Origin of the sequence: Sulfoacidibacillus ferrooxidans (genome assembly GCF_022606465.1) — a bacterium.
GTDB classification, from domain to species: domain Bacteria; phylum Bacillota; class Bacilli; order Alicyclobacillales; family SLC66; genus Sulfoacidibacillus; species Sulfoacidibacillus ferrooxidans.
In genome coordinates this window covers 1-57,671 of the sequence record NZ_JALBUF010000006.1, presented here as the reverse complement: position 1 = coordinate 57,671, position 57,671 = coordinate 1, and the positions used below count along the sequence as shown (strand labels likewise).

Below are 57,671 nucleotides of genomic sequence, written 5' to 3'. Positions count from 1 at the left end.
AGCAGGAGACCTCATACGAGTAAAGACTGCACAAGGGATTTTTGTATATAGTGTGTTCAAACATCAGATTCTACATGTGGGTGGCACATTGCCAAACGCGCATCTTCCAGAGCTTGCACTGGAAACCTGTTACCCATTTAATGATTGGAATTTAACCCCATTTAGATATATGGTAGAAGCGGTACTTGTTAAAAGTGCCTTAGCCTAAATCGAAAAAGGCTTGATGTGATGTTACGCACGTGAGAACAACAGGAACAGGAGAGGCCCCTGTGGTATCTGATGAGGAGCTCTTTGCATTAATGAAAGAAGGTCACAGTGAGGCGCTTGCACAACTATATGATCGCTATGTCTATCGTGTTTATGCCATCGCGCGCAAAGTTGTGTTAGATCCGCAAATGGCCGATGAGGTTGTTCAGGATGTGTTTACGCGCATTTGGACTACGGTTGCTTTTGATCCAAAGCGTGGGCAGTTTGAGCATTGGATTATGGTAGTCACAAAGAATGTTGCTTTAGATAACGTTAGAAAAAAAGGACGACAAAAAGATATTCCTGACTCTTTACGCATATATGGGGAAAGAGAAGGGAATCCACATGCAACGGATGCTGTAAATGAGTGGGCTTTGCGCGAGGATTTACAGCGGTCACTAGAGGGACTCCGGGTGGAAGAGCGAGCGGTTCTTCAACTTGCTTATATGGAGGGTTGCACGTTAAGTGAGGTAGCGACCAAGCTTTCTATTCCGCTTGGTACAGTGAAGACTCGGCTGCATCACGGGCTTCATCATATGAGATCCATGATGGATGCCTGGGCATGGGGGGGACAGGGATGAAGGATGACGATCAATCCAATCCATCTTGTGATCTTCTGCTGCCCTTTATGATGGGGGAGATAGAAGGTGAAGAACTGTATGCCTTCTTTCACCATGTAGATACTTGTATAGACTGTAAGCAGGAATTAGATGCTATTTGGCCGATACATTCCCAGATGCTTACTATGGGGGAGGATCATTTGCCAAATGATTTACTTGGTGATCTTAAGCATAAAACCTTAGAAAAAGCATTTTCATTGCGTGCCCCACATGATGTGGAAAAAAGGGTGACTTACCAAAAACCCCGTTATAAAAAGCGTAGAGTTTTACCTTATGCGCTTAGTGCGGCAATGTTATTGTTAGGCATCTGGATCGGCACGTCGCTCCAAACTTCAAGTATAGGGTCCAATCAGCCACAAAGTGCGGGTTCTCCAAGCAGACTGGTTCTAAATACAGCACTTGTTGCTACTTCATTTGCTCCATCGGCGTATGGTGAGATGACGATTATAACAAGTGGAAAGACAGAAGTCTTGATGATAAAAGTGTCGCATTTACAACCCATTGTAGGGCATGGATGCTATACGGTATGGTTACTTAAGGATGGTAGTAAAACATTGGGCGGAAGATTTATGGTCAATCAAGCCGGTGTAGGGGCGGTCACGATTCGCGTTCCGCTTGGAAAAGCCTACACGGGGATTGGCATTACAAAGGAACCACACGTTAGCGATCTATCGCCAAAAGGTCCGAAAGTTCTTGGAGCTTCTGTGCAAAGTGTGTAGAGAATGACTGAGAGGTAGATAGCAGGTTTATACCTGTTATCTACCTCTCAGTTGATTTACTTGAAGATACTGTATATGCAAATTGCAAATCATCATGGACATCATCATAGTGGACAGCAAGGTCATACCCTTCTAGGTACCACACATCACCTTGTTCTATAAAAAGTAGAATGCCTTCCTGTACCCATGAAATGGCTGGATGAAGCGGTTTAGCTACTCCTACTGTTAAATTGAAACCAGGGTGAATATGAGAATCTCCATAGCGTACAAAAAAACGAACACCATCCCCATCTGGCATGTGCAACTCTCGAGCCATCCACTCGATTGCGTGTTGTGATACTGAGATATTCATATTCGATGCTCCCTTTACCCATTGATCCTATACCATATAGTGTACATCTTCTATTGAAACTGTGCATGATGATTTTTTATAGATTGTCCTTTTATGGGCTATTTGCCGTATACTAATAATCAAATACGCTATACGCGGGGGTATTTACTTGACAGAAGTTACACAGAAAGCATTTGGAACATGGGAGTCACCCATCACGTCTGATCTTATTGTTTCAGGCACAGTCGGACTACAGGAAATCAAGGTGGACGGCAGTGATACATACTGGCTTGAGGGACGTCCAAGTGAAGGCGGAAGAAGTGTTCTTGTAAAATATTCTTTACAAACTGGAGATACGATGGATGTGACGCCGCAACCATTCAATGTACGTACGCGAGTACATGAATACGGTGGCGGAGCGTATACAGTGTCCAATGGAGTTGCGTATTTTTCGGATTTTTCGGATGGGCGAGTATATAGACTCAATGAGCAGGGCCCTGAACCGATTACACCAGAGGGTGCTTATCGTTATGCAGACTTTGTAGTAGATGAAGCGCAACAGCGACTGATTTGTGTGAGAGAGGATCATACTGGTGAGGGGGAAGCTGTAAATACTCTTGTCGCTATCGCTCTCAATGGCTCGCATACCGTAGATGTGCTCGTTGACGGTAGTGATTTTTACTCATCTCCTCGTGTCAGTCCAGACGGCACACAACTGGCCTATCTAGCTTGGAACCACCCCAACATGCCATGGGATGGTACGGAGCTTTCTGTTGCGAACATTGAAACGGATGGAAGCTTAAGCGGAACTGTTGTAGTGGCTGGTGGAATAGAAGAGTCGATATTTCAACCTGAATGGTCACCAGAAGGTACATTGTATTTTGTATCCGATCGGTCGAACTGGTGGAATCTTTATAGCTACCAACAAGGCAAAGTGGTAAGTGTTTTTGACATGGATGCGGAATTTGGCCTTCCACAGTGGGTTTTTGGTATGTCCACCTATGGATTTCTTGATGAGAATACTATTTTTTGTGCGCTTAATCAGCTGGGTCTATGGTCTTTGGCTCAAATCGACTTGTCTAAAAAAGAGTTAACGACTATTGTTTCACACTTCCAGGCGATACATAGTGTTCAAGCGCATCGTGGCCTTGGGTATTTTGTCGGAGGATCTCCAACAAAGCCTACTGCTGTTGTTCAGTACGTATCTGCAAATAGAGAGTTTGAGACACTAAAAGAATCAGTAGACTTAGTAGAATTGAATGTAGATCCAGAATTTTTCTCTGTACCAGAAGTTTTGGAGTTTCCAACTACAAATGATCAAACGGCTTATGCATTTTTCTATGCACCGGCAAACGAAACATGTGATGGAGCGCCAACGGAACGGCCTCCGCTTGTTGTGATGAGTCATGGAGGTCCAACATCGGCTACGACGACGGCCTTTAATTTGCAGATTCAATATTGGACAAGTCGCGGCTTTGCAGTCCTTGATGTAAACTACGGTGGCAGTACAGGCTATGGTCGTGCGTATCGCAAGCGTCTAAATGGCAATTGGGGAATTGTGGATGTAGATGATTGCACACATGGTGCTTTGTATTTAGTGAAGCGTGGAGATGTACGCGCGGATCAGCTGGCTATTCGCGGTGGGAGTGCAGGCGGATATACAACGCTCTCAGCACTTACCTTTCGCGATGTCTTTGCTGCAGGTGCAAGTTATTTTGGCGTCAGCGATATTGAGTTATTAGCAAAAGAAACGCACAAGTTTGAATCGCGGTATATGGATAGCATGGTTGGGCCTTATCCTGAAAAGAAGGAGGTCTACATGGAGCGCTCACCTATTCATTATATCGAGAAGTTACAGTCGCCTGTAATTTTCTTTCAAGGATTAGATGATAAAATTGTGTTGCCAAATCAAGCGGAAATGATGGTCGAGGGCCTACGTTCAAAAGGCGTTCCGGTAGCTTATGTGCCGTTTGAAGGTGAAGGTCATGGATTTCGACAAGCTCAAAACATTAAAAAAACACTCGATGCTGAGTTGTATTTTTACTCTAAAGTATTTGGCTTTGATGTAACAGACGATGATGCTCCTGTGGTCATTGAAAATCTAGCACAGCTTTAGCATGGAGAGAAGAGGGTATTCTAACAATGAAACGCAAAACAGGTGCTGCTTTAGTTATTGTGGTCGCTGCGCTTGCTTTAGTAGGTTTTATGAATGCTACGCGACAACCGCCAGCTCTGCCACAAAAGGGGTATAGGGCACCAGACTTTACGCTTACAGATTTACAGGGAAAGACTGTGTCACTAAGCAGCCTAAAGGGCCAACTAGTTTACATTAATTTTTTTGCTTCGTGGTGCCCTCCTTGTAAGATGGAAACGCCAGATCTAGAAAACATGTATAAAAAATATGGCAATAAGATTGATTTTTTAGCGGTGAATATGACGCCAAGTGACAGTCTACCTGCTGTAAAAGCGTATGTGAGTACATACGGTGTGACCTATCCAGTGCTGTTAGATACACAGGGAAATGTAGAGTCGACGTATGCTGTAATGGACATTCCCACTAGTTTCTTTATCAATCGGCAGGGCATCATCATCAATCGCGTAACGGGGATGATGAGTCCCGCGGTGATGCAATCAGATTTTGCGCAGTTACTAGCAACACATTGAGTGAGGCACGGAACTGCGAATGAGGTGATGAGACAATATGGTTGCGACACCAACGATGTGGATTGCATTTTTAGCGGGTTTGGCTTCCTTTGTATCACCGTGTACATTGCCGCTTTATCCGTCTTACATCTCGTATATTTCTGGAATTTCTTATGATCGGAACAATGCGGGGCTAGTGACGTCTGCTGTGAGGACCAAGGCATTGACTCATGCCTTGTTCTTTGTTCTCGGTTTTTCTGTTATTTTTGTGGCACTTGGCGCTTCAGCTAATTTACTTGGAATATTGTTTGCACAGTATCGCTCACTATTTAGCGAGATCGGTGGAGTTATTGTCATCGTCATGGGGCTCATCTTGCTTGGGTGGATCAAGCTTGATGTGTTTATGCGCGAGGCAAAGTGGCATGCGAAGTCAAAACCTGCAGGGTATCTAGGCGCTTTTGTGATTGGCATTAGTTTTTCTGCTGGCTGGACACCTTGTATTGGTCCTATTTTGGCATCGGTGATTGCCATAGCTGCGACGAGCCAAGTGAATGGTATGGTTTTGATGTTTGCCTATGCGCTTGGATTTGCAATTCCTTTTTTAGTCCTAGCCTATACGCTTGGGTCTGTTCGCTGGTTACAACGATATAGTGAACCGATCAGTCGGGTTGGCGGGGCAGTACTTGTGCTTATGGGGATGTTGCTGATCACTCATCGCTTAGAGACACTTACGTCTTGGATGACACGTATATTCGGGGCGGGCACGAGCATTTGAGGAGTTATGCTCATAATGGTCATGTGATGTTCATGTCATGGTGTCTTGTAAGTGATCAAGTGAATTGCATGATCGAAACATCATAACCATGGCGCTGTCCACGAATGAAGAGGACAGCGCCATGGTTATTGATCATGATGGTGGTGATGGACGGCCTCTTCGTCAGAACATAGAACGGAGTCTGTATGAGGGTGACCTGCATCCTCAATCTGAATGGTGCTGTGGCCAATCCCTAAATGCATGAGTTGGTGTTCAATATTGCGCAATATAGGCTGACTTTCGCGAATGGAGAGTGAACCCTCAAGAACTACGTGGCAAGACAAGGCATTTTTCCCGCTCGTGATACTCCATACGTGGAGATCGTGAACATCGTATACTCCTGCTACATGCTTAATTACAGCTGCAACAGATAAAAGCGAAACACCTTTTGGTGTGGCCTCCATAAGTATATTGACCGTCTGCTTCACAATTCGCCACGCCCCATAGGCAATGAGCAGGGAGATCCCAACACTTAAAAGAGGGTCGATCATAAACCATTTTGTCCATAAGATGATGACAGCCCCGACAATGACTCCAGCTGAAGCGAGCGCATCGCCTAACATGTGTAGAACTGCACTGCGCACATTTAAATTATCATCATCACGCATGCCAAGCCCTAGGTATAAATTGATCAACAAACCGACACTAGCGCTGCCAATCATCCATAGAGCATTGACTGGTTGCGGATGTATGATCCGCTGATAGGCTTCAACGGTTATGATCAAAGCGATGGCAATGAGCGCTACACCGTTCACTAATGCAGCAAGTATGCCTGTGCGATGGTATCCATACGTTAAATTTTCCGTAGGAGGCTTTAGCGATTGATTCATGGCGTACCAAGAAAGGCCAATAGCCGCAAGATCCGTAAGTACATGCCCAGCGTCTGATAGTAAGGCTAAGCTATGTGAGATTAGCCCCCCAGTTATTTCAACAACTAATATGACAAGTGTCAATAAAAACGCTTGTTTCATTTTTCCAATCGGAGCATGCGAATGAAATACGGCGTCGTGCGAGTGTTGGTGTCCCTCTTCGTTATGTGTGTGTGAATGAAGTACGGTCTGCATAAAGCCCCTCCACGTTCGATTCCAGATCTCAATTGATATCTATCGATCATGGCATGAATATCAAGAGGTTGCAAGAAGCAGTTTATCACTTTTTACGATGATATTAACCGTTGACAATGGTTCCCCCATTGATATGGAGCATTTGACCGGATAGATAAGATGAACTGGCTGAAGCTAAGTAAACATATGTCGATGCAAGTTCAACCGGTTGTCCGGCACGTTTCATAGGTGTCGTGCTCCCAAATTGTGCAACTTCAGATGCACTGAATGATGCGGGAATCAGTGGCGTCCATATGGGCCCTGGTGCGACTCCATTTACACGAATGCCACGATCGGCTAGGGATAGAGCCAGTGATCGAGTAAACGTTACAATGGCTCCTTTTGTAGAAGAATAATCAATGAGCGTTTTGTGTCCCTCATACGCTGTGATCGATGCTGTATTGATGATGGAGCTTCCTATCGGCATATAGGGTAAGACTGCTTTTGTTAAGTAGAACATGGAAAATATATTGGTTTTAAAGGTGCGCAACAATTGATCTGATGTAATCATTTCAATTTGTTGCTGTGGATGTTGTTCTCCTGCATTGTTGACAAGAATATCGATACGCGAAAAATGATCAACTACACGCTGTACAATCTCCTGACAAAAAGACTCTTCTCCAATATCTCCAGCTAAGAGGAGCGACCTTTTACCTAACTGTTCAATACGCTGTTTTGTCAGTTGTGCATCTTCGTGTTCATTGAGATAAGCGATTGCAACATCTGCGCCTTCCTTTGCAAAGGCAATCGCTACAGCACGCCCGATTCCACTGTCCCCACCAGTAATTAACGCTACTTTTCCTTGTAACTTATGTGAACCTTGTTCCGTTTGATCTTCATAGATTGGCAATGGATTCATCAACATTTCAAATCCAGGTTGTTGATCTTGGTGTTGTGGTGGAAAAGTGGAACCTTTTGCGCTGAGTGATTGTTGGTCTGGCATTCATACACATCCTTTGACATGGTTGAAGTCGCTTAGATGACACGTTTTTATAGCATGTCGCAAGAGGTACGTATCTATGCTCTAAGCCAGTCCATGTGCAAGGTGTGGGTGCACTACCGACTAAATGCGTCCCACAAGTCACCTCGCCTCACAGGTTCGCCATGTGCTGGACAGATCCAATCAAATGGCTGTTTGCCTACCGCTCGCAATGATCGCTGCAATGCAGCGCGATCCCATGTGAGAAAACCTGGTGAAGGTTTTAACTTACCTTGTCTTGTGGTAACAAGATCTCCTGCAATCAAAACATCGCCTAAGCGAATGCTTACATGTCCCTTCGTATGACCAGGCGTTGGTATGATTTCTAAGTCAGCAATACGTTTACCCGCATCGTACGTTTCATCAATGACTGGTTGTTCTACTTTCATGATGGCGCGAATGATACGGCGAATGCCGTGATCCTTTTCTTGTTTATAAATATATGGAAGTTCTTCTTGCGGTGCCCACAACGTGGCTCCCGATAGCTCTTTAAGTCTTTTTGCATTGCCAATATGGTCAACATCACTATGGGTCAGCACGATGTGGGCAAGATCAGAAGGTCGCATACCGATGCGCGCTAGTCCTGCAACTACGCGATCACTTTTTCCAGGGAAAAAAGTGTCGACGAGAACGGGTTCTTCACCTACTATCACATAGGCGTAACTACCTTTGGTTTCTTCTAAAAGATGTACGCGTGGAGAAATCTCCATGGCTAATCACTCCTGACTTTGAGAAAGATGGGACCACTCTTCATAGCATTTGATGAGTGCGCTCATGTCTTCATGTGCATACCCTTTAGCTACAGCCATCTGAAATAGATCTTTGGATAGACTTAAACCAGGCAATGGAATGGCAAGGGCTGCAGCTTGTAAGCTAGCTAGTTGAAGATCTTTCGATAAGAGTGCCGTCGTAAATTGAGCACTAAAATCATGTGCTATCATCTTTGGCGCTTTGTATTCTGCCATCCCACTACGAGCTCCACCGCCGCGTACGACTTCCATAAATGGTTGAGGATCGATTCCTGATTTCATGGCAAGTATGAGCCCTTCAGAAAGCGCCACTAAGTTTTGCGCGAGAATCGTGTTTACAGCTAACTTTGCTGCGACGCCATGTCCGTTTTCGCCCATGTAAACAGCTTGTTTACCCATGGTGAGTAAAAGATCCTGGCAGTTATCATAGACCTGTTTTGGTCCGCCAACCATGAATACAAGACTGCCCTCGTGTGCATGTGGTTCACTGCCACTAACAGGTGCATCTAGCATAGTTGCACCGAGTGATTGTATGTGTGCAGCGACTTTTTGACTGGCAGCTTGGGATACGGTGCTACAGTCAATCAGCGTAGCATGAGCACTCATGCCATGAATGATGCCATCTTGACCTAATGCGACGTCTAGTAGTGCATTGTCATGTGCAACCATGGTAAAGATGATCTTGCCATGTTGTGCCACTTCTTTTGGCGAAGAATGGGCGATGGCACCGAGTTTCACTAATGCAGCTGTTTTTTCAGGTGTTCGGTTGTAAATATGGAGAGTATATCCCGCTTGCAAAAGGTGTGTTGCCATAGGTAACCCCATGGTTCCAAGACCAATAAATCCAACATTTCGATGATCTGACAAGATTTTTTCCAAAAGTGTTCACTCCTTAGCATTGTTTCTTTACTATTAAATACAAAGTAATTGAGTTAATGCAAGTAAATGTGGTACGATGCACTCTACACTTCTATGCTACCACATCATGCATCTCTTCGATGCTACCTACGTCTTTCTCATCAAGTTCGCATGAGGATGTTTCGTTTGAGGCAACCTTGTAATAACTAAGCAGGAAAAGTAGTGATGGGGGTGATAGGGACAAGCCTTGCGCCTGCCTCTTAAGTATGGAACGTAGTAGGTAACAGAATGGCAATCAAGAACGAAAATCATAAGGAGGAAGCCGACAGTGAGCAGTTTTCCTATTTCGCAATTTTGGCCTTTAGCGATAGGTTTTTTGTCGCTATCCATTAATTATTTTGTGCAGGGAGGTACAACGTTAACGAAGTATCCTAACTGGTCAAAAGACAAAGCCAGTTTTGATCGAACGATCGGTCTATGGGGTATATTCATGGGTGGATTTGGCCAGTTAATCACTGGTACATATCTTATGGTAGGCTTATCGTGGTTCCCTGTCTATCGCAATGCCGCACCCTTATATATGGCAGCACTCGCCTTTAGTGTCTATGGACTTCACTGGATTGTGCTAGGATACAGGCGCTATATAGGTGCAGAGTATGGTCCAGAGGGTTGGATGGCCATTCCTGTACTTGGATTAGGTATTCTGGGCGCGTTTTCTTTTGGTGGTAATGGTGACATTCCTGCAATGATCTTATTTATTGGACTGAGTCTCATTTATGTTAGTGAAATATTTTGGCGGTTGGGAAATAGTAAGTTCTTTGAAAAAGCGACAGGATTTTTTCAACTTCTCACAGGAATTTGGTTATTTTATCTGACGGTTGGAGTTACCATGAATTTTGCAAACGGAATGCATTTTTGGGTATAAATTCCATGCTGGGTTGTGTCATAATGAGAGCGTGAGAGGACGTGATCATCAGACATTATGGATGCTAATCAATATACACAAAAATCGCGAGAAGCACTTGTGGCAGCTGAGCAATTGGCTGCCATGAGCCATCATCAAGAAGTGACAGGAAAACATTTGCTTTCTTCTTTGATTGATCAAGAGGGTGGATTGATTCCGCGGCTTCTAGAGCACATGGGAATCTACGAGGTTGCGAAAACGAAGGTTGAACAATTACTGCGCCAGATTCCTGTTGTCACTGGATATGATAGTACTTTGCACATGGGTACTGGTCTTGCTCGAACGCTTGCAACGGCTGCACAAGAAGCAAAAGAGATGAAAGATGAATTTGTAAGTGTGGAACATCTCTTATTGGCACTGATTGGGCAGAGTGAACGGGATACGGTGACTGCATGTGCACAGATTGGATTGACTCGAGATGCAGTTTTACAATCTTTACGTGCGATTCGGGGGAATCAAAAGGTGACAGGAGATAATCCGGAGGGGACATATGAGGCCTTATTGCGCTATGGTAGAGATCTTACGCAAGAAGCCAGTGATGGGAAACTCGATCCTGTGATTGGTCGCGATGATGAGATTCGTCGCACTATTGAAATTTTATCGCGCCGAACGAAAAATAATCCTGTCTTGATTGGTGAACCAGGTGTTGGAAAAACCGCGATTGTTGAGGGACTAGCTCGGCGAATCGTTGCAGGTGATGTGCCGGAAGGCTTAAAGCACAAACGGTTAATTAGTCTTGATATGGGTTCATTGGTAGCTGGTGCAAAGTATCGAGGAGAATTTGAAGAGCGTTTAAAAGCTGTGTTAAAAGAAGTGAAAGATTCTGCAGGTGAGATTATTTTATTTATTGATGAGTTACATACGGTGGTGGGAGCGGGAGCCGCAGAAGGTGCAATGGATGCAGGCAATCTGTTGAAACCTATGCTCGCGCGCGGTGAACTGCGCACAATTGGTGCGACCACACTGGATGAATATCGTCAACATGTCGAAAAGGATGCGGCATTAGAGCGGCGTTTTCAGCCAGTGATTGTCAACCAACCCTCAGTCGAAGACACGATTTCTATTTTGCGCGGTTTGAAAGAACGATATGAGGTCTTTCATGGCGTGCGCATTAAGGATAGTGCCATCATTGCAGCAGCAACACTTTCTGATCGGTATATTAGTGACCGGTTTTTACCTGACAAAGCCATTGATCTGATGGATGAAGCGGCAGCGCGTCTACGTACAGAAATCGATAGTATGCCAACGGAGTTAGATGAGATGACTCGACGGATCATGCAGCTAGAGATCGAAGAAGCCGCGCTTAGTAAAGAGCAAGATGAGGCAGTCAGCGAACGGTTGCTTAAGATTCGCACAGAACTTGCTGATGTACGGCAGGATGCGGATACATTAAAGGTGCAGTGGGAGATTGAAAAACAATATATTGCGCGCGTTCGCGATCTCAAAAAAGAGATTGAACAGACACGCAATGATATGGAGCGAGCAGAACGAGAGTACGATTTAAATAAATTAGCAGAGTTGCGCTACGGTCGTTTAGGTGAATTAGAACGCAAACTTCATCTTGAAGAAGAAGAACTAGCGTCAAAACAAAGTCGTGGCATGCTATTAAAAGAAGAAGTGGATCAAGAAGATATTGCAGAGGTGATCAGCCGTTGGACTGGCATTCCACTAAAGCGCCTTATGCAAGGGGAACGAGACAAATTACTGCATCTAGATGAAGAGTTACATCACCGGGTGATCGGTCAAGATGAAGCGGTACAAGCGGTTGCTGATGCTGTGTTACGTGCACGGGCAGGCGTGAAAGACCCTAATCGCCCGATAGGTAGTTTTATTTTTCTGGGACCTACGGGGGTAGGTAAAACAGAGTTATCGCGTGCATTATCTGAACTTTTATTTGACGATGAGCGGATGATGGTGCGCATCGATATGTCTGAATTCATGGAAAAACATGCAATTGCTCGCTTAATAGGAGCACCACCAGGATATGTGGGATATGAAGAAGGCGGACAACTGACAGAAGCGATTCGGCGTAAGCCTTATGCAGTCGTCCTGTTAGACGAAATAGAAAAAGCTCATCCTGATGTGTTTAACTTGTTATTACAAGTGTTAGATGATGGAAGACTGACAGATGGTCAAGGTCGGACGGTTAACTTTCAAAATACAGTGATCATCATGACATCGAATCTTGGCAGTGATGAGATTTTGCGGAGAACAGAGCAGCATGAGGAATTTAGTGCCATAGAGACACAAGTGCGCTCCATCTTGCAACGACACTTTCGACCAGAATTCCTGAACCGCGTCGATGAAATTGTTGTTTTTCATGCATTAAACCTAGCCAATATGAGTGCCATTGCAAAACAAATGTTAGATCGTCTAGCAGTGCGATTGCGTAAAAACGTAGGCTTAAAGCTAAGATGGTCAGATGCCGCCCTCGCTTATTTAGGGGAGAAGGGGTATGACCCTGTATTCGGTGCTAGACCCTTAAAGCGGTTGATCGGGCAGGAGATTGAAACGCCACTAAGTCGCCTGTTACTTGCTGAATCGACAGCGCGTGGGACAATTGCAATTGATGTGAAAGAGGGTTTATTGACTGTTTCCATTGAATAGGTAGCTTTGTCACTGTACATCGCCTCTTTTCGGGATAGAGGCGATGTTTGTTGTTTAGTGATGTAAGGATAACTGCATACGTGTAGGAGCATGAACGGTCTTGATATCTGTTGCAAATAACTCTTGAATAGTGACAAACTGATATCCCTTTTGTCGCAAGGTGTCGATGATGGAAGGGAGAGCTGCAACCGTGCCACTTAAGTTTTCCTGTGGGCCCCCTGATGCACAGTGTTGCAATATGATAGAACCAGGGCGTACATGTGGAATGATGTTAGCTAGTACTTGTGCCTTGGTGAGACTGCGCCAATCATTGGAATCTACAGACCAGTTGACCACATGATATCCCATTTTTCCTAAGCTCATGAGAACGGTGGGATCAAGATTTCCGTATGGTGGACGTACAAATCGAGTTCTCTTCCCAGTAAGCTGTGTGATTTCTCTTTCTGTTGCTTTTACCTCCCACAATAATTGATCGTGATTCACACGCGTTAAACTCGGATGATTGTAACTATGATTGCCTAAAATATGACCTTCTTTAGTTATTTGCCGTGTGATATTCGGATATCTTTTCACATTTTTACCGAGCACAAAAAAAGTAGCGTGAACTCCTTTTTTGCGGAGAATCGATAAAATTTGTGGGGTATAACGTTGATCAGGTCCATCGTCAAAGGTTAACGCGATGCGTTTATTCGGTGGCCCTTGATAGGAAAACACGTGCGGATACAGTTGGACATAGTCTGTATAGTGATACTTGGCTGCCGCATGATGATCGGCAGCGGGTGACCATAAAGCAAAAAAAATGGTGCATAGTAGCCATGATATATGAAGTGAAATACGAGAATAACGCATGTGTCAATTGCCTCCTTGGATGACAAAAAACAAGAGGAAGCAAGATTGGCAATGCGATCTTTTGCATGCCAATTCGATTGCTTCCTCTATACATTGCCCATATCGGCGTTGTTCATCCGTGCAAGTATCACCTGTAGTGACCGATCAAAATGTAGATCATCATCCTGTGTTCGCGCCGCAGGGCCACGAATTTTTGCTCGTTTCCCAGATCTCCGCGCTTTTGCATGTACAGCTCTCATCGCTAATAGTTGATCGATGTTATCATCGGTATACTCTTTGCCGTGTGGAGATAAAGCGTATCCTTTCCGTGCCAAAACAAGCGCGGCTAAGCCGTAGTCTTGAGTGATCACAAGATCTCCTTTTTGCATGCGCATGACAATCGCCATATCTGCCGCTTGTGAACCGGCGTCGACTGTCAGGTGGTTGGCCCCTTGATGCTCGTGATTGTAGTTGCTCACAGTGATCACGAGCAAATGATGTTGTGCTGCTCGTTCCTTTGTCAAGGTTAATACATTTCTCGGACATGCATCTGCATCTACCCAAATCGTCATGGGCATGGGCTTAATCTCCTAAATGATAAGGCACAGTCGTGACTACAATATCTTTTCTATACAATAAAATCGTACGCAACATAATACTTGTTTGATTGTGAAGGATATTGTGCCACCACCTGCGCGTGACAAATTGGGGGATGGCTACAATAATGTGATCAGGTGCACCTTCATAATTTTCTACAGTCGTTAAAAAACGCATGAGTGGACGAACTACAGATCGATACTGACTTCGTGCAGTGACTAAGCGTATACCCGTATCCCATTGCTTCCACTTTTGTTCCATTTTTTCAATTGATTCATCATCGAAGCCCACGTAAAAGGCAATGACTTGATCAGATACAGATAATGCGTATGATAATGTCCCTGCGACTACGCGGTTGACGCCGCCTATGGGGACGATCACAATGGTTTTATGTGCTAAGGGTTTCAGTTGGGCCATATTGATCCGTAAATGATCAGCGATTCTGTCATAGTGACGGTGTACTTGAATGCCAAAGTAGATAATTAACGGAAGAACGACAAGAACAATCCATGCACCTTGCGTAAACTTTGCTACGGCAAAGACGACAGTGACAATCGCCGAAAGTAAACCACCAAAACTATTGATTGCCGTTCGCCAGATCCATCCAGAAGTCTTTGTCTTAAACCAGCGTTTTACGAGTCCAGTTTGAGCAAGTGTAAATGATAAGAAAACGCCTATGGCATATAAAGGGATAAGCTCATCCGTCTGTCCGTTAAAGGCGATGATTAGTATACTGGCCAGAACGCTAAGGACGATAATGCCATTAGAATATCCCAGTCTATCGCCGCGCAATTCAAACATGCGTGGCATAAATCGATCTCGGGCCATAAGCGCCGCAAGTAGAGGAAAACCGCTATACGATGTATTGGCAGCTAAGATCAGTACAGCAAACGTAGTAAACTGAATGAAATAAAAGAAGAATCCTGTGTGAAAATAGGATTGCGCAAGCATGCCAAGTAACGTGAAATTTGAATTCACTTGCAACCCTTTCATGAATGTCAGGTAACTCGTTCCTGCAAACATGATAGCAAGAAGTAAGCCAAGCCAAAGAAGAGTTTTTTGAGCATTTCTGATCGTTGGCTCGCGAAACTGAGGTGTGGCATTTGAAATCGCTTCGATGCCAGTCAATGCGGAACACCCAGAAGCAAAAGCGCGCAAGATCAAAAGCACAGTGATTTCTTTTGGTAAAACACCAAACTGTGGGGTTTGCTTATAATGCCAACCAGCATGGCTTAGGTGAATGAATCCAACGACTTCCATTGCGACAATGGATATGATAAAGAGATATGTAGGCCACATGAGAATACTTGCGGATTCATTCATGCCTCGCAAGTTCATGACCATGATGCCAAGAATACCAAGAAGGCATAGTGGAACTGTCCAAGGTAGCAGACTTGGATATGCTGTGGTAATGGCAGCAATACCTGACGATACCGAAACAGCTACGGTTAAGGTATAATCAATTAAGAGAGCAGCACCTGCTACAAGGCCTGCAACTGGACCAAATTGATCTGACGCGACAGCATATGCGCCACCACCATTTGGATAGGCATGGATCACCTGTAGATATGATAGAATCAGTGCAATTAGAAGTAATACAATTACACCTGCTATAGGAAGTCCAATCCATAGTCCTGCGACCCCTATAAATGCGATCTCCGAAAGCGCAGCCTGGTATCCATATGCTACGGAAGACAGCGCATCTGACGATAAGATGGGTAAAGCCTTTAACTTCGATATTCGTTCCTCCCGCAACTGACGCGATTTTTTTGGAGGACCAATCAATAATCTCTTAAAAGTGGACAACAGTGTTCAACCAACCTTTCGCTTATCGTGCCACTTCACTGTGCTTCCAGCCATTATGTCATGTTCATATAGGCAAGGCAAGAATTCTAAGTGATTATTATGGAAGGGGTTTATACGCTACTTCACTTTGCTGGTTTACTGTGAAAAGCTTAGAATGATAAACAGCATATCCATAAGCTTTCCCAAATGCATCTATCCTATCACGTTGTTTTGTTTGGCATATTAAGAATCTATTCGAGGTGTCAGTATGGAGTTTGTTATTCCGCAAAAATTGCTGCAAATAGACGTGGATATCTTGCGTTCACAACTGCGTTACCATAAAAAACGCGTTTTAGTTACAAAAGAGTTCAGTTTTGATGCAGCTCATCATCTTTATGCATATAATGGTAAATGTGTGGGGTTGCACGGCCACACGTATCGCTTGTTAGTTACGGTAAGTGCAGTGCCTGATGACATAGGACTAGCTATTGATTTTTCTGACTTGAAACGCATAGTGAAGCAATGCGTAGTCGATCGTCTTGACCACCAATATTTAAATGCAGTTTTACCTCCTATGAACACTACGGCTGAAAACATGGTTGTATGGATCTATGAGCAAATTGCAAGTGCACTTGAAACAGAAGGCTTTCAGATACGCATGGAAAGAGTGCTCCTATGGGAAACTCCGACATCTTGCGCGGAGATTACGCGTGAGGAGATGGAAGAGTCATGAGTACGGATCAACGAGCAACTCAATTAGAAAATGATCAACTAGTGCATGAACTCCTGCTTCCACTTGTGGAGATTTTTGAAACGGTGGAGGGTGAAGGAACTGCGGCTGGTTATCCGACTACCTTTGTTCGATTATTTGGTTGTCCATTGCGCTGTGTATGGTGTGATACAAAATACAGTTATCCACCCTATCATGCAGAAATGTCTCTATCGATTAGGGATATCGTACAGCGCGTGAGTGCCAATCAAGCGCGAAGAGTGTGTCTAACGGGCGGTGAACCGCTTTTATATGAACGGCAGGCAACCCTATTGCTACAAGAGCTGGCAAAATTGCCGCAGATGGTTGACATTCACGTGGAGACAAGTGGCGCTATTGATTTAACACCGTTTTTACAGGAAGTGCAGTCACCAAAAGTCAGATATATTCTGGATTACAAATTATTTGGTTCGGGAGAAACTGAGAAAATGCATCTCCCTAATGTAGAAAAGTTACGCGTGACTGACGAACTTAAATTTGTGATTGCGAGTCGTGCCGACTTTGAACAAGCTTGCCAAGTACTTGAAGACTATGAAGTGAAGTGTATTGTCCTTTTTAGTCCTGTGTGGGATTCACTATCCCCGAGTGAACTCGTACAGTGGATGCTGGCACGTGGTTTAGCAGAAGTTAAACTGAGTTTACAGACTCATAAATTTGTGTGGGATCCCAATCAACGAGGCGTATAGCCTGTCATCTTTGATTACGGTAATCAGGAGGGTATGTGAACGAATGACGAAACAAAAGGCGGTTGTAATTTTAAGTGGTGGGCTAGATTCCACTACGTGTCTAGGCATTGCGATGGATGCAGGGTACGATGTATATGCACTCACGTTTGACTACGGTCAGCGCCATCGGGTAGAAATTGAATCGGCGAAAAAGGTGGCGGCATTCTATGATGTGAAACAACATCAGATTGCTCAATTACCTTTTTTGCGCACAATCGGCGGAAGTGCTTTAACGGATGATCGCATTGACGTTCCACATACAGGCGTTGTCGATCATGAGATACCGGTTACTTATGTTCCAGCTCGCAACCTCATTTTTTTATCGATCGCTACCGCCTATGCAGAAGTCGTTGGGGCAGAAGCCATTTATCTTGGTGTCAATGCGTTAGACTATAGTGGCTATCCTGATTGCCGTGAAGAGTTCATCGATTCATTTGCACACGCTGCAACGCTTGCTACCAAAGTTGGTACGATGGGAGGAACGCTACATGTCATGACTCCGCTTCTACATCTAACTAAAGCGGAGATTATCACACTTGGGACAACGCTTGCAGTGCCATATGAACTCACTTCCTCTTGTTATGAAGGAGAAGCGGTTGCCTGTGGTGTTTGCGACAGTTGTCGTTTGCGCTTAAAAGGGTTTGCTGAGGCTATGTTACAGGACCCTATCACATATGCACATGCTAGGTAAATAGTCTACTTTAGTGAGAGTACAGGTATAGTATGTTATAATGAAGAACGTTTTGTTGACTGTAAGTGTAAGAAAGTTTCGATATAGATATTATCAACAGCTTGTGAGGGTTGCTTATGGAACAGAAGCCTACGGGAAACCGTCCGCAAAACCGAAAAATGATAGATAAAGAACGGCGTAAAAAGAGAAGAAGAATTACTGCTATTGTGGGGGCTGGGATAGTTGCGGTCGTTCTTGGGACTGCCTTTGCCGCTGTGTACACGTCTTCTAAAAGTCCAAGTGGTGGCAATCCGCTAGATAATATCATTACTGCAATGGTTGGAGCGCCAGAGGAAAATATTTTATTAATTGGCAATAACGCACGTAATCCCGCTGGACCTCTTGACTTAGGTACTGGTGGAGGGCAAGCAGATATTTTAATGATCGCACACGTCGATCCAAAACAGCATAAAGTCGTTTTGATCTCAATTCCACGTAATGTATTATTTGCGCAACCGCAATTTAATAACCCAATACCGAAGATTAAGAGTATGTTTTTTATTGGAGCACAATTAAATCCCAATCAAGCTGCACAATTGTCTGTTGCGGCAGTACAACAATTGACAGGGATGAAGATTAACCACTGGATTGTCACGGATTTTAATGGCTTTCAGGATGCGGTAAACGCTGTAGGTGGCGTGCGTGTCGATGTTCCGGGGCGGCTATATGATCCGCTACATAGTGGTGCCAATCTGTATCCAGGTTGGCAGACACTAAACGGGCAGCAGGCACTCGCATTTATTCGCATCCGTCAAAATGAGGCGAGTAGCACGGTTCGCGTCAATGATTTTCAGCGTATGGATGCAGAAGCGCAAGTGTTGGAAGCATTAAAACATAAACTCTTGAGTCCAGGTACAGATATTACAAGTCTTGGTGGTCTTATGGCTACATGGAAAAAAGATATTGCTACTGATATGAATACACAGGATCTTACAGCCCTTGCTGCGGATCTACTCGGTGCTAAGGTCGATCATGTAACACTTGGCAATGTAGGCGATTCGATGCAGATTGCTAGTGCACCGTTGCCTGGTATCAATCAGGAAAACTATATTACTGGTGCGTATTACGATGTATTAAGTCCTGAACATATCTATGCTATGTTGAAACCGTATGGATCGACAGGATCGTCGATGGGACTTCCACCATTGCCTTCACCGAGTAATGTACCTGTGCAAGTCTATGGTTCACAAATTGTTGTGAACGAACTAAAGGCAGCTGGATATCCTGTTACGTGGATGGGTGCTGGCAATGGAACCTATCCAGTACAGATTATGTACCCGAGTGGCGATATTGAATGGGGCTTTGCGGTAGGGCGTACGCTCGCGACTGGCAATGGCATTGTTGAACCTGGCAGCCCAGATCCCAATGCAGTCGTTGTCTATTCGCAGTGAGATTATATGTCATGGATGGTTTATATTCAGTTTGAGAAAGAGTGACACCTACGAGGTGTCTCTTTCTTTTTTTAATTGATGGCGTTCGTAGATGTTGTCTGTACTACTTGTACAGAGTATTGAATATATCTCTACAAATCGGAGGGAAATTCGTGTTACTTGTGACAAGTGCAGAAATGCAAAAGCTTGATACAGTCATGATAGAGGAGATTGGTGTGGCGTCAGCTGCACTCATGGAATCTGTAGGGCTGAGAGTAGCTGAGGTTACGATGGACATGGTAGATGGCACTGGTGCGCACCAGTCGATGGGTGAGCGGGTCAGTTCTCGATCAAGGGAAATGGACTCTCGAAAGATGATCGCTGTTGTTGTTGGAAAAGGACATAATGGTGCAGACGGATTGGTTGCTGCACGTTACCTACATGTGCTCGGGTATAGCGTGCGCGTATGGCTTACTTCTGATGAAAGAGATCTTTCACATCTTACTCACATTCAGCTTTGCGCTTATCGCAATGTACACGGTAGATTGGCAGAAGAAACGGATGATCTTACACAGGCAGATGTCATTATTGATGCAATCCTTGGCAACGGCAGTCAATTACCTGTTAGAGAACCGCTTCGACCTTTTTTACAGGCTATTCATAAGGCGCACAGACCGGTGCTTTCTATCGACTTTCCTACTGGGCTTGACCCTGATTCTGGTCAGGTTGATGTTGATTGTGTTAAAGCTGTACGGACAGTTGCGTGTGGATTGAGTAAACCCGGGTTATACGTAGAGCCTGGAAGAGCATATGCAGGTCAGATTACCATTGCTTCTTTGGCTATCTCATACCACATGGCTGTTCGTCACGGAGCACATCATTTTTTGGTTACCGAACAGGATATCGCAAAGCGGTATCGACGACGTCCGCAAGATTCTCATAAAGGGTCATTTGGTCGTGTGGGAGTACTTGCTGGTAGTCCTGGTATGTACGGCGCAGCGCGGCTTGCGGTAGAGGGAGCATACCGAGCAGGAGCTGGGCTTGTTTACTATTTTGCACCAGAGGATCTTTCGGATACATGGGTCTCTGGATTCCCGGTGGAGGCTGTTGTCAAACGGTATGCTGGACGAGCAGGAGTGTGGAATGTGGACGCGATCGCTTCCCTTCTTGCTTTGTTTGCACAAGTTGACGTAGGAGTGATTGGCCCGGGTATGGGGCGGAGTATGCAAGATTCCCCGGAAGCGCTACTTGCTTTGGCCCAGCTACCGATTCCACTCGTGTTAGATGCAGATTTTTTACAAGTAGTTGCGGCTTCTGAAGATGGTGGTGTCACTTTTTTTGAACATCGTAAACATCTTACAATCATCACACCACATCCTAAAGAATTTGCTCAATTAATAAAACGACCTACTTCTGTCGTGCAGGAAAATAGGCTTCTCTACGCTAAGGAGTATGCAGTTAAGACACAAACCATTGTGGTACTTAAGGGTGCAGGAACGGTCATCGCAACGCCAGAACCAGCTGTATGGATTAACTCTACGGGCAATAGCGGGCTTGCTACTGGTGGGACAGGCGATGTTTTAGCGGGATTGCTAGGTGGGCTTTTAGCTAGTGGATATGGCGCTGAGTCGGCAGCACTAGTAGGAGTTTACGTACACGGGAAGGCAGCAGAGTTGGCTTGTACAACCCAATATAGTCAAGAGTCGCTTGTAGCATCTGATTTATTTGCATGGTTTGGAACAGCTTTTCGACAAATTTCCTGGGAAATGGACATTTCTCACGATGGATAGACAGGGGTGATCATGTGCGGCGGAAAAATTGGGCTGCCTTGTTGCTTACCGTAAGCCTTGCGATGATCTTAGCTGGATGCGGACAAATGAGCGCCACACAAATGGCCAAACAGCTTCAGGATGTGCAAAACGGTTTGAATACCTATAAAACTGAAGCATTCATGACTGTGCATGTGCAAGATGCGGTTGCGCGGTATTATGTCGAAACGTGGTATCAATCGCCAAATTTATACCGCATTGCACTTGGCAATGAGAACAAAGACATCTCTCAAATTATCGTGCATAATGCTCAGGGCATCTATATTATTAGCCCTTCTACGCGTAAAGTCATTCGCTTTTCGGGCGATTGGGCTGAAAAGCAAGGTCATATGTACCTGTATAATTCACTGTTAAGTCAGATCATTTCAGCAGTAAAGCCGGATTACTCGGTGAAAGATAAAGTGGTCACTTTTGTGCTCCCTACTGATCCGCAAAATTCGTTAATTAGCAGCCAGAAAATAGAATTAGATCAAACGACTCTCGGACCCAAGCAAGTCATTTTGTACAACAAAGATCAGCGGGCAGTCATTACGATGAATTATATTTCATTTCAAAAGGGTGTGCAGTTTCCGGCAAATGCCTTTTCTCCAGAACAGGCGACTACACTAAAATCAATTGAAATGCCAGTGAGTGCAGAAGAACAAGGTTTTGGAGTGATTGAACCTACCTACGTGCCGCAAAATGATCAAATGGAAGACGAAGCAGAACAAAACGGAATTGTTTTTGTCCGTTATGATGGTATGTCACCGTTTACTCTAGTAGAAACTAGGCCTTCTGCAGGGGATATTGAACTTGGGGAAGGAAAATTGCTTACTCTATATGGGGTGCCAGCTGTGTTGACTGGTAGTGCTGAAGTTCATCAGCTTTACTGGCTACAGCATGGAGTGGAATTTCAACTGACATCACATATGTCTGTCGCTAGTATGATGAAAGTAGCGGCATCCATGGTGGATGATAGCGGCAAATAATGCGATTTGCGGATCAGATCGTCTTGATTTGTGGTATTCTCTACATGGGTGAAGACTATGTGGAGACAAACTTGGGCGGAAATCAATTTGCAGCATTTTGCCCATAATGTAAGTATATTAAAAAAGCAACTTCTTCCTCATGTGCGTTTTATGGCGACTGTAAAGGCAGATGCATATGGCCATGGAGCTGTGGAGATCAGTAAAACAGCTTTGCGTGCAGGTGCGCAGCAGCTAGGCGTGGCCTCTTTTGAAGAAGGCGCTGTGCTTCGTGAAGCTTCTATTACTGCAGATATTCTCGTTTTTGGTGCACTATCAGAAGAAGGCGCAAGTGCTGCATTGGCGCATCGTTTGACGGCTTCTGTGGGTAGTATGCAGGATCTTTTGTGGTTACAAGAGGCAGCAGAGGCGTGTCATAAACAAGCGCGGATTCACGTGAAAATTGACACTGGAATGACGCGGCTTGGTTTACGCCACATCGAGGATGTCGTGCAATTAGTACAGGTGGCAAACGAGTCTTCGAGGATTATATTAGAAGGTATTTATACGCATTTTGCTACATCAGATGAAGAATTATTTGAATTACTAGAGCCCTCTGATCAAGAAAACGGGAGTACTATTGTTCCTTTTGTGGAGCAGCAGCGGATGCGTTTTGAAGAAGTCTTGCAGGCCGTGCGTGAACTAGGGATCATCATTCCTATTGTCCATGCGGCCAACAGCGCAGCAGCATTACGTAATCCACGCTATCAGTACGATATGGTTCGCTTTGGTATTGCTATGTATGGGTATCAACCTTTACCTATAGTTGATGCTGATCTTACCTTGCATTCTGTGATGGCTGTGCGTTCTCGTATTACGCGCATCGTGGACATCATGCCGGGCGAGGCAGTCAGCTATGGTCGCACGTATATTGCTACTCGTCCGGAAGTGATTGCAACTGTAGCCATTGGATATGGGGATGGGATTCCACGGGATCTGTCCAATCTTGGTCGAGTTCTTGTTAATGGGCAATGTGCTCAGATTGTTGGTCGCGTATGCATGGATCAGTTGATGATTAAAGTGACGGATCTTGTTGTGCAAGTAGGTGATATTGTCACATTGTACGGGGCAGATGAAGGGTGTGGCTCGATCCTTCAAGCGACAGAACAACTCGATACGATTCCCTATGAACTTTTATGTCGAATAACGGCACGAGTGCCAAGAGTGATCATTCCCGCGGAAAATTTAGCAGAAGATCGCCAATGAACTGGATGTTTGACCAGTAAGTGCGATATAATATGTACGGACTTGTAGGCAGTAAGGGGGATCTCGTATTGTCTAGATCACGGCGGATTGCCATCAGTATGCCACCATATCTATTAGATGAAGTTGATGTGCTTGTTGCGCAGGAGCGCAATACGCGCAGTGATTTGATTCGTCAAGCAACTGCTATGTACCTGCGGGAACGCAAGAAGCAACGGATTCGTGAACTATTGCAGCAAGGATATCAAGAAATGGCTGTGATTAACTTGCATTTAGCTGATGAGGCATTTGCAGCAGAAGCTGAGGCGGAGCGAATTGCACAACGATTGGTTAGTGGGGTGTAGGCGTATGAACGTCAAGCGCGGTGACGTGTACTATGCTGATCTATCACCGGTCGTTGGCTCTGAGCAAGGTGGGTTTCGCCCTGTATTGATCATCCAAAACAACATTGGCAATCGTTTTAGTCCGACTGTAATTATTGCAGCGATTACCGCGCAGATTCAGAAAGCTAAGTTACCGACTCACGTCGAGATTGCTGCTTCTGCATATGGACTAGAACGCGATTCAGTGGTTTTACTCGAACAGATACGCACGATTGATAAGCAACGTCTCACTGAGAAGATTACTCATCTCGATGATGAGTTAATGCACAAGGTGAATGAAGGATTGCAGATTAGTCTTGGTTTGGTCGATTTTTAATAATATACGCCCGGATCGTTGATCTGTGACTAGGAGTAGGCTGATAATGATCAGCCTTATTTGCATTTCATGGCATGTCCCACCTCGCCTTTGAATAATGTGTACAAACACTCACTTTGCTGAGTTGTATGTTTACACAAGAGAGGCGGGGGCGTTTTGGTTCATGGAGGACTCGTTGGAGCCAAAGTTAGGACGCTTGCTTTGATCGCGTTAATCGCAGGTTGTTTTATTGCGATTGCTGTTTATAGCCATGGTGCTGTTCATCCACTGATGAATGCGCATATGGTGAAGAGTTTATTTCAAAGCATTGTGTGGGAAGCGTTCCCATTTATTTTGCTGGGTGCCATGCTTTCTTCGATTATTGAAACGTGGGTGGGGTCTAACCACTTATCAGCATTATTATCAGATTCTCTGTCAGGGCGGATGACAGCTAGCATCATGGGTCTTGTAGTGCCAGTTTGTGATTGCGGAACCATCCCCGTGGCGCGGAGTCTGCGCCGTAAGGGGGTCGGCGAATCAGTCGCGTTTACCTTTGCGCTAGGGACACCAACGATTAATTTAGTGGCTCTGATCTCTACGTTTATTGCATTCCATCAGCAGTGGTCGTGGGTCTTGTTAAGAGCGGGGGCTGCCTTAATCATTGCAATAGTTACTGGGATAGCGGTTCACTTTCGGGAAGAGGGTCTACTGGAGAAGTGGAATGCTGTTCATCCAAACCATGATCATCAAGACGTTAAGGGCTTGTCAAAATGGAGACATGCAACAGATCATTCGATAGAAGAACTCTTTGCAGTGGGTCCATTTTTCGTGATTAGTGCCTTATTTGCTGCAATTGCGCAAGGTTTATGGCCTATGCATGCGGTTACCACCTTCACTCAACACTCCGTTTGGTCAATTGTATTACTGATGATCCTTGGCAGTGCATTTTCACTTTGTTCTGAAGCAGATGCTTTTGTAGCAGCAAGTTTAACGACTATTTTTTCCCCTGGAGCTGTGATGGCGTTTTTATTGGCAGGCCAAATGATTGATGTTCGCAATTTAATGCTTATGCCTCAGGTTTTTTCTAAGAAGACGATGGCAGTTGGCTTACCGCTTACAGCAGTTATGATTTTTAGCGTTGCATTACTGGTGAATCGCTTCTTTACGGGGGGGTGGCTATAAGATGCTATCAGAAAAAAAACTGCAATTTGGCATTCTTTTGCTATATGGAGTGAGTTTAAGTCATCTAGTATGGACAGGCACAATGTATCAGTACATTGGAAGTGTGATGGCGCCTTTTGAAGTGGTAGCATGTATTGTTTTATGGGTGTTGATCGTGATGTCCGTCTTTTCACTTCGGAAGAAGGAACCGGATCATGTGCATGACCCATGGCTGCAGGGGATTCTCTTTGCGGCATTTGCTTTACCGCCTGCTACATACTTAATCACAACGTTGATCGGTTGGTAAGGTACTTTGCGAGATGACGAAAACGTAGTAATCTTGTAGAGAGTTGAAATTTACGGAAGGTGGTATCTCATTCTTGAGTCACACAGTGGGTACGGAGATCGATGTAGTAGCAGCTTCGCGAATTCACAATTATGAATTATATCCTGACGGGTTGCAAAAAATTGCTTGGGTAAAGGAGCGCATGCCACTTTTGCGTTCACTCGAAGAGCAATTTAGCAAAGAACAGCCTTTTGCCGGTCAAAATGTAGTGATTTGTTTGCATTTAGAAGCTAAAACGGCGTATTTGGCGAAAGTTGTTAAGGCGGGCGGTGCGAAGGTTGCTGTTGTCGCTTCGAATCCCTTATCGACGCAAGATGATGTGGTAGCAGGACTTGTGCACGATGGAATTTACGCTTACGCATGGTACGGCGCGACGACGGAGGAATACAATCATCATATCCAAGCAGCGCTTGATTTTCATCCCACACTTGTCATTGATGATGGTGGCGATTTAGTGTCAACATTGCATCGCGAACGGTTGGCGCAGACTGCAGAAATTAAAGGTGGATGCGAAGAAACAACGACTGGTATCTTGCGCTTGCGGGCGATGGAAGAGCAAGGTGTATTGAAGTTTCCTATGATTGCTGTCAACGATGCATACTCTAAGTATTTATTTGATAATCGCTATGGAACTGGACAATCCGTATGGGACGGTATTATGCGTACGACCAATCTTGTAGTCGCTGGTAAAACAGCGGTGGTCATTGGCTATGGATGGTGTGGTAAAGGCGTATCGCTACGCGCTGCGGCACTTGGTGCAAAAGTGATTGTGTGTGAAGTAGATCCAATCAAGGCACTTGAAGCTGTCATGGATGGCTATGCGGTGATGCCGATGGTTGAGGCTGCCAAGCATGGCGACTTTTTTATTACGGTTACAGGCGATAAAGATTGTATCGTAGGCGAACATTTTGATGTGATGAAAGATGGAGCAATTTTGGCTAACGCGGGACATTTTGATGTGGAGATCAGTATCCCTGCATTGCGTGAACGTGCAGTTTCAGTGCAAGTCGCACGTAAAAATGTAGAAGAATTCAAGATGCAAGATGGACGTAAAATTTATTTGCTGGCAGAAGGCCGATTGGTCAACCTAGCAGCGGGTGATGGACATCCGGCAGAAGTTATGGACATGACGTTCGCATTACAAGCGCTTGCTTTACGTTATGTACACGAAGGGTCACTAACACCAGGCGTGCACCGTTTACCGCAAATGCTCGATGAGCAGGTGGCGCGGATGCGTTTGGCTGCGACTGGCGTAAAGATTGATGAACTTAGTACAGAGCAACGTGCATATCTTGCCAGTTGGGGGCATGAAGATGTTGCTCCATAGATGAGGATGGGGAGATAGATCAACGATGCGGCCACTCATAGGACTTACGGTAAACGAGTATGTGAAAAATGGTATTCCCGGGGAGTTTGTCGGTCAGGACTATACGGATGGTGTATATGCAGCGGGGGGATTGCCTTTAGTCCTTCCGCTGACCGCCGACAAAGAAGCAATAGTAGAATTGGCAAATCGCCTTGATGGATTGATATTAACTGGTGGCTCAGATATTGCTCCACAGTTATTTCATGAAGAACCGCGACTTGGACTTGGGGAGATTAGCCCACTGCGGGATGCCATGGAAGCGATGTTAATTGTGCAAATGGTTGCATTAGATAAGCCAATTTTAGCTATTTGCAGAGGAATTCAGATTGTAAATGCAGTGATGGGTGGAACGCTGTATCAGGATCTTTTGAGAGAATGGTCAGGGAGATTGCAGCACGCACAAAAAGCGCCTCGCGATCATGTAGCACACAGCGTATCCCTAGTCGAAGGGTCGCGCTTGCACGCTTTGATGGGGGCGCCTGAAGTGATGGTTAACACGTTCCATCATCAAGCTGTCTCTGCTCTGGCTCCGGGCTTTGTGATTAGTGGTCGAAGTCATGATGGGTTAGTAGAAGCGATTGAGCATCCAGGATATCGTTTTATTGTTGGTGTGCAGTGGCATCCGGAAAATCTTTGGCGCAAATACCCAGAACATGCGCGCTTATTCACAGGTGTTGTGGAGGCTTCACGCGCGCGTGCGCAATCTTTGCAATAACGCGCGATCTGCTTTAGAGAACAAAAACAAGGAACGGGCACTGCGCTTTGTTTGTCGCAAAAAGTAGGCGACGGACATAAAAAACCCTACAAAATATGCAGAGGTAGATGCGATCGCACCGCCTAAAAAACCGATGCGCGGGATGAGTATCAAGCATAATACAGTATTGGTTGCAATACTTGTTAGCTGCATATACAGTGGGAAATGCACTTTTCCAAGCTGATCTGTGCAAAACTGTGTAAATAAATTGGTTACGCCATATACGATCGTGCCAACGATGAGAATTTGAAAGGCTGGTATGGAACGATCATAACGACCACTCAGTGCAAAGTGAATGAGCGGTGGAACAGTGAATAGCATGACAGTAGCGGCACTGATTAATAAGATCATCGTCATGCGAAAGGTGCGTTCGACTAGTTCAATGGATCCGTTACGTTCTTCCGAAGCGATGCGCGCATAGATGAGTAAAGAAATGCTTGAAGAAATATGCCAGAGAACTTCAGATGCAGTGACCGCCATCGCATATAAGCTAGTGGCGGTCGTTCCTGCAAGAATGCCTACTAGAATCACATCTCCGCGTAAATTAAACTGTGTAAGTAATTGTTGTAATGATGTCTTACGGCCATATGTGATAATTGATTTTTTAATGTCTGGATGCTTACTTGGTCGCAGGCGAATGCCTAGCACACGCCTTGCCGTTGTTACTGCTGTAGTAGCAGAAATGATATAGGATAAGAGCCAAGCACTAAATGTTAGTAGTAGTAGATAAGGTGAGATGCTTGGATCCACATGGCGCCATATGGTGAGACCTATGGCAAAAATGACGAAGGTCAATATTTGCACGGTATTGAGTCGGTTTAACCAGTCAATCTCATTTAAGGCTTGAATGAGTTTGGTGGAATAAGCGAATAACACTGCTAAAGGAATGCCAACGAGGGCAAATAATACATAGATAAGCACAGAATTCCGCGTGGCAAAAAGTGCAACGACGATCGCTAAAGCACCTACTGCTATGGCTATTTGTAAAAAAATGCGCATAATGACGCCGATGACTGCAGCGCGATCTAGTTTTAAGCGATTAATTCCATAGTTAAAATAATTACCATAACCGGCCAAATAAGTTGCGGCTAGTTGAAAATATACAAGTACCAGTTTATAAATCCCATTATCGTGTACAGATAGATAGCGTGGCACTAAAAAAAGGCCTGAAATCATGGCCAGTCCAGCAACGCCAAATTTATATAGGATTGTTCGTAACGTTCGCTTGATGTGTCCCATGGACTACCTCCTAGCCATTAGTATACCACGTTGTTGTCCCCTCGCCATTTTGATATCGGCACTTTTGATGATAGAGAGTGAACACGCTGATCGGCCGACAGTGGTGGGGACTCCAGATAGGGGGAGATTGTTGATGGTTGTTACTACGATGAATAGACATTTGTTGATACAACTACAGACAGGACAAACGGCTGCGGGAAAACCTAAGTTGCATAATCGAGTATACCCGCATGTAGATGTTGAAGTTGCAGATGATGCAATTAACCAAGTACTCGAGGCTCTGACACCGCTTTTTGCAGATCCTGTTTATGTCATGGGACGTGTAGATACGGTCCAGATTGCACCTGATACGTCATCTAGTGCGTCTAGTAGCACAACTAGTTCTGGTAGTACGACATCGTCTTCCAGTTCGTCCACTACTACTGGAACAGAAGGTAGCGCGAGTAACGCTACATCGTCTTCTGGTACTCAAAGCAGTGCGAGCACTTCTAGTACAACAACGACGTCTGCAGCAGGTACTACGAGTGCTTGAGACGAACATCTAGCTGCTGAGAAGATGGACACACACGATAAGGGGGATATGAACATGAAAGACACATTGGAACTCGCTTTTTTGACCGATTTAAATAAAACGGTTCATTTGCAAATTCCTAATCCGAAGACGCCGATTAGCGCCACAGACATAACGACTGCTATGGATGCGATTGTTGCGGCCAATATCTTCGTTTTTCCTACCGGGAGAATCGTGAAAAAAGTATTGGCAAAGGTTAATAGTAGTGGTTCGTCACAAGTTACGCTTGGTCAATAGCGTAATCGCGGTAGCAAGGAACGCCACACTTTGGCGTTCCTTGTTATGTTCCTGTGAGCTTGCGGTAGCAGATCACTCCGATGGATGTTGCAATTTGTTAAGAACTAATGTGTATAAATGTTCAATCGTATCTGCTTCAATCAAGTCATATTCATCTATTAAGCAAAATGGAACGCGAAAACAGCGATGGCAGTTTCCTAAACAGCCCCACTCTTTCACTGTGATCTCTGGGTCTAGTGTCTGTAATTGTTTGATCATATCATCTGTATGATAATCAAGGTTTCCAGTACAATACTCAACTTTTCTTTTCAATGAGGTGAACTCCTTATTGAAGTGATCTCTACCTGCAATGTAACATAATGAGGATCTATTCGACTACGTCTGTATGATATGTGTAACTGAGCATTGCATTGGTGGCGTATATCCGTGTAACCTATAACGATGAATACGCGTCTTTATTATAGATCGCAATGAGGTGGAAGTATTGACGCCGGGATACAGCGATGAAGAGCGCATGTTACTTTTGCGCGAGTTAATGCAAACGTACGGGCTTGACGTGTTGCATGTGGTTTATGGGTATGTACACGATCATCACCAGGCGGAGGATATTAGTCAGGAAGTCTTTATAAAGGTATTTGATCACCTTGATACGTTTCGACAAGATAGCAGTTATCGGACGTGGATTTTGCGTATTGCGATCAATACGGCAAAGGATTTCTTGCGCAAGAAAGCTCGGCGACCAGAGGAATTCAATGATTTTCCACAAGTAGCTACCCAACATACAGTTGAGGGAGACGTGTTGCAAGATGTGCAACGTCAAGAATTATGGGAAGCAGTCTCGCATCTCCCGATGATTTATCAGGAGGTTGTCTGGCTACATTATGGGAAGGATTTATCAATGGATGAAATTTCAAAAGTACTTGACATAAGTTTGTCTGCGGTGAAGACGCGGCTCTATCGGGGACGAGGGATCTTGCGGCAGACGTGGGAAGGGGCGGTTGACCGTGAGTCGTCTGGACGATGAGGATTTGGATAAAGTGCTACGCGAAACGTTGCACAGTCAGGTAGATTCGCTAGTACTCACGGAAAACTTTGAACAGCATGTTCTCGATCAACTCAAGAAACGATCGGAAGATTACGCACAGAAAGAGCCAGAAGCGAAAAATAAAGGGGTGCACCTGCACTCAGGTGTGTGGAAAACGTGGATGAAGCGGCAAAAACGCATGCTGTGGCTTGGAGCGGGTGTTGCGGCGATGCTGTTCGGGTTAGTGACACTTGGTGTGTTAAATAAAGGAACGGGAGTAGGCATGCAGTCGGCTGGACAGAGCTCGAGTACAGGCACGCAATCTGCAGTGCAACCGGGTATTGCTCTTCCGTCGTTTCAAGCAACGCTTGCGCCAATTTCGTCGCAAAATGTAACAGCAACAAATGATGCGTCATTAGGCAACCATACCAGTGCTAATAATGGTAACACTAACAGTACCATGCAAAAATTGAATGGGACAGCTTCAACACATTCATTTGTTGCTCTCTCTAAGCAATTGCTCACGGTGCATGCGCAACTGTACAATTCAAGTAATGTTGCAATTTCAGGTAAAAATTTGCAGGGTATGTTGTTTTTTTTACGCCAACCAGGTGCGTTGTCTCCCGTACAAGAAAGTGATTGGGAGTATTTTGTCAATGGCCCAGATGTCACAATTGCACCACATCAATCTGTGGAGTGGAGTTTTACGCCTAATCCAACTCCTGCATTTTCTGATTTGAAGCATCGGTATATCCATTTAGTGTGGTTTTTACGTAAGTCAAATTCAGCTTTTCCAGCTTTAACGATGGGAACCTTACCCGTAACTGTGTCTGATATTCACGAAACGATAACAGGTACTGCTGGAGCAGCAGTACAGTTTTTACGTATTACTGCTCGCGTTACCAATCACTCAACAACTGCTTGGGATCCAAAGAGTGCGCTTGCCATGTTATTTTTCGATCGCCATGCAGGAGCTTCCTTGTTAGGACATGGGACGTATAAGTATTTTGATGATGTGATGGTAAGTAATGGTGAGACATCGCTGGTTGAGCCAGGAGAGTCGGTCAATGTCATGTTTAACATTGTCGGGATACCAGGTACACTTATGCAAAAGTTGCCTTTGCGTATTTTATTGATTGCACGCAATCAAGTTGGTGCATAATCATTGCCGCGATCCATTCTCTGTGGTTATAATACAGTACAAGAGTGATGGAGAGCGGGGATGGGCTTGTTTATTCGCGAACTTGGCGAATTTGGATTGATTGAGCGCTTGAGCGCTATTGTGGCTAGAACAGATCCACGTGTTTTGGTCAATATTGGAGACGATGCGGCGGTCGTACGCTACGATCGCCCTGTTGTTATGACAACAGATGCACTTGTGGATGGAGTGCATTTTCGCGATGATCTCATAGATCCTACATCTGTAGGCTATAAAAGTTTAGTGGCATCACTAAGTGATATTGCTGCTATGGGGGGAAAACCGTTACATGCCATGGTTGCACTTGCTGTTCCCTTTACAGAGCAAGTAGAACGGATAGAAGCCATCTATCGAGGGCTAGACGAAGCGTGTGCAGAGTTTGGCGTAACGATTGTCGGTGGCGATGTGGTGAGTACGTCTGGGCCGCTCGTCATCACTGTATCGGTGACTGGCGAACTAGTAGGCGAGCGTCCTCTTCTACGAAGTGGGGCGCAGGTAGGTGATGTGATTTTTGTGACAGGTGATGTTGGCGGATCAGCTGCATATCTACATAGTAAAAATCAAAGTGATGGGTTGCACATTGGTGAGAGTGATGAGTGGATTTTACAAAAGCGTCATCAGCGGCCGGTTCCGCAGCTGATGGCGGGACACATTTGCGCGCAAAATCCCGGTTGTACGTCCGCTAATGATGTGAGTGACGGTCTTAGCTCGGAATTGCATGAGATTGCTTTAGCGAGTGGTGTGCGCATGATGATTGATGCTGATCGCATTCCTACGCTACCTGCATTGCGACATTATGCGCGCGTAGTAAGTGTTGATCCTCTCCAGTTTGCGCTATATGGCGGGGAGGATTATCAAATCGTAGGGACCATGAATCGCGTGAAAGCAGGTTCTTTTTTGTCGCTTATGCAAGCACACGGGATTCGTATCAGTTTGATTGGCCAAGTGAAGAGTGGTGAACCTAACGTCTATTTGAACACTCGTTCTGGGATAGAGGAAGTTCCTAAAAAAGGATATGATCATTTTCCAGTAGGAGTTGAACCGGTATAATGGGTGATCTACAGCAAGAGTACCAGTTGACCTTGACTAGTACTGATGTACACCACACAAGAATGCTTGGAGAACTGTGTGGGCGGATGGTACATCAACAAACTGTCATCAATTTGCGGGGACGACTCGGGGCTGGGAAAACTGTTTTTGTCTCTGGATTGGCAAAGGGGCTTGGCATAGCCGAGATGACGCATAGTCCAACATTCACTATAGTGTCTGAGTATGCTGGGGGACGGTTGCCTCTGTACCATATGGATTTATACCGCTTAGGTGAGAGTGCGCTGCGTGAACTTGACTTGTTTGATGAGTATTTTTATGGTGATGGTGTTTGTGCCGTCGAATGGGGTGACCTCATACAAACTGTTTTGCCAACTGAGCGTCTGGATGTTCTGTTTTCAGATCTCCTCATAGAAGAAGAATTTGTTGATTCGCGCAGGATAACGCTTGTTGCATATGGAAGTGAACATGTACAAGTACTAAGAGAGTGGATGAACTTATGGCCTTATTAGCAATTGATACTGCAACACCTACACTGGCATTGGCAGTGGCTGATCACTCGGGGCAAGTTCTAGCCTCCTGGTCTACTAAAACGCCCAAGATGCACGCGACTTATGTCAATCAACTACTGGATGATATGCTGGCAACTGTCTCTTGTGATCCGCGAGATATTGAGGGTGTCATCGTGGGCGTCGGGCCAGGATCCTATACGGGGATTCGCATTGGGGTAACCGCGGCCAAGATCTATGCGTTTGCTCGCGGAGTTCCACTTGTGGGCCTGTCGTCGTTGACTGCAGCTGCTTATGCGCTTGCTATGCAGCGGGGAATGGTCGTTGTGATGTGGGACGCCCGTAGGCAGTCAGTGTACGGAGCAGCCTATCGTGCGCATGACGGTGCACTTACCTGCGTGCTATCTGAACAAAGATATGATATCGCGTCATTGATCACAGCTGTGAGCAACATGCTACATCCAGGAGAGGCTGTATATTTGCTGGGAGATGTTGTAGAGGGTGTTGCACAGCAATATGCCACTGTATTTGCAGACCATTCTGTGATGATCTATGATCGAACGGCTTCTGTACATGGAGAACATCTATTGGCACTGGGGTATCCTGAGTTACATAAGAAGATGCTAAGTCTTGAGGTGAGCGATCATGGCAAAGATGCGCACGGCTTGGTACCTCGCTATCTTCAATTGGCGGAGGCAGAAGCGCGCTGGCTGGAAAAAAGGCGAGGGAGTTCAAGTAATGAATCCGAATGAAGTGTCATTTCGTCGCATGACTGTTCGAGATGTCGACCATGTGATGAATATTGAAAAAGCATCATTTACAGCACCATGGTCACGCAATGCTTTTTTGGGTGAATTAACAGAAAATCACTTTGCGCATTATGTTGTCATGACGCTTGGTGATGAATTGATTGGATATGGCGGCATGTGGGTGATTATTGATGAAGCTCACGTGACGAATATCGCAGTGTATCCTACCTATCGCGGGCATAAGCTAGGTGAACGCTTGTTGCGGCGGTTGATGGCGGAGGCGATAGCAAAGGGTGCGCGCAAAATGACTCTTGAAGTACGTGTGACAAATACCCCAGCAAAAGGACTATATCGTAAACTAGGATTTGAAGATGGCGGGATTCGCAAAGGTTACTATACTGATAATCGGGAAGATGCGTTAGTGATGTATGTGACGCTTCCTGCTCTAGGAGAGATTGTGGATGCGATGGAGTGAGCGCATGCAACTGCGCTATGAGGAGGATAGGAAGCAAGATAAGCCTATTTCTATCTTAGCGATTGAATCGAGTTGTGATGAAACTGCAGCTGCGGTCATTCGCAATGGGCGGGAAATTATCAGTTCTGTTGTGGCCTCGCAGATGGAATCACACGAACGCTTTGGGGGAGTGGTACCAGAGGTTGCATCACGAGCTCATGTGGAGCAAATTGGGTTCGTCATTGAACAAGCACTCGTACAATCGGAACTTTCTTTGGATGACATGCAGGCCATTGCTGTAACGTGTGGACCTGGGTTGATCGGAGCATTATTTGTAGGGGTTACTGCAGCTAAAACACTTGCGCAAGTGGCTGGATTGCCGCTTATCGGCGTACACCATCTGGCTGGTCATATGTATGCTGCCTCTCTATCCGATGGAGTGGAGCCACCTTTTTTAGCTCTGATCGTTTCGGGTGGTCACACAGAGTTATTGCATGTAAGGGAAGATGGCGTGATTTTGCGTCTAGGTAAAACAAGAGATGATGCAGCTGGCGAAGCATTTGATAAAGTGGCACGAGCGCTTCAACTCGGGTATCCGGGAGGACCTAAGATACAACAGATGGCACTTCTAGGCGATCCAAAGTATGTGGCGTTTCCACAGGCTAAACTAGGTGAAGAGTCGCTTGATTTTAGTTTTAGTGGGTTAAAATCAGCTGTGTTGTTGCATCTGGATCGCGCAACAAAAGCTGGCCAAGACGTTCGTACGGCGGATATTGCAGCTAGCTTTCAACGCGCAGTCATTGAAGCACTCATGACAAAGACAAGGCTAGCTTTGCAACAGACGGGTCTGACTACACTTGTATTAGCAGGTGGAGTAGCGGCCAATCAAGCATTGCGGGAAGCTGCCAAAGAAGTTTGTAGGGAGTTACATGTGCAGTTAGCTGTACCCGATACGTGGCTTTGTACCGATAATGCCGCGATGATTGGTGCTGCTGCATATATGCGCTATAAACAGCACAAACTTGCTGATTTAACATTGACAGGGCGCGCTGATTTTCCAATTGACCAGTGGTAATAAGTACATGTATAGGGTTAACCACAGGCCTGTGTATAACGTTGTGGATAAGTTCCTCGGAACTGTGGATAAACACATTATATTTTTACCGCTTTAACCATTTGTAGCTTGATTGGAAAGATCAACGCTTCTGATCCGTATTGTTCAAGTACAGAACGGCCATTTTGTTTGAGTTCTTCGATTAGATCGAGTCTGGCCTGCCAGGGAACTTGTGCGAGTAAATCCTGAAAAACGCCGAGTCCATAGATAAAAAACTCTGTGGCCATCTCCGGATTTCGAAAATCAAGGTAAATAGATATTTCCTTCGTTTCAATTTGCGTATTCCCTAATTGGGTCAAAGTAGCTTCCACTTCGTTACTTTGTGGAAATGCATGGATACCAAAAGATTCAAGTTTCAAATCTAAGTCTAAAACTGGCTCGAACCATGTTTTATAAAAATCGGGTAAATGTTCTGGTTCTAAAGGATGCAAACTTGCAATAAATCCACCTGGCTTCGTGACTCTGCACATTTCTGAGAGTGCACGCGGCAGGTCGGAATATTGTAGAAATCCTACGCCAACACAAGCGTCAAAGTATTCTTCTGAAAAAGGAATATGTTCAACATCTGCACGTTGGAAATCCACCCATTCAATCCCGTACAATCTTCGCGTTAATTCTGCGTGTGCAAGCATCCCGGTCGCGGGATCAATGCCTGTCACATGTCCTCTTGCTCCAATTTTTTGTGCAAGTCCTGTTGAAAAAAGAAATGTTCCTGTACCGCAACCTACTTCCAATACTTGTATACCACTGGAGATGGTGATCCATTCTAGAAAATCACGCCGAATATGCGTAGCTTGCGGAATGAGAGATAGCTCTAACTCCTCATAATCCTCCAAATGGTTCAAAAAGGCGATTTGCAGCATGTTTTTTCTGTGGTCTACATAGCCGCTCAGTTTAAGAACTTCTGTGTTAATTTGAAGAAGTTCAATCCCGCATTCTGTTAATTCCACCATGCGAATTCCATTGGTAATTTTAATACGTATAGAACCTATGACTGCACCAAGCATGAGTTCATCGCTCAATGAGTAATCAATCCAGGGACGATGCCATTCTCCATTATTAAAAATGCGTTCTGGAATTTGACCATAGTAGCGAAGAGCTAGGTGATTCTCATAACTAGTCACGAGAGCAAAGATACCGACTAGTGTCTCTATGCCTCTTGTTACGATAAATGTTTCAGTCGTATGGATGGCTTGTAAAATTAATGTTTCATCAACAAAAAATTCACCGCGCAACAATAAAGCATTTTGAATGGCTGTTGAAGCAATGGTTTCGTAAATAGCAGTACGGACAATACGTTCAGGGAGTGGAAAATTGCCAACGATAAACTTCGCTGATCCATATGACCAATATAACCGCTCAAATTCTTTTGCAGTGTTATTAATCAGGTGGAATAAATCCGCGTCAAAGCGTTCGGTTGTCTCTGGGCTAACAAGCCATGGACTAATGGCTAATTGACAGCTAAGAAAGTCTTGAATAGCCTCTTTTAGATCGGGAAATCGAAACACAACAGCCCCCCTACCACTACATGTGAAATGTTATTTGATTGTGAACACAATCATCTTGGTTTGTTTCATCGATTAGAAGGATAGAAGTCGTCTAAGTGCTATCGAGCACGCGTATAGATAAATGAAGTGCGGCTTGTACAAAAAGTCGCTCCATATCTATACAATTAGATTGTGAGGGAAATGCTTTGAAATGGCAAGCATTACAAGCACATATGCTCATTGGATTACAAACAGCACTTGGTTCACATTGGGATTCAATTGCAATTGGACTATCTTTTTTAGGGAATTATTTTACTTATCGTTACTTGGTGATTGGGTTAGTCATTGTTGTTGGCACTGAGTACGCACTTGAAACTGGAATCATTGCGCTCCTCGCTATGATAAGTGCTGATGCTCTAAAGTTACTATTTTTAACAAAAAGACCATTTGAAATGCACTATCCCATTCGTTCGCTTTATACGGATTCTGCAGCAGGAGCATCTTTCCCGAGTGGACATGCGGAAGTAGCTACTGCAGTGTACGCACTTTTTGCTCGCACCATGCGCATACAGAAAAAACGGTGGTGGTGGTTATGGTTACTAATACCGCTATTTATCGGTATTAGCCGTCTATATCTTGGTGTGCATTGGCCAATTGACGTTGTATCAGGGTGGATTTTTGGTTGGATGTTGTTTGAGTTAACCATTTTGCGTCCTGGATATGGGCATATGAGTATGCGTTTTGGGATACTTAGTCCAGTATGGTGGATCATTATACTTTTACTATCTAATTTTATCACGTTTGGTTCTGACACTGTGGGGATGTTGCGTTTTGTTGCAATGTTTTCGCTATTTTCCTATTTTACACCGCCTGTCTTACCCGCTCGGAGTTTGGGAGTAATGTTGTTTAGGGCTGGCATTGTACTCTTTCCTATGTGGCTTTTGAGTGTTATATTGCGCCATGTACTAGGAGCAGGAGCTATACCTATTGAAGGTATGGTGTACGGAGCTTGGCTTGGACTGGTGGGGTTTGTCTTTCCATACGTAAAGATCTAAGCTAAGAGTAGGAGGTGACAGAGTATGTCTCGTGGCGATGAGATGTTTGATCAAGTACGACAACAAAAGGCGGCGCTTCGAAAAAAAATGCGCGCGATGCGTGAACAGGTGGATCCCGTACAAAAAAGGTTATTTGATGAAGCAATTGGACATCGCGTCATCAGTTCATCTGTGTTTGAATCTGCGCAGTCGATTCTTCTATACTTGGATTTTTCTCATGAAATATCTACCGAGTTGATCATCCGCCAAGCACTCTTACTAGGGAAAAGTGTGGCGGCTCCAGTAACCAAGAGGGGCGAACAGATGATACAAGCCTATCCTATTGATTGTGTTGAACAAGTTCACATTGGTGACTTTGGTATGCGCGAACCACTTTCTACAGGGGCGCCTATGGCCGTTGAAGCGTTTGATCTGGTGATCATGCCTGGTCTAGCATTTACACATCAAGGGGACCGGTTAGGATATGGTGGTGGATATTATGATCGCTATTTACTACATAGTAAGCCATCTACTGTAACTATGGCGCTTGCGTATGATTTTCAATTGGTATCAGATATACCTGTACAAGCGTTTGATATCCGCGTTCATCGCATTATAACGCCGACTGCAGATATTGAGTGCATGGTATAATAAGTCTAGTTTGTAGAGTAAATGCTTGTAAAGAGGTCTTATATCCATGTTGAAGACGCAGCGTGCAAAGATAAGTGCGGTGATCCTAGCTGGTGGATTTAGTAGTAGAATGGGACAAGACAAAGCATTGTTACAGATTGGGCATAGGACCTGTGTTGGAAGAGTAGTGTCTCAAGTTTTGCAGATCACGAATGACGTCTGGATTGTACGACGACCTGATCAATCTTTACTTGATGAAGGACAAGTCATTGTGGATATTCATCCTGGACAAGGACCACTTGCTGGGATGGAAGTTGGACTCCTGCATATACATGAGCCAATATGTTTTGTCCTTTCTGTTGATCTTCCACTTGTACGTGTTGAATTGTTGCAGTTTCTATATGAACAAATGCAAGATGATACGCAGTGTGACGCAGTAATACCGGAATATGAAGGGCGTTTATACCCTCTACTTGGCGTCTACCGACAAACTTTACAACCAATGATCGCTGAGATGTTGCGACAAAATAAACGACGCGTATTTGATCTGATCAATGCAATTCCTGTGCGCGTTTGTACTCATGAGCAGTGGAAGGTATATGATCCATTAGCGATTAGCTTTCTGATGATGAACACGATGGATGAGATGAAGCACGTGATGGATCTCATTGAGGAAGGTGGTCTCTTATCATGAAACGTGAAGTGCGTGTCGAGGATGCTGTAGGAATGGTACTAGCACATGATTTGACACAAATTATTCCTGGACAATATAAAGGTAGATTGTTTAAAAAGGGACATGTTGTTTTGGAACAAGATATTGTCTCACTACTCTCCATCGGGAAAGAGCACATTTTTGTTTTATCGTTAGATCCGGGAGAAGTCCACGAAGATGATGCGGCGAATCGCATGGCAAAGTCCATCATGCATGATAGTCTTTTGTTTACTGAGCCACATGAAGGAAAAGTAAATGTAAAAGCGGCACATGATGGCTTATTTGTACTTGACGTCCCTGCATTGCAACAAATTAATGAGATTGGTGATGTAGTCGTTGTTACAAAACGGACATTCACACCAGTGAAAGAGGGAGCAACGCTCGCTGGTTTGCGTGCGGTTCCACTCATTATTGCAGAAGAAAAGTTGACAGCTTATGAAGAGATTTTGCTCTCGCGTAATCCGTTGATGCGTGTGGTCCCATTTGCTTCGATGAAAGTCGGCGTTGTGACCACTGGTAGCGAAGTATTTAAAGGGCGCATCGAAGATCGGTTTGGTCCAATTGTAAAAGAAAAAATCTTGGCATATCACGCACAGTGGCTGGGGCAACAGATTGTTGACGATCAAACAGAAGCGATCGTACGTGCGATTCAGTCATTTATAGCAGAAGGAGCAGATATGGTTCTTGTGACAGGTGGCATGTCTGTTGATCCTGATGATCGCAGTCCTGGAGCTATCGCACAAGTGGCGACAGAGGTTGTATCATATGGAATGCCAATGTTACCCGGGTCTATGTCGATGCTCGCTTATGCTGGGGATGTTGTGCTCATGGGGCTACCTGGTTGTGTGATCTATGATGCGCAGACTGCCTTTGATCATCTACTACCACGAGTTTTAGCTGGATTTCACTTAACCCGTGCAGACATTGCAGCACTTGGTCATGGAGGACTTTTGTAATGGCGGGCGAATCCCCCATACTTGTAGGTTTTTCTGGGTATAAACATGTAGGGAAAACAATGCTCATTGCAAAGTTGATGACTCATTATACAAAACAACAAGTGCGTGTTGGAGCGATTAAGCATGATGTACATGGGTTTAAAGGGAGTCCAGATCAAACTGATACGGCAACATTTGCACAGTCTGGCGCGGCAAGCATTGTCGTTGCAGATACAAGCGGGCATTATACATTGGAGCGGTTTGATCAAAAGCCCCCGTCGATTGACCAATGTATTGGCCTATTGGGACAGGTTGATGTAGTGTTTATCGAAGGATTTAAACAGGAACCTTTTCCGAAGTGGGTGATGCTTGGCGAAGATCTCTATAGTGAAACGGCTTATCGCGAGCCGGATTATCTGACAGATGTAATGCGGATGAGTGAAGTGCTAGGGTTCATTGTAGCTAAGCCTCCTTATGCGGTTGTCAATCAAGACCTACGAGTGTATGATAGAAACGATATAGATGCAATAGTGTCCGTAATTGATCGATTAATGTTCACAAAGTAGAGGAGGTACACTTATGTCTTTTGGCAACATGGGACTTTCTGGTTTGATTTTGATTTTGGTTGCTGCGCTACTAGTATTTGGTCCTAGTAAACTTCCAGAGATCGGGCGTGCCTTTGGTAAAGGGATAAAAGAATTTAAAGATGCGACACATGAATTGACAGGCGATAAGTCACAGTCTCCTGAACGGCGGGATCAAGAATAGTTACGGTGGATGAGAAATGATGATAGAGGTTAGCGTCTGTAAGGTGATACTGGGGGCGAGGCATTGCAACAAATAGGCCTCGTTGAGCATCTAAGTGAACTTCGAAAACGGTTATTGATTGCGTTTATTTTCTTTCTTGTTGCACTGATTATTGCACTTATTTTTGTGGGCAATATCTATACTTATCTCGTAACTCCAGCGCATGGTTTAAAGCTCGTTGTGCTCGGACCAGGTGATGTGGTACAAATTTACTTGTCGATTGCTGGGGTTGCGGCGTTTGCTGTCACAACTCCGTTTCTTTTATGGCAAGTATGGAGATTCGTCGGTCCAGGTTTGAAGCTACATGAACGCAAGTATGCGGCAAAAATGATTGGGCCGACTAGTATCATGTTTATACTGGGGCTTTCCTTCGGATATTATGTTATTTTTCCTGAGATTTTTCATTTTCTACGTGTATTAGCTCAAATGCACTTTCACGTTATGTTCACTGCCACTGAGTATTTCGAGTTTATGTTCAATATCATTGTACCTTTTGGGATTTTATTTGAACTTCCGGTAGTGGTGATGTTTTTAACGCGTATTGGGGTGATTACCCCCATGTGGTTGCGCAAGGTGCGGCGATATGCATATTTTGCGTTCGTCATTCTTGGCGTATTTATTAGTCCACCTGAATTAATATCGCATTTAAGTGTTGTCATACCTATGGTTTTAATCTATGAATTGAGCATTGGTATCTCGGTATTGGCATATCGCAAGAAGTTATCTACAGAGGCGTGGTGGCGTACAGATGCAAAAAAAGAAGTGGGCATCGTCACTGCGTCTGAACCAGTAGAAACGATGTCGACAATGGACGATGATCATGATGTAACTATGGATGACCAAGAGTATACATCGCCGACTTCAGATAGTCTCGATGAAGAGATCGAACCAACAGATTGCATGCCATCTGAGCAACATGAATTACCTGATGAAATGACACTTCAAAATGATACTGAAATGGGTAACAAAGTGGTGCACAAAGTGATTTTCCCTTCGCGAATCGGCGTCAATCTTGAAGAGCGAGAATAGCGTGGATTCAACTGCGAAGTACAAGTATCGCCTGTTAGAAATGAAAAAGAGTTGTGCAAGGTAGTGTGTTTTCTACTGCCCTGCACAGCTTTTTTCATTATAGTGTAGGTTATTCAGTCTCTGTCATTTCTGCGGATTGCACAATAGCATGCGCTTCTAGTGCTTGTGCATATTGTTGTGCAATGAACTGCTCCCTTGTTGTGAGTTGCTGCTTGCGCCGTTCGATGCCACTTGCAATCACTTGCATGCCTGAAGCCATTTCTACATACATCGTTTTTATAGTCGGATCAAGCGTTTCTAAGGCGAATTGTGAAAGGGTTGCATGAAGTGAGAGTGCAGTGGCGTGTGCCGATGCTAATTGGTTTAAGGTTGTCATGTGCTGCCTCCACGCTACTCATCATGTCTATACTATGTGTAGACATCTTGTGCACTATGCGATAGCAGAGTAGAGGAAGTGACGAATGCACATCTATGTGACATGGAAACTCATGAATTATAGGTGCTGAGTTGAGCCGAGGCCTACTTGACGTTTCACTAAATCAAGGGTTGGTTTAGCAGCTATACGCGCTCGTTCGGCTCCACGTGCGAGAATACCTTCAATTTCACCGCTATTGCGAACCTCTGCATAACGTTTTTGGATGGGGTCAAGCATAGCCACAAGAATCTCGGCCAAATCCTTTTTGAAATCGCCATACCCTTTACCTTGGTAATCGTGTTCAATTTCTTCAATACTTTTATTGGCGCTCAGTGAGTAAATGGTGAGCAAGTTTGAGACTGCAGGTTTGAGCTTGGGGTCATATCTCACTTCACGATCAGAATCAGTGACTGCGCGGCTCATTTTTTTGCGAATGAGATCAGGTGGATCTAACATTTCAATGCGACTTTGAGGATTAGGATTGCTTTTACTCATTTTATTGGATGGATCATCAAGCGACATGATTCGAGCCCCTTGTTTAAGCATTAACACTTCTGGCAGGGTAAATGTCTTGCCAAATCGGGCATTAAAGCGCTCAGCAATATCGCGTGTCAACTCGAGATGCTGTTTCTGATCATCGCCTACTGGTACGAAGGATGATTGATATAAAAGAATATCGGCAGCCATTAGAGTTGGATAAGTAAAGAGACCAACGGTTACACTGTCTTTGCCGTCCGACTTCTCTTTATATTGGGTCATGCGAGAAAGCTCCCCCATATGAGCGACGCATTGGAGAATCCATCCCAGTTCGCTGTGCTCTGCTACGTCTGATTGGACAAATAAAGTGGATTGAGTTGGATCAAGACCAACGGCAATATAGAGTGAAGTCAGATCTAAGATGCGTTCTCGCAGTTGTTTAGGATCTTGGGGTACCGTAATGGCGTGTAGATCGACAACACAATAAAAGGCATCTGATGTGTGTTGTACATTTACAAATTGTTTGAGGGCACCTAAATAGTTGCCAAGTGTGATTTGACCTGTAGGCTGTATGCCGGAAAAAACACGTGTTTTTTGTATCAAATCGATCTCATCCTTTAGCATCAATGTTTGTGGAGATCATTTCATGATCTGTTGACTTCTCTTTAAGAGGTTGTTCAAAAAGGGGTCAGAACTCCCCGGCGCATGGCAGCGTCAGCGCCAAGAAGGCTCCCTCACGTACCCAAAACGTACGCTCAGTCCACATTCTTGGCTTGCTTCCTTGCACTGCACGGGTCTTACCTGCCCCCTTTTTGAACAGGCTCGTTAAACGAATAAAATAAGTGTACTTCATGAAGTCAATAATTTAAATCTAAAATGATCTTCCCATAGAGAATGAATCACTGTCAAATGTTGAGTGTGCAAATTTTTTTTAGAATAACACAGAAATATGGTTGCAAAATGTCTGGGCAATCGGTAATATAAACATTGTCGTTAGCACTCAGTTGAGGTGAGTGCTAACAAAAGAACAGTTATCTACTATTAGGAGGGTTTTGCATGATTAAACCACTCGGTGATCGCATCGTGTTACGGATGCTTGAGCGTGAAGAGAAGACCTCAAGCGGAATTGTATTGCCAGATAGCGCTAAAGAAAAGCCACAAGAGGCAGAAGTTGTTGCAGCAGGTCCTGGTCGTTATGAAGATGGCAAGTTAGTAGCATTAGAAGTCAAAGTAGGCGACCATGTGATTTTTTCGAAGTTCGCAGGAACAGAAGTTAAGTACGAAGGTACTGAATATCTGATCGTACGTGAATCCGACATTCTTGGCGTTCTGTAATCATCACGGCTGTTGTAAGGCATGTTGACTTGTAGCTAAGGCTACATAAACGAATGACTATGTTAGGGAGGCAAAATTGATGGCTAAAGATATTAAGTTTCGCGAAGATGCTCGTCGTGCCATGTTGCGCGGTGTTGATGCACTTGCGGACGCGGTAAAAGTAACACTTGGACCACGTGGACGCAACGTCGTTTTAGAGCGCAAGTTTGGTTCTCCGCTTATCACCAATGACGGAGTTACCATTGCTAAGGAAATTGAGTTAGAAGATACATTTGAAAACATGGGCGCACAACTTGTTAAAGAAGTAGCAACCAAAACAAATGATATCGCAGGTGACGGTACAACCACTGCAACTGTCCTTGCACAAGCGATGATTCGCGAAGGCTTGAAAAATGTAACATCTGGTGCAAATCCGATGGTATTGCGTAAAGGAATTGAGCAAGCTGTTGAGCGCGCTGTATTGGAGATTCGCAGCATTTCTAAGCCTGTTGAAGGCCGTGAAAGTATTGCTCAAGCCGCTTCAGTTTCAGCTGGCGATGATGCAATCGGCGAACTGATCGCAGATGCCATGGAGAAAGTCGGTAAAGACGGTGTGATCACGGTTGAGGAATCCAAAGGTTTCACCATGGAGCTCGAAGTGGTTGAAGGCATGCAGTTTGACCGTGGATATATCTCTCCTTATATGGTGACAGATGCAGATAAAATGGAAGCAGTCTTAGACGATCCTTACTTGCTCATCACCGATAAGAAGATTGGAAATATCCAAGAAATTTTACCTGTGTTGGAGCGCGTTGTTCAGTCGGGTCGTCCATTGTTAATCGTTGCAGAAGACATGGAAGGCGAAGCACTTGCTACTCTTGTAGTGAATAAGCTCCGCGGTACATTTACAGCTGTTGGCGTTAAAGCTCCTGGTTTTGGCGATCGCCGCAAAGCGATGTTGCAAGATATCGCGATTCTCACAGGTGGTCAAGTAATCAGTGAAGAACTTGGTCTTGAACTAAAGAGTACGACCATCGATCAACTCGGTCGTGCACGTCAAGTTCGCGTGTCTAAGGAAAACACGATTATTGTTGATGGCTCAGGCGTGCGCACCGATATCGATGCACGTGTCAACCAAATTCGCATTCAATTAGAAGAAACAACATCTGATTTTGACCGCGAAAAATTGCAAGAGCGCCTCGCAAAATTGGCTGGTGGCGTAGCTGTGATTAAAGTCGGTGCTGCTACTGAAACAGAACTCAAAGAAAAGAAACTCCGCATCGAAGATGCATTGAATACTACGCGTGCTGCAGTTGAAGAAGGCCTTGTGCCTGGCGGCGGTACTGCACTTGTCAATGCGATTAGAGCACTTGATGAACTCACAGTAACTGGTGATGAATTGACTGGCGTGAATATCGTCCGTCGTGCACTAGAAGCTCCTGTTCGTCAAATCGCTGACAATGCAGGTCTCGAAGGTGCTATTATCGTTGAGCGCCTGAAGAAAGAAAAAGTGGGAACAGGCTTTAATGCAGCTACAGGTGAATGGGTTGACATGTTTAGCGTCGGAATTGTCGATGCAGCAAAAGTAACACGTTCAGCATTGCAAAATGCTGCTTCTGTTGCAGCTATGTTCTTAACCACTGAAGCAGTTGTGGCAGATAAACCTGAAAAAGATAAGGGTGCAATGCCTGGTGGCGGTATGGGCGGCATGGGCGGTATGGATATGATGTAAGATCATCACTTGTGCATACAAGTGATGATAGCGCGGGTCTCCTAAAACTTTAGGGGACCCGCGCTTATTTGTATTGTACTAGACAAGCAAGAATGGATTATATACTATTTAACATCATGCGCTAATGCGGAGGGCTGATTGTGGCAAAAAAAATAAGGTCGGAAGATTCAAACAAGATTGTTCAGCTAGAGGGTAACCAAACATCTGATGTGCAGCTAGAAGAGCATATAAAGAAAAACGTCATAACAACAAAAAAGGGGCAAAGTCTTAAAGAAGAAATGAAGCGTGAGTACCAAGAGACGCTGTATCGACTACAGGTTGAATTGGTAAAATTTCAGCGTGAAATGATTGAAAAACAGGAACGAGTACTCATTATTTTTGAAGGCCGCGACGCCGGAGGAAAAGACGGAACGATCAAGCGCATCGCAGAACACTTAAGTCCGCGTGAAACAAGGATAGTTGCTCTGGGAAAGCCGTCTGATAGAGATATTACAAGTTGGTATTTTCAGCGGTATGTGGCCCATCTTCCGGCGGCGAGTGAATTGGTCTTGTTTAATCGAAGTTGGTATAATCGGGCAGGTGTTGAGCGCGTTATGGATTTTTGTACAGATCAAGAGTACGAAGAATTCATGAACACAGTACCTCTGTTTGAACAAATGTTGGTTCAATCGGGGATTCGAGTACTAAAGTATTATTTGGATATTAGTAAGAAAGAACAAAAGAAAAGGCTTAAAGAGCGTCGCTTAGATCCTCTGAAGCAGTGGAAATGGAGTCCGATTGACGAGCAAAGCGTTAAACATTGGAAAGATTATAGTGAGGCTCGCAATGCAATGTTTGCTCGTACACACCATGTGCTAGCTCCTTGGTATGTTGTGCAAGCAGATGATAAGCGAGTAGCGCGTATTCATATCATGAAGCATATTCTTTCGCAGTTTACTTATCCTGATAAAGATCTTGAACTGACCTTGAATCAATCAGACATTGTATTCGCCTATGATGAAGTACATGTACAAGATGGTACAATTGTGCGGTAGATAGAAAGTTTTTTCTAGAAAAAATTTTCTATCTAAAACTTCTTGACGAACTGTGCTATGTATGAGAGATTACTAGCAGTAATGTGATGTGAATTCGTTTTCTATAATGAAAGGTGGTGAACAGATGGATCAGTCATCGAAGAAGAAAGGCAAACGCGGATGGCTATGGTTATTACTTTTGCCTTATATTTTCACATTGTTTCCACAATTCTATTCAACTTATCAGCCGACGCTGTGGGGATTTCCGTTTTTTTATTGGTATCAATTTCTATGGGTGATTATCAGTGCGTTGTTGACGTGGATTGTATATGTGATGACAAAATAGATGAGTGTACAAGTAAGATGGGATGAGGGGAGTGTGTCATGGTTAACTGGTCAGCTTTGTCAGTGTTTATCATTTTTTTTGTGCTGGTAACTGTTATTGGCTTTCTAGCAGCTCGCTTTAGGCGCGGTAATCTCAGTTCTATTGATGAGTGGGGTCTAGGAGGAAGACAGTTTGGAACACTGATTACTTGGTTTTTATTGGGCGGAGATTTGTACACTGCTTATACGTTTATTGCGATTCCAGCACTTATGTATACGTCAGGGGCTACAGGATTTTTTGCAGTACCCTATACCATTATCATTTATCCTTTTGTTTTTGTCGTAATGCCTCGATTGTGGTCAGTATCGAAAAAACACGGATTTGTGACGGCTTCTGATTTTGTTCGTGGGAGATTCGATAGTAGCTTATTGGCTCTTGCTATTGCTGTTACGGGTATATTGGCAACGATGCCGTACATCGCCTTACAACTAGTTGGGATGAAAACGGTCATTGAGGCGATGGGTGTAAACGGAGAATTGCCACTCATTCTAGCGCTCGTCATCTTAGCGGCATACTCGTTTTTAAGTGGGATTCGAGCACCGGCGATGATTGCCATTGTAAAAGATATCATGATCTATATTACGATTATTGCAGCAGTGATTATTATTCCTGAAAGACTGGGTGGATTTGCACATATTTTTCACGTTGCAGATGCGGTTCTAAAAACGCGAAAACCAGTACCTGGGGCGTTAGTGATTGGACCCAAGGCGTATTCGGCGTACGCCACACTTGCACTTGGATCGGCCTTAGCATTGTTTTTGTATCCGCATTCTGTTACTGGCATCTTGAGTTCAAAAGGACGCGGTGTCATTAAACGCAATGCTGCCTTTCTTCCAGCCTATTCTTTTATTTTAGGCTTCATTGCACTCCTTGGGATCATGGCAATTGCAGCTGGTGTTCATACGAAAAATCCTAATATGTCGGTTCCATTGCTCTTGCTAAAAGAGTTCCCTGGATGGTTTGCGGGCTTTGCTTTTTCTGCTATTGCCATTGGCGCTTTAGTACCAGCATCAATCATGTCCATTGCGGCAGGTAATTTATTTACACGCAATATTTTCCGCGAATATATCTCGCCAAATACTTCAACGAGTACAGAAGCGATGGTAGCAAAAGTGGTGACGCTTGTTGTGCAATTGGGCGCTTTGCTCTTTATTGTTGCACTGCCAGCAACGCTTGCCATTAACTTTCAACTTCTCGGAGGTATCTGGATTTTACAAACCTTACCTGCTTTGATTTTTAGCTTATATACGCGGTGGTTTCATCGCTATGCACTCTTGCTGGGATGGTTATCCGGTATGGCTGTCGGCACATGGATGGCGATTGCACAAAACTTCAAATCCTCTGTGTATGCCCTGCATTTTGGACATACGGTGATTCCAGGCTATGCGGCAGTATGGGCACTGATTGCCAATGTCATTGTGTTGGTTGTGTTCAGTCTTCTCTTTCATGCACTGCGTGTTCACAATGGGAACGATATGACGAAAGCGGAAGATTATGAAGAGGAGCATTCTGATTCTGTATTGGCTTAAAATTAGGGAGAAAAACAAAAGTAGTATCAGCTATTCACTGCTTGTTTAGGGTGACTGATACTACTTTTTTATTTAACGAATCACCATGACGGGGCATTTTGCGTGATGTAATACTGCAGTGCTCACACTTCCGACAAAGATTCTTTCTAGTGTGTTGTGTGCATGGCTGCCGATTAAAATAACGTCAGCTTGTTTCTTTTCTGCTGTATGGCAGATCGTGTCTGCTGGAACACCCACTAATGAAATGAATTGGACGCGCGCACCAAAATGAGATAATTCCTTAGCAATATGTGCTTGTATATCTGAAATGACTTGCTTTTCTCCATCTGTGATGGGAAGTGTGATGCTACCTTCATAAGTGGGTTGTTCGACATATAGTGCGATGAGTCGAGACGTTGGGAATGCCTCTAAACATTGTTTTGCAATTTCTCCTGATTTTTCAGCTAAACGTGATCCATCTGTTGCCCATAAGATAGTTTGCATATTGTATACCCTCCATTGTGTGCAACTTCATAAAGTTTATACTAATTCAAATACAAGCCATACACAATGCGTAACTGGTATGGATAAATTCACTGTGGTAAAGTAAGAGGGGCCAATTGGTAGATAGAAGTGAAACACTAGTACTATAAGAGCCTGTTCAAAAAGGGGGCAGGTAAGACCCGCGCAGTGCAAGGAAGCAAGCCAAGAATGTGGACTGAGCGTACGTTTTGGGTACGTGATGGGGCATTCTTGGCGCTGACGCTGCCATGTGCCGGGGAGTTCTGACCCCTTTTTGAACAACCTCTATAAATGAAGTTCGGAACTGCAAACTGCTTTTTATGTGAGTGCAATGTATGGTATGTGTCTGGGTAAACTTCTAGAGAACATGGCTACCGGGTGTGCAATGGTATGAGGATGGGTAGAGAAGGAGACGACAGCGATGAATCCCAGAACAGCGAGAGATCGCGCAGATGTTTGGGCTACATTTTCTGGCCCTAATTTAGGGTACATGATGGAGAAGTATGAACAATATTGCTTGGATCCACATGCAGTTGATGAAGAAACAAGGAATATATTTGATACGTATGGTCCACCTCCATCAGAGGGGACGACCGATGAGGAAGTCACTACAGTCAAGTTCGAACAAAGTACAAGTGATGTGGACAAGCTAGCGGCTGCGTGGCACTTCACTCGGAATCTGCGGGAGTATGGACATTTGCAAGCGCGAGTGAATCCTTTGCAAGAGGGGGATGTGAGTGTTCCTTTACTTAACCCAGCAAGCTATGGATTAACTAAACAGGATTTAGATAGTATGCAGGCAAAGTGGATCTTAGGTAAAGATATACCGCAGATTCGGACAGCCAGTGATGCTATATCATATTTATGTACTTGTTATACAGGTGCGATCGCATATGAATTTATGCATGTGTACAATCAGGATGAACGCGAGTGGCTAACTAATCAGGTGGAGTCTAACGAATTGCTCGAGGGCTTGAGCGTTGAACAAGAGCGAGCATTATTGGAAGAGCTGATTGCCGTTGAGGAGTTTGAAAAGTTTTTGCATCGCACATTTGTGGGTCAAAAACGATTCTCCATTGAAGGGGTCGATTTACTCGTACCCATGCTCAATCACCTCATCCGTCTGTCCACCGTACAGGGAGCAACAAGTGTGATGATGGGCATGGCCCATCGTGGGAGGCTAAATGTTCTCGCACATGTATTAGGTAAAAAGTACGAGCTTATTTTTTCGGAATTCCACGCGGCTCCAAATAAACAGTTAGTTCCTTCCGAAGGTTCTATGGGGATCAACTACGGTTGGACAGGTGATGTGAAATATCATTTAGGAGCAAAACAAACAGTCGCTGGCAACGGGGTTGCGCAAGCGCGATTGGTTCTAGCTAATAATCCTAGTCATTTGGAGTTTGTGGATCCGGTTATCGAAGGATTTTCTCGTGCAGCGCAAGAACAATGTGGCGCAAAGGGATTTCCTGTACAAGATGTTGATTTGTCGATCCCCATTCTTGTTCATGGAGATGCAGCATTTTCTGGTGAGGGTGTAGTAGCTGAAACGCTCAATCTGTCTGAATTAGCGGGTTATCATGTAGGTGGCACGATTCATATTATCACCAATAACCAACTGGGATTCACGGCGGAACCAGAAGAGGGACGATCGACTCGTTATGCCAGTGACCTCGCTAAAGGATATGAAATTCCAATTGTGCACGTCAATGGCGATGATCCGGAAGCGTGTATGGCTGCAGTGCAACTTGCTTGGCGCTACCGCAAGCAATTTCATAAAGACTTTTTGATTGATTTAGTCGGCTATCGTAAATGGGGACATAACGAGACAGATGATCCCACTACGACACAGCCGATATTATATGATATCATCGCTAAACATCAAAGTGCACGGGTGCAATATGAAACCAAACTGTTAGAAAAAGGTATTGTAACTAAAGGTGACATCGAAGCACTCACAAAGTCAATACAAGAAAAACTGCATGTAGCTCATCAGCAAACGACGATGGAGAACGGATTACAATCAGCTCATAAAGAGGCATTAAAGGTGCCGATCTTTAGGGAAGACACTTCGGTTGCCCTTCATGAACTGCATCAAATAAACGAAGAGCTGCTCACCTTCCCGGATGATTTTGCAGTGCAACCTAAATTGCAAAGGATTCTTATGAGGCGCAAAACAGTGTTTGATGAACAGGGAACTGTGGATTGGGCGCATGCAGAAGCGCTTGCCTTTGCTACGATTCTTGCAGATGGAACGGATATCCGTATGACAGGACAGGATAGTGAACGCGGTACGTTTGGGCAACGACACTTGATGTTGCACGATATACACACGGGTGCAAAGTATTCACCATTGCACGGAATTTCACAGGCTAAATCATCCTTTTCGATCTATAACAGCCCCTTATCTGAGGCTTCGGTGATCGGATATGAATACGGTTATAGTATCGAATCGCCTCATTCTATGGTTATTTGGGAAGCTCAGTTTGGTGATTTTGTCAATGCGGGGCAGGTGTTAATCGATCAATTTGTTGCACCTGGTTTTGCGAAGTGGGGGCAACGATCTTCACTAGTGATGTTGTTGCCACATGGTTATGAAGGACAGGGTCCAGAACATTCAAGTGCGCGACTTGAGCGTTTCTTACAATTGTCAGCGCAGTATAACTGGCGTGTCGTATACCCGACGAGCGCATCACAATATTTCCATTTATTGAGACAGCAGGCGATGAGTGAAGAAGATCAAAAGATGCCGTTGATTGTCATGACACCTAAAGGCTTGTTGCGCAATCCTCGCACTGCGTCGGCTGTGCAATTTTTCACTGATGGTCATTTTTATCCTGTGTTACAGGAGCCGTTGACCGAGATGCACAGTGAGTCAGTGGAACGTGTGATTTTGTGTTCTGGGAAAGTTGCTGTTGATTTATCGGCACTTTTGGCAGAACAAGAACATATAGAGCGGGTCGCAGTTCTTCGCATAGAGCAACTCTACCCATTTCCATATGAGGATGTACAAGCAGCTTTCTCTCGTTATCCCCATCTAAAGGAAGTAGTTTGGTTGCAAGAAGAACCACAAAACATGGGTGCTTGGACGTTTGTGCAAGACAAATTGCGCAGTGTTATGGATCAGTTCAGAGTGAATGGGGCTGTCCCCAATCAGCAACTAACGCTTACTTATGTCGGACGTAATGAGCAGGCAAGCCCTGCAGAGGGAATTGCGGGAGATCATCAAATGACACAATCACGGATACTCTCGACTGCGATTCATCAGGAGATTGTTGTGAACGAATAACGATAAAGGAGTAGATAGTGATGAGTAAACTTGTGGTGCCGGAGCTTGGAGAGTCGATTGTTGAGGCTACAGTTGGACGTTGGTTAAAGGCTGTTGGGGATCAAGTGGGAGAAGGGGAGGCCGTTGCTGAACTAGAAACCGACAAGGTAAATATGGAGGTCATTGCAGAAGAAGCAGGCGTTCTTGAAACGATCGTTAAAGGCGAGGGACAGACTGTGACGGTCGGTGAGGTGATTGGAACAGTTGGATCAGGAAGTGGTACGGCAACTGTCGTATCTGCAACAGCTCCTGCCGTTTCACAGGAGAGTCGTACACCTGATCAGGCACTGGCTCCGACACCTGCTGCAGGGACAATAGAAAAGGCTCATTCTGATGATGCAGCAGGACTTGGACATGTAACGAATTCTCTTCTGGGTCGTACGACGCCGTCAATTCGCAAAATGGCACGCGAATATGGCGTTGATGTCAATCGCGTGAAGGAGTCTGGTGGAGTAGCGGCGGCCAAAGAGTCTGAACAGGCACCCAAATCGGCAAGTAGTTCGCAAAGCACAGTGACACACACAGGGCAAGCTACCCAATCAAAGCAGGGAACAGGTATATCTTCTGCTGTAGGAGAACGCGCTGAAGAACGTGTGAAAATGTCGCGTAGACGGTTGACGATTGCACGGAGATTAGTTGAAGTACAGCATACAGCAGCGATGTTAACTACTTTTAATGAAGTGGATATGACGGCGATATTGGCTTTACGCACGCGTCGCAAGGATCGCTTTAAGGAACAATTTGGTGTGGGTCTTGGTTTTATGTCCTTTTTTACTAAAGCGGTGGTTGGCGCGTTAAAAGCGTTCCCGCGTTTAAATGCAGAAATCTCTGGGGAAGATATGATCCTCAAACACTACTATGATATTGGCGTGGCAGTGAGTGCTGAGGGTGGATTGGTCGTTCCTGTGGTGCGCAATGCAGATCGGTTGTCGTTTGCGGAGATCGAACGTGAAATAGCGGCACTAGCTGCTAAAGCGCGTAGCCAAACACTCGGGTTAAGTGACTTGCAGGGTGGAACGTTTACTATTACGAATGGTGGTGTTTTTGGATCTTTATTCTCAACGCCTATTTTAAATGCGCCACAAGTAGGTATTCTGGGTATGCATGGCATTTTGCAACGTCCGGTAGCAATTAATGGACAAGTGGAAATCCGTCCGATGATGTATCTTGCTCTTTCGTATGATCATCGGATCGTTGATGGAAGCGAAGCGGTGCAGTTCCTCGTTAAGGTGAAGCAACTTGTAGAAGATCCAGAATCCCTACTATTAGAGGGCTAATGGATTTTTTGGAAGGCTCGCGGACAGTATTCTTAGTGAGTTCATCAGTAAAGGTACATCCAATGGTGAAAAGAAGTTTGTTTTGATGTGTAGTTAATCAAATGGGACTGTGGCATTTGATGCCACAGTCCCATAAGTGCGTTGACTAGTGTCACGACGATCGAGGAGATGATCGAGCGGTTACGCTTCCAGTCCTTCCTGATCTGTTTCTAGTGCATTGTCTCGTAGATCAAACTGTATGGCACGTGCCAGCGCTTTAACTGCAGTGTAGAGATCGCGATAGGAGTCATTTTGTTGTAGTTTAAGGATCTGACACTTATGGAGGAGCAGGCGAACCATGAGAACGGGATCATAGGTGTGCTCTTCTAGATACGATAGTCCCTCTGTATTGTATGTTGTTGCGAGTTCCAGGTCGTTTTCCAGTATGGCAATTTTCACTAGATCATCTACGACATTAGCCGCTTTGGCAAACAACCCTTTTTGTACATAGTAGCTCTTACTAAACAACAACTTCTGTTTAGCGTGGTTATAGCGCTTTTGTTCTACTAAAATTAGACCAAGGTTTTGGTTTGCTGCATGCCACCGATCTTGATCGACTCGTGCGTATTTTTCTTGGGCACGTTGGGTGGAGTTATATGCTAAATCTAATTGGCGGAGTAAAAGTTGGCAACTTCCAAGTCCGTGATAACACATTCCTAATAATTGTTCTGAAGCGTTATCTGATTCTAATTTTAATAATTCAATTGTTTGTTCGTAATTCATAATTGCTATTTCATATAAAGTCAAACGTATAAGTGCTGACGCTAAGTTAATTCTTGCGCGACGCTCGACCTGCTGTGGCGGATTGGTTTGAATAATAGATTCGTAGATCTGCTTTGCTTCCGTAAACGACTTTTGGTTGAAGTACGAGTTCCCTAGTTGAAACATAAAGTCGAACCACGCTTGGTTCTCTGCGATAGGAATCCGACTTAACAAACTGTATGTGGTAAAGAGAATGTTGTGAATTTGTTCCGTGTAGCCTTCTTGTTGAGAAATATACATCGCCGCATCGACAGCTACATTGCTAAGTGAATATTCAATAGACTTTTGCCAGGACTCCAAGGCTAAAGGAATGGACTTGCAGCGCTTTGCTTGCAGTAGCTTATGATACGGCTCCCTTGATGCCTTAGGTGAAGCAGGTGGATCGAGCAGGTCGTCTAAGTTAACTTCTAGTTTTGTCGCTAGTAACTGCAGTGTCTCTACAGGTGGGATCGTCGCCCCAGATTCAATCATGCTAATGTAGGAGCGGTTAAATAAATCTCCTGCTAACTCTGCTTGGCTCATCCCTTTTAGTTTTCTGAGGGTTCGAACACGCTCCCCAACCGACATATATCCAAACTCCTTTAGCGGTTAATTTATTTACATATGTGAGTAACAGTCACACATGTAAATAAGTTAGTTGCGTTATACTAGGTTCATAAGAAAGAGAGGGTGATCATTTTATGAAAGATATTAAAGTACTTATTCTCGTCAGCAGCATGGTTTTATCCGCATTTTTAATGTTTACATCAGTGGGTGCGATGGGTAGCGGTTCAAATACAGCTGCATCTTCCGGTACGTATCATAGTTCACCTTTAGCCGTTACTGATCCAGGAGTTATTTAAGCTCGTTAGTAGTTGCCTACACTATAGCATAGAGTAGGGATATTTTTCATAAAAAATTCGTTATATAGCGCCATCTTGAAGGTGGCGCTATATAACATTTGCAATGATTGAGAGATGTGAGAAAGTAGGTTGATTGAGTGGGGTGGGAAAACTTGATGTGCAATCAAGATGACATAAAGCCTACTGTGCAAAATGGTAACCATCATTTTTACCGGAGTGATTCTATGGATGACTCGATGTATGTACGCGAGGTGCTTGAGGCAGGTTCCATGTACACCGTGTATCAACCTATTGTCAATCACTCTAAACAAATGGTATTTGCACATGAAGCGTTGAGTCGACCATTTTGGCAGGATAGTGCGCTAGCGCCAGATCGGTGGTTTCAGGCTTCAGTGGTGGAAGAGTGCAGTATGGCAGCAGACATGTTGGCCGTCCGAACGGCTTTCACACATTTTAAGTCAGATGCGCTCCATCAAAAGCGTTTATTTGTAAATGTGATGCCGACGAGTCTGCTCGATATTAGCTTTATGAATTTTTTCGAGCGAGCGCTGGATGTATATCATATGGATCCTACTCAATTAGTGATTGAAATTATTGAATACGTTTCATATATCCCCTCTGAATTGGCGCCAATATGCAATGTTCTGCGGTCTAGCGGGATACAGTTTGCTTTAGATGATGTGTCGCATGAGTGCTCTGCAAAAGAACTGCTATTGAAGCTTGATGTATTGCAACCTGAATATATTAAGATTGATCGCTCGCTCATTCATGGAGTCGCGCACAATCTGGTACAGCAAAAACGCCTTCGTTCATTGTTGGATCGTGTGACTTCAAGTAAATATGTCATTGCAGAGGGTGTGGAAAGCCAAGCAGATATGGAATGGCTCAAAATGAACGGTGTACAACTGAGCCAGGGGTATTATTGGAGTAAGCCTCTATGTATGTCGGAGATTGTATATTCTCAGAATTGTGAAGAATCAACGTTGACTAAAGGGGTAGGAACTGCACATGCTGGACTATTGCGTGCCTATCAAAATGTGCATAAGTATACAAAAGAAAAGTAGGTAGCTTGACCATACACTGTAGTCGATCGAAGGTCGATCAAAAACTGATTCATGGCAAGCGAACAATGAAATGAAAAAAGAATATAAACGGTGCATTCGTGCAACGTTTATGAGTGTAAAATTATCTATAAATGCAGCACAATGAACATTATCGACATTATTTGCGATTTACAGTGAAATGCGCTTGACTCTCTAAAACGGACTGTGTTATATTACTACCTGTCGCCACGAACGGCGGCGCGAAGAAGGCAAGCAAGTGGATCCTTGAAAACTAAATGCAACAAGAGACAAACACGCGAGCAGTAAAGTTAGAGACATGAATTAAGAGTTTGATCCTGGCTCAGGACGAACGCTGGCGGCGTGCCTAATACATGCAAGTCGAGCGGATAGATCTTCGGATCTATGAGCGGCGGACGGGTGAGTAACACGTGGGTAACCT

At 44.5% G+C, this 57,671-nt stretch carries 61 protein-coding genes and 1 rRNA gene (1 of these 62 running past the window's edge); 47 read left to right on the top strand and 15 right to left on the bottom strand.

Annotation, left to right across the window (positions count from 1 at the left end; translation table 11 throughout):
- The 3 genes from MM817_RS10105 to MM817_RS10095 all read left to right on the top strand — a co-directional run.
- Positions 1–208: the 3' end of a class D sortase gene (locus tag MM817_RS10105; protein ID WP_241714402.1), read on the top strand. 395 nt of this gene lie to the left of the window's left edge; only the last 208 of its 603 coding nucleotides appear in the window; the start codon falls outside the window, past its left edge; its stop codon occupies positions 206–208.
- Positions 209–269: 61 nt separating this feature from the next.
- Positions 270–827 carry an RNA polymerase sigma factor gene (locus MM817_RS10100; protein ID WP_241714400.1) on the top strand — a complete coding sequence of 186 codons (558 nt, stop codon included), beginning with the start codon at positions 270–272 and terminating at the stop codon, positions 825–827.
- Positions 824–1,585: an anti-sigma factor gene (locus tag MM817_RS10095; RefSeq protein WP_241714398.1), complete on the top strand. Its 762-nt coding sequence runs from the start codon at positions 824–826 to the stop codon at positions 1,583–1,585. Before MM817_RS10100 ends, MM817_RS10095 begins: the two co-directional genes overlap by 4 nt.
- Before the next feature lie 40 nt (positions 1,586–1,625).
- Here the strand turns inward: MM817_RS10095 and MM817_RS10090 are convergent, their stop codons facing one another.
- Positions 1,626–1,937 carry a HesB/YadR/YfhF family protein gene (locus MM817_RS10090; RefSeq protein ID WP_241714395.1) on the bottom strand — a complete coding sequence of 104 codons (312 nt, stop codon included), beginning with the start codon at positions 1,935–1,937 and terminating at the stop codon, positions 1,626–1,628.
- 148 nt (positions 1,938–2,085) lie between these two features.
- On the opposite strand from MM817_RS10090, the gene MM817_RS10085 reads away from it, so the two are divergent.
- The 3 genes from MM817_RS10085 to MM817_RS10075 are packed head-to-tail and all read left to right on the top strand — an operon-like array spanning position 2,086 to position 5,334.
- Positions 2,086–4,032, top strand: coding sequence for a S9 family peptidase (locus MM817_RS10085; RefSeq protein WP_241714393.1), 1,947 nt, complete (start codon positions 2,086–2,088; stop codon positions 4,030–4,032).
- Positions 4,033–4,058: 26 nt separating this feature from the next.
- Positions 4,059–4,580: a TlpA family protein disulfide reductase gene (locus MM817_RS10080; RefSeq protein WP_272879904.1), complete on the top strand. Its 522-nt coding sequence runs from the start codon at positions 4,059–4,061 to the stop codon at positions 4,578–4,580.
- A 37-nt stretch (positions 4,581–4,617) separates the two neighbouring features.
- Entirely contained in the window at positions 4,618–5,334 is a 717-nt protein-coding gene (locus MM817_RS10075) for a cytochrome c biogenesis CcdA family protein (RefSeq protein WP_241714391.1), read from the top strand.
- Positions 5,335–5,459: 125 nt separating this feature from the next.
- Here the strand turns inward: MM817_RS10075 and MM817_RS10070 are convergent, their stop codons facing one another.
- From MM817_RS10070 to MM817_RS10055, 4 genes are all read right to left on the bottom strand, one after another.
- The gene (locus MM817_RS10070) at positions 5,460–6,437 is read right to left on the bottom strand and encodes a cation diffusion facilitator family transporter (protein WP_241714389.1); all 978 of its coding nucleotides are present in this window, start codon (positions 6,435–6,437) and stop codon (positions 5,460–5,462) included.
- Between the two features lie 103 nt (positions 6,438–6,540).
- Entirely contained in the window at positions 6,541–7,419 is an 879-nt protein-coding gene (locus MM817_RS10065) for an SDR family oxidoreductase (protein WP_241714387.1), read from the bottom strand.
- A 113-nt stretch (positions 7,420–7,532) separates the two neighbouring features.
- Positions 7,533–8,165 (bottom strand): MBL fold metallo-hydrolase, encoded by a 633-nt coding sequence (locus MM817_RS10060; RefSeq protein WP_241714385.1) that lies wholly within the window; start codon positions 8,163–8,165, stop codon positions 7,533–7,535.
- Between the two features lie 6 nt (positions 8,166–8,171).
- Positions 8,172–9,083, bottom strand: a complete 912-nt coding sequence (locus MM817_RS10055) for an NAD(P)-dependent oxidoreductase (RefSeq protein ID WP_241714383.1) — start codon at positions 9,081–9,083, stop codon at positions 8,172–8,174.
- Positions 9,084–9,390: 307 nt separating this feature from the next.
- On the opposite strand from MM817_RS10055, the gene MM817_RS10050 reads away from it, so the two are divergent.
- Both MM817_RS10050 and clpB read left to right on the top strand, forming a co-directional pair.
- Positions 9,391–9,987 (top strand): hypothetical protein, encoded by a 597-nt coding sequence (locus MM817_RS10050; protein ID WP_241714381.1) that lies wholly within the window; start codon positions 9,391–9,393, stop codon positions 9,985–9,987.
- 57 nt (positions 9,988–10,044) lie between these two features.
- Positions 10,045–12,633, top strand: coding sequence for an ATP-dependent chaperone ClpB (gene clpB, locus MM817_RS10045; protein ID WP_272879903.1), 2,589 nt, complete (start codon positions 10,045–10,047; stop codon positions 12,631–12,633).
- 54 nt (positions 12,634–12,687) lie between these two features.
- Here the strand turns inward: clpB and MM817_RS10040 are convergent, their stop codons facing one another.
- From MM817_RS10040 to MM817_RS10030, 3 genes are all read right to left on the bottom strand, one after another.
- The gene (locus MM817_RS10040; protein WP_241714378.1) at positions 12,688–13,482 is read right to left on the bottom strand and encodes a polysaccharide deacetylase family protein; all 795 of its coding nucleotides are present in this window, start codon (positions 13,480–13,482) and stop codon (positions 12,688–12,690) included.
- A gap of 86 nt (positions 13,483–13,568) precedes the next feature.
- The gene (locus MM817_RS10035) at positions 13,569–14,039 is read right to left on the bottom strand and encodes a YaiI/YqxD family protein (protein ID WP_241714376.1); all 471 of its coding nucleotides are present in this window, start codon (positions 14,037–14,039) and stop codon (positions 13,569–13,571) included.
- Positions 14,040–14,043: 4 nt separating this feature from the next.
- Entirely contained in the window at positions 14,044–15,864 is a 1,821-nt protein-coding gene (locus MM817_RS10030) for an APC family permease (protein ID WP_241714374.1), read from the bottom strand.
- Positions 15,865–16,111: 247 nt separating this feature from the next.
- On the opposite strand from MM817_RS10030, the gene queD reads away from it, so the two are divergent.
- The 13 genes from queD (at position 16,112) to MM817_RS09965 (ending at position 27,739) form a co-directional block, all read left to right on the top strand.
- Positions 16,112–16,576 carry a 6-carboxytetrahydropterin synthase QueD gene (gene queD, locus MM817_RS10025; RefSeq protein WP_241714372.1) on the top strand — a complete coding sequence of 155 codons (465 nt, stop codon included), beginning with the start codon at positions 16,112–16,114 and terminating at the stop codon, positions 16,574–16,576.
- Positions 16,573–17,298, top strand: a complete 726-nt coding sequence (locus MM817_RS10020) for a 7-carboxy-7-deazaguanine synthase QueE (RefSeq protein WP_241714371.1) — start codon at positions 16,573–16,575, stop codon at positions 17,296–17,298. Before queD ends, MM817_RS10020 begins: the two co-directional genes overlap by 4 nt.
- A gap of 43 nt (positions 17,299–17,341) precedes the next feature.
- The gene (queC, locus tag MM817_RS10015; protein ID WP_241714369.1) at positions 17,342–18,028 is read left to right on the top strand and encodes a 7-cyano-7-deazaguanine synthase QueC; all 687 of its coding nucleotides are present in this window, start codon (positions 17,342–17,344) and stop codon (positions 18,026–18,028) included.
- A 116-nt stretch (positions 18,029–18,144) separates the two neighbouring features.
- Positions 18,145–19,458, top strand: coding sequence for an LCP family protein (locus MM817_RS10010; protein WP_241714366.1), 1,314 nt, complete (start codon positions 18,145–18,147; stop codon positions 19,456–19,458).
- 152 nt (positions 19,459–19,610) lie between these two features.
- Positions 19,611–21,227: an NAD(P)H-hydrate dehydratase gene (locus MM817_RS10005; RefSeq protein ID WP_241714365.1), complete on the top strand. Its 1,617-nt coding sequence runs from the start codon at positions 19,611–19,613 to the stop codon at positions 21,225–21,227.
- A 14-nt stretch (positions 21,228–21,241) separates the two neighbouring features.
- Positions 21,242–22,234 carry a LolA family protein gene (locus tag MM817_RS10000; protein WP_241714363.1) on the top strand — a complete coding sequence of 331 codons (993 nt, stop codon included), beginning with the start codon at positions 21,242–21,244 and terminating at the stop codon, positions 22,232–22,234.
- 57 nt (positions 22,235–22,291) lie between these two features.
- Complete coding sequence (gene alr / locus MM817_RS09995; protein ID WP_241714361.1) at positions 22,292–23,476, top strand: alanine racemase; 1,185 nt, start codon at positions 22,292–22,294, stop codon at positions 23,474–23,476.
- 68 nt (positions 23,477–23,544) lie between these two features.
- Complete coding sequence (locus tag MM817_RS09990; RefSeq protein ID WP_419723383.1) at positions 23,545–23,817, top strand: CopG family ribbon-helix-helix protein; 273 nt, start codon at positions 23,545–23,547, stop codon at positions 23,815–23,817.
- Positions 23,818–23,821: 4 nt separating this feature from the next.
- Entirely contained in the window at positions 23,822–24,172 is a 351-nt protein-coding gene (locus MM817_RS09985; RefSeq protein ID WP_241714359.1) for a type II toxin-antitoxin system PemK/MazF family toxin, read from the top strand.
- 156 nt (positions 24,173–24,328) lie between these two features.
- On the top strand, positions 24,329–25,333 hold the full coding sequence (locus MM817_RS09980; protein ID WP_241714357.1) for a permease: 1,005 nt from the start codon (positions 24,329–24,331) through the stop codon (positions 25,331–25,333).
- A gap of 1 nt (position 25,334) precedes the next feature.
- Positions 25,335–25,619, top strand: coding sequence for a DUF1980 domain-containing protein (locus MM817_RS09975; RefSeq protein WP_241714355.1), 285 nt, complete (start codon positions 25,335–25,337; stop codon positions 25,617–25,619).
- A 73-nt stretch (positions 25,620–25,692) separates the two neighbouring features.
- Entirely contained in the window at positions 25,693–26,985 is a 1,293-nt protein-coding gene (locus MM817_RS09970) for an adenosylhomocysteinase (protein WP_241714353.1), read from the top strand.
- A gap of 25 nt (positions 26,986–27,010) precedes the next feature.
- Complete coding sequence (locus MM817_RS09965; protein ID WP_241714351.1) at positions 27,011–27,739, top strand: gamma-glutamyl-gamma-aminobutyrate hydrolase family protein; 729 nt, start codon at positions 27,011–27,013, stop codon at positions 27,737–27,739.
- On the opposite strand, the gene MM817_RS09960 is transcribed toward MM817_RS09965, so the two are convergent.
- Positions 27,710–29,017, bottom strand: a complete 1,308-nt coding sequence (locus MM817_RS09960) for an MATE family efflux transporter (RefSeq protein WP_241714350.1) — start codon at positions 29,015–29,017, stop codon at positions 27,710–27,712. The two genes, MM817_RS09965 and MM817_RS09960, sit on opposite strands and share 30 nt — an antisense overlap.
- A 133-nt stretch (positions 29,018–29,150) precedes the next feature.
- Here MM817_RS09960 and MM817_RS09955 point away from each other — a divergent pair, with 133 nt between their 5' ends.
- Both MM817_RS09955 and MM817_RS09950 read left to right on the top strand, forming a co-directional pair.
- The gene (locus tag MM817_RS09955) at positions 29,151–29,549 is read left to right on the top strand and encodes a DUF1659 domain-containing protein (protein ID WP_241714348.1); all 399 of its coding nucleotides are present in this window, start codon (positions 29,151–29,153) and stop codon (positions 29,547–29,549) included.
- Positions 29,550–29,603: 54 nt separating this feature from the next.
- Positions 29,604–29,825: a DUF2922 domain-containing protein gene (locus tag MM817_RS09950; protein ID WP_241714346.1), complete on the top strand. Its 222-nt coding sequence runs from the start codon at positions 29,604–29,606 to the stop codon at positions 29,823–29,825.
- A gap of 72 nt (positions 29,826–29,897) precedes the next feature.
- Here the strand turns inward: MM817_RS09950 and MM817_RS09945 are convergent, their stop codons facing one another.
- Complete coding sequence (locus MM817_RS09945; RefSeq protein WP_241714336.1) at positions 29,898–30,137, bottom strand: DUF1450 domain-containing protein; 240 nt, start codon at positions 30,135–30,137, stop codon at positions 29,898–29,900.
- A 172-nt stretch (positions 30,138–30,309) separates the two neighbouring features.
- Between MM817_RS09945 and MM817_RS09940 the strand changes: the two genes are divergently transcribed.
- The 7 genes from MM817_RS09940 to tsaD are packed head-to-tail and all read left to right on the top strand — an operon-like array spanning position 30,310 to position 35,881.
- On the top strand, positions 30,310–30,849 hold the full coding sequence (locus MM817_RS09940; protein WP_241714334.1) for a sigma-70 family RNA polymerase sigma factor: 540 nt from the start codon (positions 30,310–30,312) through the stop codon (positions 30,847–30,849).
- Positions 30,830–32,011 (top strand): hypothetical protein, encoded by a 1,182-nt coding sequence (locus tag MM817_RS09935; protein ID WP_241714332.1) that lies wholly within the window; start codon positions 30,830–30,832, stop codon positions 32,009–32,011. The genes MM817_RS09940 and MM817_RS09935 overlap by 20 nt, the downstream gene beginning before the upstream one ends.
- A 60-nt stretch (positions 32,012–32,071) precedes the next feature.
- Positions 32,072–33,097 carry a thiamine-phosphate kinase gene (gene thiL, locus MM817_RS09930; protein ID WP_241714329.1) on the top strand — a complete coding sequence of 342 codons (1,026 nt, stop codon included), beginning with the start codon at positions 32,072–32,074 and terminating at the stop codon, positions 33,095–33,097.
- A complete protein-coding gene (tsaE, locus tag MM817_RS09925; RefSeq protein ID WP_241714328.1) occupies positions 33,097–33,606 on the top strand; it encodes a tRNA (adenosine(37)-N6)-threonylcarbamoyltransferase complex ATPase subunit type 1 TsaE in 510 nt (169 codons plus the stop codon). Before thiL ends, tsaE begins: the two co-directional genes overlap by 1 nt.
- A complete protein-coding gene (tsaB, locus tag MM817_RS09920) occupies positions 33,594–34,355 on the top strand; it encodes a tRNA (adenosine(37)-N6)-threonylcarbamoyltransferase complex dimerization subunit type 1 TsaB (protein WP_241714326.1) in 762 nt (253 codons plus the stop codon). The genes tsaE and tsaB overlap by 13 nt, the downstream gene beginning before the upstream one ends.
- The gene (rimI, locus tag MM817_RS09915) at positions 34,342–34,827 is read left to right on the top strand and encodes a ribosomal protein S18-alanine N-acetyltransferase (RefSeq protein WP_241714324.1); all 486 of its coding nucleotides are present in this window, start codon (positions 34,342–34,344) and stop codon (positions 34,825–34,827) included. Before tsaB ends, rimI begins: the two co-directional genes overlap by 14 nt.
- Entirely contained in the window at positions 34,814–35,881 is a 1,068-nt protein-coding gene (tsaD, locus tag MM817_RS09910) for a tRNA (adenosine(37)-N6)-threonylcarbamoyltransferase complex transferase subunit TsaD (RefSeq protein ID WP_241714322.1), read from the top strand. The genes rimI and tsaD overlap by 14 nt, the downstream gene beginning before the upstream one ends.
- A gap of 77 nt (positions 35,882–35,958) precedes the next feature.
- Here tsaD and MM817_RS17270 read toward each other — a convergent pair whose 3' ends face one another.
- Complete coding sequence (locus MM817_RS17270; RefSeq protein ID WP_241714321.1) at positions 35,959–37,428, bottom strand: methyltransferase domain-containing protein; 1,470 nt, start codon at positions 37,426–37,428, stop codon at positions 35,959–35,961.
- A 185-nt stretch (positions 37,429–37,613) separates the two neighbouring features.
- On the opposite strand from MM817_RS17270, the gene MM817_RS09900 reads away from it, so the two are divergent.
- The 7 genes from MM817_RS09900 (at position 37,614) to tatC (ending at position 42,554) form a co-directional block, all read left to right on the top strand.
- Entirely contained in the window at positions 37,614–38,462 is an 849-nt protein-coding gene (locus MM817_RS09900) for a phosphatase PAP2 family protein (RefSeq protein WP_241714319.1), read from the top strand.
- A 24-nt stretch (positions 38,463–38,486) separates the two neighbouring features.
- A complete protein-coding gene (locus MM817_RS09895) occupies positions 38,487–39,092 on the top strand; it encodes a 5-formyltetrahydrofolate cyclo-ligase (RefSeq protein ID WP_241714316.1) in 606 nt (201 codons plus the stop codon).
- A gap of 46 nt (positions 39,093–39,138) precedes the next feature.
- Positions 39,139–39,765, top strand: a complete 627-nt coding sequence (locus MM817_RS09890; RefSeq protein WP_241714314.1) for a molybdenum cofactor guanylyltransferase — start codon at positions 39,139–39,141, stop codon at positions 39,763–39,765.
- A complete protein-coding gene (locus MM817_RS09885; RefSeq protein ID WP_241714312.1) occupies positions 39,762–40,739 on the top strand; it encodes a molybdopterin-binding protein in 978 nt (325 codons plus the stop codon). Before MM817_RS09890 ends, MM817_RS09885 begins: the two co-directional genes overlap by 4 nt.
- The gene (gene mobB / locus MM817_RS09880) at positions 40,739–41,284 is read left to right on the top strand and encodes a molybdopterin-guanine dinucleotide biosynthesis protein B (protein WP_241714311.1); all 546 of its coding nucleotides are present in this window, start codon (positions 40,739–40,741) and stop codon (positions 41,282–41,284) included. The genes MM817_RS09885 and mobB overlap by 1 nt, the downstream gene beginning before the upstream one ends.
- A 13-nt stretch (positions 41,285–41,297) precedes the next feature.
- Positions 41,298–41,486 (top strand): twin-arginine translocase TatA/TatE family subunit, encoded by a 189-nt coding sequence (gene tatA, locus MM817_RS09875; RefSeq protein WP_241714308.1) that lies wholly within the window; start codon positions 41,298–41,300, stop codon positions 41,484–41,486.
- A gap of 63 nt (positions 41,487–41,549) precedes the next feature.
- Complete coding sequence (tatC, locus tag MM817_RS09870) at positions 41,550–42,554, top strand: twin-arginine translocase subunit TatC (RefSeq protein ID WP_241714307.1); 1,005 nt, start codon at positions 41,550–41,552, stop codon at positions 42,552–42,554.
- 109 nt (positions 42,555–42,663) lie between these two features.
- Here tatC and MM817_RS09865 read toward each other — a convergent pair whose 3' ends face one another.
- Together MM817_RS09865 and trpS are read right to left on the bottom strand one after the other, a co-directional pair.
- Positions 42,664–42,930 (bottom strand): DUF1657 domain-containing protein, encoded by a 267-nt coding sequence (locus tag MM817_RS09865; protein WP_241714305.1) that lies wholly within the window; start codon positions 42,928–42,930, stop codon positions 42,664–42,666.
- Positions 42,931–43,047: 117 nt separating this feature from the next.
- Positions 43,048–44,046 (bottom strand): tryptophan--tRNA ligase, encoded by a 999-nt coding sequence (gene trpS, locus MM817_RS09860; protein ID WP_241714784.1) that lies wholly within the window; start codon positions 44,044–44,046, stop codon positions 43,048–43,050.
- Between the two features lie 456 nt (positions 44,047–44,502).
- On the opposite strand from trpS, the gene groES reads away from it, so the two are divergent.
- The 5 genes from groES (at position 44,503) to mctP (ending at position 49,419) form a co-directional block, all read left to right on the top strand.
- Positions 44,503–44,781 (top strand): co-chaperone GroES, encoded by a 279-nt coding sequence (gene groES / locus MM817_RS09855; protein ID WP_241714303.1) that lies wholly within the window; start codon positions 44,503–44,505, stop codon positions 44,779–44,781.
- Positions 44,782–44,860: 79 nt separating this feature from the next.
- Positions 44,861–46,492, top strand: a complete 1,632-nt coding sequence (groL, locus tag MM817_RS09850; protein WP_241714301.1) for a chaperonin GroEL — start codon at positions 44,861–44,863, stop codon at positions 46,490–46,492.
- A 140-nt stretch (positions 46,493–46,632) separates the two neighbouring features.
- Entirely contained in the window at positions 46,633–47,526 is an 894-nt protein-coding gene (ppk2, locus tag MM817_RS09845) for a polyphosphate kinase 2 (protein ID WP_241714299.1), read from the top strand.
- 124 nt (positions 47,527–47,650) lie between these two features.
- Positions 47,651–47,851: a DUF3311 domain-containing protein gene (locus MM817_RS09840; RefSeq protein WP_241714297.1), complete on the top strand. Its 201-nt coding sequence runs from the start codon at positions 47,651–47,653 to the stop codon at positions 47,849–47,851.
- 38 nt (positions 47,852–47,889) lie between these two features.
- Positions 47,890–49,419 (top strand): monocarboxylate uptake permease MctP, encoded by a 1,530-nt coding sequence (gene mctP, locus MM817_RS09835; protein WP_241714295.1) that lies wholly within the window; start codon positions 47,890–47,892, stop codon positions 49,417–49,419.
- A gap of 72 nt (positions 49,420–49,491) precedes the next feature.
- Here the strand turns inward: mctP and MM817_RS09830 are convergent, their stop codons facing one another.
- Positions 49,492–49,902: a universal stress protein gene (locus tag MM817_RS09830; protein WP_241714294.1), complete on the bottom strand. Its 411-nt coding sequence runs from the start codon at positions 49,900–49,902 to the stop codon at positions 49,492–49,494.
- A gap of 439 nt (positions 49,903–50,341) precedes the next feature.
- Here MM817_RS09830 and MM817_RS09825 point away from each other — a divergent pair, with 439 nt between their 5' ends.
- Positions 50,342–53,209, top strand: a complete 2,868-nt coding sequence (locus tag MM817_RS09825; protein WP_241714292.1) for a 2-oxoglutarate dehydrogenase E1 component — start codon at positions 50,342–50,344, stop codon at positions 53,207–53,209.
- Positions 53,210–53,229: 20 nt separating this feature from the next.
- The gene (odhB, locus tag MM817_RS09820) at positions 53,230–54,525 is read left to right on the top strand and encodes a 2-oxoglutarate dehydrogenase complex dihydrolipoyllysine-residue succinyltransferase (RefSeq protein WP_241714290.1); all 1,296 of its coding nucleotides are present in this window, start codon (positions 53,230–53,232) and stop codon (positions 54,523–54,525) included.
- Positions 54,526–54,705: 180 nt separating this feature from the next.
- Here odhB and MM817_RS09815 read toward each other — a convergent pair whose 3' ends face one another.
- A complete protein-coding gene (locus MM817_RS09815) occupies positions 54,706–55,893 on the bottom strand; it encodes a helix-turn-helix domain-containing protein (protein ID WP_241714288.1) in 1,188 nt (395 codons plus the stop codon).
- A gap of 113 nt (positions 55,894–56,006) precedes the next feature.
- Between MM817_RS09815 and MM817_RS09810 the strand changes: the two genes are divergently transcribed.
- The 3 genes from MM817_RS09810 to MM817_RS09800 all read left to right on the top strand — a co-directional run.
- Positions 56,007–56,168 (top strand): hypothetical protein, encoded by a 162-nt coding sequence (locus MM817_RS09810; protein WP_241714287.1) that lies wholly within the window; start codon positions 56,007–56,009, stop codon positions 56,166–56,168.
- A gap of 155 nt (positions 56,169–56,323) precedes the next feature.
- Positions 56,324–57,232 carry an EAL domain-containing protein gene (locus tag MM817_RS09805; RefSeq protein WP_241714284.1) on the top strand — a complete coding sequence of 303 codons (909 nt, stop codon included), beginning with the start codon at positions 56,324–56,326 and terminating at the stop codon, positions 57,230–57,232.
- A gap of 317 nt (positions 57,233–57,549) precedes the next feature.
- Positions 57,550–57,671: ribosomal RNA gene (locus tag MM817_RS09800) — 16S ribosomal RNA — on the top strand; the annotation flags it as partial.

Excerpts from the sequence above, each read along its gene's own strand:
- MM817_RS09840 (WP_241714297.1), top strand. The coding sequence starts at position 47,651 with ATGGATCAGTCATCGAAGAAGAAAGGCAAACGCGGATGGCTATGGTTA.
- MM817_RS10010 (WP_241714366.1), top strand. The coding sequence starts at position 18,145 with ATGGAACAGAAGCCTACGGGAAACCGTCCGCAAAACCGAAAAATGATA.
- MM817_RS09830 (WP_241714294.1), bottom strand. The coding sequence starts at position 49,902 with ATGCAAACTATCTTATGGGCAACAGATGGATCACGTTTAGCTGAAAAA.
- queC (WP_241714369.1), top strand. The coding sequence starts at position 17,342 with ATGACGAAACAAAAGGCGGTTGTAATTTTAAGTGGTGGGCTAGATTCC.
- MM817_RS09895 (WP_241714316.1), top strand. The coding sequence starts at position 38,487 with ATGTCTCGTGGCGATGAGATGTTTGATCAAGTACGACAACAAAAGGCG.
- MM817_RS09975 (WP_241714355.1), top strand. The coding sequence starts at position 25,335 with ATGCTATCAGAAAAAAAACTGCAATTTGGCATTCTTTTGCTATATGGA.
- MM817_RS09815 (WP_241714288.1), bottom strand. The coding sequence starts at position 55,893 with ATGTCGGTTGGGGAGCGTGTTCGAACCCTCAGAAAACTAAAAGGGATG.
- clpB (WP_272879903.1), top strand. The coding sequence starts at position 10,045 with ATGGATGCTAATCAATATACACAAAAATCGCGAGAAGCACTTGTGGCA.
- MM817_RS10080 (WP_272879904.1), top strand. The coding sequence starts at position 4,059 with ATGAAACGCAAAACAGGTGCTGCTTTAGTTATTGTGGTCGCTGCGCTT.
- MM817_RS09960 (WP_241714350.1), bottom strand. The coding sequence starts at position 29,017 with ATGGGACACATCAAGCGAACGTTACGAACAATCCTATATAAATTTGGC.
- mctP (WP_241714295.1), top strand. The coding sequence starts at position 47,890 with ATGGTTAACTGGTCAGCTTTGTCAGTGTTTATCATTTTTTTTGTGCTG.
- MM817_RS09965 (WP_241714351.1), top strand. The coding sequence starts at position 27,011 with ATGCGGCCACTCATAGGACTTACGGTAAACGAGTATGTGAAAAATGGT.
- MM817_RS09985 (WP_241714359.1), top strand. The coding sequence starts at position 23,822 with ATGAACGTCAAGCGCGGTGACGTGTACTATGCTGATCTATCACCGGTC.
- MM817_RS10035 (WP_241714376.1), bottom strand. The coding sequence starts at position 14,039 with ATGCCCATGACGATTTGGGTAGATGCAGATGCATGTCCGAGAAATGTA.
- MM817_RS10075 (WP_241714391.1), top strand. The coding sequence starts at position 4,618 with ATGGTTGCGACACCAACGATGTGGATTGCATTTTTAGCGGGTTTGGCT.
- MM817_RS10040 (WP_241714378.1), bottom strand. The coding sequence starts at position 13,482 with ATGCGTTATTCTCGTATTTCACTTCATATATCATGGCTACTATGCACC.
- MM817_RS09955 (WP_241714348.1), top strand. The coding sequence starts at position 29,151 with ATGGTTGTTACTACGATGAATAGACATTTGTTGATACAACTACAGACA.
- tatA (WP_241714308.1), top strand. The coding sequence starts at position 41,298 with ATGTCTTTTGGCAACATGGGACTTTCTGGTTTGATTTTGATTTTGGTT.
- thiL (WP_241714329.1), top strand. The coding sequence starts at position 32,072 with ATGGGCTTGTTTATTCGCGAACTTGGCGAATTTGGATTGATTGAGCGC.
- tsaB (WP_241714326.1), top strand. The coding sequence starts at position 33,594 with ATGGCCTTATTAGCAATTGATACTGCAACACCTACACTGGCATTGGCA.
- queD (WP_241714372.1), top strand. The coding sequence starts at position 16,112 with ATGGAGTTTGTTATTCCGCAAAAATTGCTGCAAATAGACGTGGATATC.
- MM817_RS10070 (WP_241714389.1), bottom strand. The coding sequence starts at position 6,437 with ATGCAGACCGTACTTCATTCACACACACATAACGAAGAGGGACACCAA.
- groL (WP_241714301.1), top strand. The coding sequence starts at position 44,861 with ATGGCTAAAGATATTAAGTTTCGCGAAGATGCTCGTCGTGCCATGTTG.
- tsaD (WP_241714322.1), top strand. The coding sequence starts at position 34,814 with ATGCGATGGAGTGAGCGCATGCAACTGCGCTATGAGGAGGATAGGAAG.
- MM817_RS10090 (WP_241714395.1), bottom strand. The coding sequence starts at position 1,937 with ATGAATATCTCAGTATCACAACACGCAATCGAGTGGATGGCTCGAGAG.
- MM817_RS09825 (WP_241714292.1), top strand. The coding sequence starts at position 50,342 with ATGAATCCCAGAACAGCGAGAGATCGCGCAGATGTTTGGGCTACATTT.
- MM817_RS09810 (WP_241714287.1), top strand. The coding sequence starts at position 56,007 with ATGAAAGATATTAAAGTACTTATTCTCGTCAGCAGCATGGTTTTATCC.
- mobB (WP_241714311.1), top strand. The coding sequence starts at position 40,739 with ATGGCGGGCGAATCCCCCATACTTGTAGGTTTTTCTGGGTATAAACAT.
- MM817_RS09805 (WP_241714284.1), top strand. The coding sequence starts at position 56,324 with ATGTGCAATCAAGATGACATAAAGCCTACTGTGCAAAATGGTAACCAT.
- MM817_RS10065 (WP_241714387.1), bottom strand. The coding sequence starts at position 7,419 with ATGCCAGACCAACAATCACTCAGCGCAAAAGGTTCCACTTTTCCACCA.
- groES (WP_241714303.1), top strand. The coding sequence starts at position 44,503 with ATGATTAAACCACTCGGTGATCGCATCGTGTTACGGATGCTTGAGCGT.
- MM817_RS10020 (WP_241714371.1), top strand. The coding sequence starts at position 16,573 with ATGAGTACGGATCAACGAGCAACTCAATTAGAAAATGATCAACTAGTG.
- odhB (WP_241714290.1), top strand. The coding sequence starts at position 53,230 with ATGAGTAAACTTGTGGTGCCGGAGCTTGGAGAGTCGATTGTTGAGGCT.
- MM817_RS10095 (WP_241714398.1), top strand. The coding sequence starts at position 824 with ATGAAGGATGACGATCAATCCAATCCATCTTGTGATCTTCTGCTGCCC.
- MM817_RS09890 (WP_241714314.1), top strand. The coding sequence starts at position 39,139 with ATGTTGAAGACGCAGCGTGCAAAGATAAGTGCGGTGATCCTAGCTGGT.
- MM817_RS10060 (WP_241714385.1), bottom strand. The coding sequence starts at position 8,165 with ATGGAGATTTCTCCACGCGTACATCTTTTAGAAGAAACCAAAGGTAGT.
- rimI (WP_241714324.1), top strand. The coding sequence starts at position 34,342 with ATGAATCCGAATGAAGTGTCATTTCGTCGCATGACTGTTCGAGATGTC.
- MM817_RS09865 (WP_241714305.1), bottom strand. The coding sequence starts at position 42,930 with ATGACAACCTTAAACCAATTAGCATCGGCACACGCCACTGCACTCTCA.
- MM817_RS09950 (WP_241714346.1), top strand. The coding sequence starts at position 29,604 with ATGAAAGACACATTGGAACTCGCTTTTTTGACCGATTTAAATAAAACG.
- tsaE (WP_241714328.1), top strand. The coding sequence starts at position 33,097 with ATGGGTGATCTACAGCAAGAGTACCAGTTGACCTTGACTAGTACTGAT.
- alr (WP_241714361.1), top strand. The coding sequence starts at position 22,292 with ATGTGGAGACAAACTTGGGCGGAAATCAATTTGCAGCATTTTGCCCAT.
- MM817_RS09885 (WP_241714312.1), top strand. The coding sequence starts at position 39,762 with ATGAAACGTGAAGTGCGTGTCGAGGATGCTGTAGGAATGGTACTAGCA.